Annotated in this window: 36 protein-coding genes, 2 pseudogenes and 1 CRISPR repeat array; of the genes and pseudogenes, 19 read left to right on the top strand and 19 right to left on the bottom strand. The window is 74.1% G+C overall.

The window, feature by feature from the left end; genetic code table 11:
* Positions 1–304: 304 nt before the first annotated feature.
* The gene (locus HCJ92_RS03880) at positions 305–1036 is read left to right on the top strand and encodes a CBS domain-containing protein (protein ID WP_167931970.1); all 732 of its coding nucleotides are present in this window, start codon (positions 305–307) and stop codon (positions 1034–1036) included.
* Positions 1037–1214: 178 nt separating this feature from the next.
* Here HCJ92_RS03880 and HCJ92_RS03875 read toward each other — a convergent pair whose 3' ends face one another.
* A complete protein-coding gene (locus tag HCJ92_RS03875; RefSeq protein ID WP_167931969.1) occupies positions 1215–3035 on the bottom strand; it encodes a sensor histidine kinase in 1821 nt (606 codons plus the stop codon).
* A gap of 1133 nt (positions 3036–4168) precedes the next feature.
* On the opposite strand from HCJ92_RS03875, the gene HCJ92_RS03870 reads away from it, so the two are divergent.
* The 4 genes from HCJ92_RS03870 to HCJ92_RS03855 all read left to right on the top strand — a co-directional run bounded on the left by HCJ92_RS03870 (position 4169) and on the right by HCJ92_RS03855 (position 9124).
* Positions 4169–6448, top strand: coding sequence for a glycoside hydrolase family 9 protein (locus tag HCJ92_RS03870; protein ID WP_167931968.1), 2280 nt, complete (start codon positions 4169–4171; stop codon positions 6446–6448).
* Between the two features lie 361 nt (positions 6449–6809).
* A complete protein-coding gene (gene dhaK / locus HCJ92_RS03865; RefSeq protein WP_167931967.1) occupies positions 6810–7811 on the top strand; it encodes a dihydroxyacetone kinase subunit DhaK in 1002 nt (333 codons plus the stop codon).
* A 232-nt stretch (positions 7812–8043) separates the two neighbouring features.
* Positions 8044–8658: a dihydroxyacetone kinase subunit DhaL gene (gene dhaL / locus HCJ92_RS03860; protein WP_338054007.1), complete on the top strand. Its 615-nt coding sequence runs from the start codon at positions 8044–8046 to the stop codon at positions 8656–8658.
* Positions 8651–9124: a PTS sugar transporter subunit IIA domain-containing protein gene (locus HCJ92_RS03855; RefSeq protein WP_167931965.1), complete on the top strand. Its 474-nt coding sequence runs from the start codon at positions 8651–8653 to the stop codon at positions 9122–9124. The genes dhaL and HCJ92_RS03855 overlap by 8 nt, the downstream gene beginning before the upstream one ends.
* A gap of 65 nt (positions 9125–9189) precedes the next feature.
* Here the strand turns inward: HCJ92_RS03855 and HCJ92_RS03850 are convergent, their stop codons facing one another.
* Both HCJ92_RS03850 and HCJ92_RS03845 read right to left on the bottom strand, forming a co-directional pair.
* Positions 9190–9735: an NUDIX hydrolase gene (locus HCJ92_RS03850; protein ID WP_167931964.1), complete on the bottom strand. Its 546-nt coding sequence runs from the start codon at positions 9733–9735 to the stop codon at positions 9190–9192.
* Positions 9736–9762: 27 nt separating this feature from the next.
* A complete protein-coding gene (locus tag HCJ92_RS03845) occupies positions 9763–10551 on the bottom strand; it encodes a glutamate racemase (protein ID WP_338054006.1) in 789 nt (262 codons plus the stop codon).
* 357 nt (positions 10552–10908) lie between these two features.
* Here HCJ92_RS03845 and HCJ92_RS25755 point away from each other — a divergent pair.
* Positions 10909–11487, top strand: a pseudogene (locus HCJ92_RS25755) (DUF6643 family protein); the annotation flags it as partial.
* 174 nt (positions 11488–11661) lie between these two features.
* Here the strand turns inward: HCJ92_RS25755 and HCJ92_RS03835 are convergent.
* Positions 11662–13101 carry a family 2B encapsulin nanocompartment shell protein gene (locus tag HCJ92_RS03835; RefSeq protein ID WP_167931961.1) on the bottom strand — a complete coding sequence of 480 codons (1440 nt, stop codon included), beginning with the start codon at positions 13099–13101 and terminating at the stop codon, positions 11662–11664.
* A 48-nt stretch (positions 13102–13149) separates the two neighbouring features.
* Positions 13150–14559, bottom strand: coding sequence for a family 2B encapsulin nanocompartment shell protein (locus HCJ92_RS03830; RefSeq protein WP_167931960.1), 1410 nt, complete (start codon positions 14557–14559; stop codon positions 13150–13152).
* Between the two features lie 364 nt (positions 14560–14923).
* On the opposite strand from HCJ92_RS03830, the gene HCJ92_RS03825 reads away from it, so the two are divergent.
* Entirely contained in the window at positions 14924–17347 is a 2424-nt protein-coding gene (locus HCJ92_RS03825; RefSeq protein ID WP_167931959.1) for a right-handed parallel beta-helix repeat-containing protein, read from the top strand.
* 62 nt (positions 17348–17409) lie between these two features.
* Here HCJ92_RS03825 and HCJ92_RS03820 read toward each other — a convergent pair whose 3' ends face one another.
* Entirely contained in the window at positions 17410–19842 is a 2433-nt protein-coding gene (locus HCJ92_RS03820) for a hypothetical protein (protein WP_167931958.1), read from the bottom strand.
* A gap of 197 nt (positions 19843–20039) precedes the next feature.
* On the opposite strand from HCJ92_RS03820, the pseudogene HCJ92_RS25750 reads away from it, so the two are divergent.
* Positions 20040–20815: pseudogene (locus tag HCJ92_RS25750) on the top strand (DeoR/GlpR family DNA-binding transcription regulator).
* Between the two features lie 54 nt (positions 20816–20869).
* Here the strand turns inward: HCJ92_RS25750 and HCJ92_RS03810 are convergent.
* Together HCJ92_RS03810 and HCJ92_RS03805 are read right to left on the bottom strand one after the other, a co-directional pair.
* Positions 20870–21547 (bottom strand): phosphatase PAP2 family protein, encoded by a 678-nt coding sequence (locus HCJ92_RS03810; protein ID WP_167931957.1) that lies wholly within the window; start codon positions 21545–21547, stop codon positions 20870–20872.
* Between the two features lie 159 nt (positions 21548–21706).
* Positions 21707–22834, bottom strand: coding sequence for a pyridoxal-phosphate dependent enzyme (locus HCJ92_RS03805; protein WP_167931956.1), 1128 nt, complete (start codon positions 22832–22834; stop codon positions 21707–21709).
* A gap of 131 nt (positions 22835–22965) precedes the next feature.
* Between HCJ92_RS03805 and HCJ92_RS03800 the strand changes: the two genes are divergently transcribed.
* From HCJ92_RS03800 to HCJ92_RS03780, 5 genes are all read left to right on the top strand, one after another.
* On the top strand, positions 22966–24642 hold the full coding sequence (locus HCJ92_RS03800) for a bifunctional 3'-5' exonuclease/DNA polymerase (protein ID WP_167931955.1): 1677 nt from the start codon (positions 22966–22968) through the stop codon (positions 24640–24642).
* 393 nt (positions 24643–25035) lie between these two features.
* Positions 25036–25938, top strand: a complete 903-nt coding sequence (locus tag HCJ92_RS03795; RefSeq protein WP_167931954.1) for an ABC transporter ATP-binding protein — start codon at positions 25036–25038, stop codon at positions 25936–25938.
* Positions 25935–26720 (top strand): ABC transporter permease, encoded by a 786-nt coding sequence (locus HCJ92_RS03790; protein WP_338054004.1) that lies wholly within the window; start codon positions 25935–25937, stop codon positions 26718–26720. Before HCJ92_RS03795 ends, HCJ92_RS03790 begins: the two co-directional genes overlap by 4 nt.
* A gap of 26 nt (positions 26721–26746) precedes the next feature.
* Complete coding sequence (locus tag HCJ92_RS03785; protein WP_167931953.1) at positions 26747–28045, top strand: sensor histidine kinase; 1299 nt, start codon at positions 26747–26749, stop codon at positions 28043–28045.
* Complete coding sequence (locus tag HCJ92_RS03780; RefSeq protein WP_167931952.1) at positions 28035–28688, top strand: response regulator; 654 nt, start codon at positions 28035–28037, stop codon at positions 28686–28688. Before HCJ92_RS03785 ends, HCJ92_RS03780 begins: the two co-directional genes overlap by 11 nt.
* A gap of 362 nt (positions 28689–29050) precedes the next feature.
* Here the strand turns inward: HCJ92_RS03780 and HCJ92_RS03775 are convergent, their stop codons facing one another.
* A complete protein-coding gene (locus HCJ92_RS03775) occupies positions 29051–30262 on the bottom strand; it encodes an ROK family protein (RefSeq protein ID WP_167931951.1) in 1212 nt (403 codons plus the stop codon).
* 290 nt (positions 30263–30552) lie between these two features.
* Here HCJ92_RS03775 and HCJ92_RS03770 point away from each other — a divergent pair, with 290 nt between their 5' ends.
* A complete protein-coding gene (locus HCJ92_RS03770; RefSeq protein ID WP_167931950.1) occupies positions 30553–31935 on the top strand; it encodes an MFS transporter in 1383 nt (460 codons plus the stop codon).
* A 21-nt stretch (positions 31936–31956) separates the two neighbouring features.
* Here the strand turns inward: HCJ92_RS03770 and HCJ92_RS03765 are convergent, their stop codons facing one another.
* The 7 genes from HCJ92_RS03765 to HCJ92_RS03735 all read right to left on the bottom strand — a co-directional run bounded on the left by HCJ92_RS03765 (position 31957) and on the right by HCJ92_RS03735 (position 37558).
* The gene (locus tag HCJ92_RS03765) at positions 31957–32868 is read right to left on the bottom strand and encodes a class I SAM-dependent methyltransferase (protein ID WP_167931949.1); all 912 of its coding nucleotides are present in this window, start codon (positions 32866–32868) and stop codon (positions 31957–31959) included.
* 87 nt (positions 32869–32955) lie between these two features.
* Entirely contained in the window at positions 32956–34068 is a 1113-nt protein-coding gene (locus tag HCJ92_RS03760) for an NAD(P)-dependent alcohol dehydrogenase (RefSeq protein WP_167931973.1), read from the bottom strand.
* 2 nt (positions 34069–34070) lie between these two features.
* The gene (locus HCJ92_RS03755) at positions 34071–35480 is read right to left on the bottom strand and encodes an aldehyde dehydrogenase family protein (RefSeq protein WP_167931948.1); all 1410 of its coding nucleotides are present in this window, start codon (positions 35478–35480) and stop codon (positions 34071–34073) included.
* Positions 35477–36244 (bottom strand): (5-formylfuran-3-yl)methyl phosphate synthase, encoded by a 768-nt coding sequence (locus HCJ92_RS03750; protein WP_167931972.1) that lies wholly within the window; start codon positions 36242–36244, stop codon positions 35477–35479. Before HCJ92_RS03750 ends, HCJ92_RS03755 begins: the two co-directional genes overlap by 4 nt.
* Positions 36245–36664: 420 nt before the next feature.
* Positions 36665–36934 (bottom strand): hypothetical protein, encoded by a 270-nt coding sequence (locus tag HCJ92_RS03745; protein ID WP_167931947.1) that lies wholly within the window; start codon positions 36932–36934, stop codon positions 36665–36667.
* Entirely contained in the window at positions 36918–37343 is a 426-nt protein-coding gene (locus tag HCJ92_RS03740) for a hypothetical protein (protein ID WP_167931946.1), read from the bottom strand. The genes HCJ92_RS03745 and HCJ92_RS03740 overlap by 17 nt, the downstream gene beginning before the upstream one ends.
* Positions 37340–37558 (bottom strand): DUF7848 domain-containing protein, encoded by a 219-nt coding sequence (locus HCJ92_RS03735; RefSeq protein WP_167931945.1) that lies wholly within the window; start codon positions 37556–37558, stop codon positions 37340–37342. Before HCJ92_RS03735 ends, HCJ92_RS03740 begins: the two co-directional genes overlap by 4 nt.
* A 690-nt stretch (positions 37559–38248) precedes the next feature.
* Between HCJ92_RS03735 and HCJ92_RS03730 the strand changes: the two genes are divergently transcribed.
* The 4 genes from HCJ92_RS03730 (at position 38249) to HCJ92_RS03715 (ending at position 40703) form a co-directional block, all read left to right on the top strand.
* Complete coding sequence (locus tag HCJ92_RS03730) at positions 38249–39073, top strand: helix-turn-helix domain-containing protein (protein ID WP_167931944.1); 825 nt, start codon at positions 38249–38251, stop codon at positions 39071–39073.
* Positions 39070–39288 carry a DUF397 domain-containing protein gene (locus tag HCJ92_RS03725; RefSeq protein WP_167931943.1) on the top strand — a complete coding sequence of 73 codons (219 nt, stop codon included), beginning with the start codon at positions 39070–39072 and terminating at the stop codon, positions 39286–39288. The genes HCJ92_RS03730 and HCJ92_RS03725 overlap by 4 nt, the downstream gene beginning before the upstream one ends.
* 251 nt (positions 39289–39539) lie before the next feature.
* Positions 39540–39752 (top strand): DUF397 domain-containing protein, encoded by a 213-nt coding sequence (locus HCJ92_RS03720; protein WP_167931942.1) that lies wholly within the window; start codon positions 39540–39542, stop codon positions 39750–39752.
* 312 nt (positions 39753–40064) lie between these two features.
* Positions 40065–40703 carry a pentapeptide repeat-containing protein gene (locus HCJ92_RS03715; protein ID WP_167931941.1) on the top strand — a complete coding sequence of 213 codons (639 nt, stop codon included), beginning with the start codon at positions 40065–40067 and terminating at the stop codon, positions 40701–40703.
* Positions 40704–40817: 114 nt separating this feature from the next.
* Positions 40818–41639: direct repeats of the CRISPR family, unit length 29 nt; unit sequence GGGAACACCCCCGCATGCGCGGGGAGGAG.
* Between the two features lie 102 nt (positions 41640–41741).
* Here HCJ92_RS03715 and HCJ92_RS03710 read toward each other — a convergent pair.
* Complete coding sequence (locus HCJ92_RS03710) at positions 41742–42947, bottom strand: geranylgeranyl reductase family protein (protein WP_338054003.1); 1206 nt, start codon at positions 42945–42947, stop codon at positions 41742–41744.
* A 189-nt stretch (positions 42948–43136) separates the two neighbouring features.
* On the opposite strand from HCJ92_RS03710, the gene HCJ92_RS03705 reads away from it, so the two are divergent.
* Complete coding sequence (locus tag HCJ92_RS03705; protein ID WP_167931940.1) at positions 43137–44525, top strand: dipeptidase; 1389 nt, start codon at positions 43137–43139, stop codon at positions 44523–44525.
* Positions 44526–45192: 667 nt separating this feature from the next.
* Here the strand turns inward: HCJ92_RS03705 and HCJ92_RS03700 are convergent.
* Together HCJ92_RS03700 and HCJ92_RS03695 are read right to left on the bottom strand one after the other, a co-directional pair.
* Positions 45193–46254, bottom strand: a complete 1062-nt coding sequence (locus HCJ92_RS03700) for an NUDIX domain-containing protein (protein ID WP_167931939.1) — start codon at positions 46252–46254, stop codon at positions 45193–45195.
* Between the two features lie 64 nt (positions 46255–46318).
* Positions 46319–46592, bottom strand: a 274-nt coding sequence (locus HCJ92_RS03695; RefSeq protein WP_167931938.1) for an ROK family protein, incomplete at its 5' end; no start/stop codon positions are given.

Here is a 46592-nt window from a genome sequence, read left to right as displayed (position 1 = left end):
CCCCGGAACGGGTCCGACCGGCCCGGGGCCCCGTGGGGTGCGGCGGCGCGATGCTGGTCCGGTGCCCGGGGACCCGTTCCGAGACGGCGGGCGCCGCCCACCGAACGCCCCGTCCGGTGCGGCGGTCGCAGGCCGGGGCGGTGGGTGGACAGCGAGACGCCGTGCCGCGTCCCCACCGCCGGGGTTCCCGGGCGCTGACGGCCCGCACGGCCCGGTCACGCTCCCGCATGCCGCGCCGTGGTGCCCGACGCCGGGCGCGAGGGGCGGCCGGTCCACCGGATGTGCTCCGCACGGAGGAGACCTCATGAGGCACACCAAGGTCGGCCATGTGATGGCGACCGACGTCGTCACCGCGGTTCGCGGGACCCCCTACGGAGAGCTCTCACGGCTGCTGTGCGTGCACCGCGTCGGCGGGCTACCGGTGATCGACGACGAGGACCGGGTGCTCGGCGTGGTCTCCCGGGGCGACCTCGCGCGCCGCGTCCCCCGCGCGTCCGGCGCCGCGCAGCCCGCGCCGGGGCAGGTCTTCCCCGGCGCGGTGGGGCTGCCGGGCACGGCGGCGACGCGGGGCACGGCGGGCGAGCTGATGGCGACCCCGCCGGAGACGGTGCGCGCGCAGGCGCGAGTGGTGGAGGCGGCGCGGCTGATGGCGCGTCGGCGGCTCGGCCGACTCCCCGTCGTGGACGAGGAGGACCGGCTCGTGGGCATCGTGACCCGTCGTGACCTGCTGCGGGTCTTCCACCGGCCCGACGAGGAGATACGCCGCGCCGTGACCCGGGACGTGGTGGTCGACACCCTCTGGTTGGCGCCGGAGTCGGTGCGCGTGACGGTGCGGGACGGGGTGGTGACCCTGGAGGGCGCCACGGATCGGCTGAGCGAGAAGGAGATCGCGGTGCGGGTGACCGCACGGGTGGACGGGGTGGTGGGGGTCGTCGACCGCCTCACCTACCGGCTCGACGACTCCCGCTCCGAACCGCCCTGGCCGACGGCCGCGGAGGGCTCGGTTCCGGCGCCGCGGCAGTCGGCGGAGGACTGACCACCGGACCGGACGGTGGGGCGGGCCGGACGGTCGGGGGCGTGCACCGCACCCCGGCCGTCCCGCCCGTCCCGCTGTGTGCCGACACCGGCCGGCCCGGCGGACGGCCCCGGCGGGTCGGTGGACGGCCCCGGCAGGGAGGCCGCGACGACCCGCCCGCCGTGGCCCGGCGCGGAGGTCAGCGGATACCGCCGGTCCCCTCCTCGCCCAGCGGACCGTCGGTGAGCGGCACGACCCAGGTCACGACCGTCCCTCCCTCCTCCCCGGGCCCCACGGTGAGCGTGCCGTCGAAGGCGTGGGCCCGGTCCTCCAGGTTGCGCAGGCCGCTGCGCCGGCCACGGCGCGGCATGCCGACGCCGTCGTCGGCCACGACGAGGGTCAGCCGGTCCCCCGCGACGGTGAGCCGGACCTCGGCGGCGGAGGCCCCGGCGTGGCGCGCGACATTGCTCAACGCCTCCACCAGTACCGCCGTGACCGCGTCGGCCACCGGAGGCTGCACCGCGGTGTCCACCGGTCCCTCGGTCACCAGCGCCGGCCGGAACCCGAGGGTGGCGACCGCCGCCTCGGTCGCGTCGGTGACCCGGCCCCGCAGGGTCGCCCCGCGCTCGCCGGGTCGGGTGCGGAGGCCGAATATGGTCGAACGGATGATCTTGATCGTGTCGTCCAGGTCGTCGACAGCCCGCTCCAGGCGCTCCGCCGCCCCGGGGTGCTCCACGAACCGCTGGGCGCTCTGCAGCGTCATGCCCGTGGCGAACAACCGCTGGATGGCGAGGTCGTGGAGGTCGCGGGCGATCCGGTCGCGGTCGGCGAAGAGCGCCAGTTGCTCGGCGTCCCTGCGCCGGTCGGCGAGTTCCATCGCCAGCGCCGCCTGCCCCGCGAAGCCGCGCAACGGCCCGGTCTCCGCGGCGGTGAACGGTGCGCGCCCCACGGCACGGGCCAGCAGCAGGACCCCGCGCACCCCGTCCCCCGCGCCCATCGGCACGGCCACGGCGGGCCCCGTCCCGGACCAGGAGTCGGTGCCGCCCCCCGGGCGGGGGTCGTGCGCCGGATCGGCGCTGGTGACGGCGGTGTCGGCGCGCAGTGCGGCGGCCACCAGGCCGTCGTCGTCGAACCGCACCTGCGCGAACGCCTCGGAGCCCGCGCCGCTGGCGCACGCCGTCCGCAGTTCCGCGGCGGGCGGCGGTTCCGCGGAGCCGGTGCGCCGGGCACGGCCCTCGCCCGCCGCACCGGCGGGGGCGCCCTGCGCGGCGCCGCCGCCGGGCACCACCAGCAGCCCCAGCGTGGCGTCGGCCAGGGTGCGCGCGCGTTCCAGCACCAGTTCCAGTACCCGCGCGTGGGGGGCTCCGGAGAGCAGACTGCTGGTGACCTCGGCGCTCGCCGCCAGCCACCGCTCGCGCCGCTGCGCCTCGTCGTAGAGCCGTGCCTTCTCGATCGCGACGCCGGCCGCCATCGCCAGCGTCGCGAGGACCGTCTCGTCCTCGGTGTCGAAAGCGGCGGCGTTGCGCTTCTCGGTGAGGTAGAGGTTGCCGAAGACGGTGTCTCCGACACGGATGGGGACGCCGAGGAAGGAGCGCATCGGCGGGTGGCCGGGCGGGAAACCCGAGGACGCGGGATGGTCGGTCAGGTTCGCGATCCGCAGCGGCGACGGGTTGCGGATGAGCTCGCCGAGGATGCCGTCACCGCTGGGGAGAGCCCCTATCTCCGCGCTCTGCTCGGTGCTCACACCCACGTGCAGGAATTGCGCGAGGCGTTCATCCTCACCGATGACGCCCAGGGCGCCGTATTCGGCGTCCACGAGCGCGACGGCCGCCTCCACGATGCGTCGCAGCACCTGGGGCAGGTCGAGTTCCCTGCCGACCGAGAGGACCGCCTCCAGCAGGTCGTGCACCCGGTCCCGGGTGCCGCGCACCGCCTCGATCCGCGACTCCAGCTCCAGCAGCAGCTCGTCGAGTCGCAGCCTGGGAACCTCACCGCCCGTCGTGTGCCGTACCTGGCCCATCGGTCCCTCCCCGGTCACCGGCTCTCCGCTCTCCCCCGCCGCGATCACACCCTAGTGACCCGTCTGGTAAGTGGCGCCTGCACGGCCCGCGGTGTCCGGTTGCGGTGATCGCACGGCGGAGCGTCGCAGCTCGTACCCGTTGTACTCGCGCGAGGCTCCGACGTGGCGAGATGCCGTGCCAGGCGTCGCGGCCCAGGCGGGATTCACCAGACAGGGCCTGGGCCCGGGCCGCCGGCCGCCGGTGCCCCGCCCCCGGGTGCGCGGCACCGGTACCCGGAGCGGGCGTCGGGGCCCCGGTCGGACGACGCGACGGGCCGGTTCCGGTGCCTCCGCCACGCGGCCGACCTCGCGGGCGGCGGGCGGGCCCGTCCGGCAGCACGGCCGAGGCCCCTACTGCACGGGCGTCGGCCGGCTGAGCCGACGGCCGGTCGGCGTCGCCGAGGCGCGGCGGCAGGCTGCACGCACGGCCGCCGCCTGGCCTCGGTGTTCAGCCGAGGCCGCCTCGTGGGCGACCCGGCGCAGTCGACCGGACGGGTCGGGTGACGATCCCTGCGGCCGAAGGCGACCTCTCCACCGTTCCGTAGGGTGCGGTCGGGGTGCTGCCGGCTGGTCAGCACCGCGGCGGTGCCGTGCCGTCGTCCGGGTGGTGGCGCGCGAGGGCGACCGCGCCGGCCGGTCGGTGCAGGAGAGGTGGACCTCCCGGATCCTCAAGGGTGGCGTCCAGGGACCTGTGCGCGAGCGGTGTCGTGGCATGGCGGCTCCGACGGGCGCGGGGACGGCCCGGCTCGGCTGAGGACGGCCGGTCTGGCCGGCCCCCGGCCCGGCAGTCGTGGACGGCAGCGGTTCGGGATCAGCCCGACCAGCGCCCGGAAGCCCTTCCGGACTTTTCCGCCGTCGACTGTCTTGACGGCTTGCCGGAGTGGTCCCACGCTCACTGGGAGCGCTCCCACACTCGTCGTCGGATCCTCGCGCAGTCCCGGTCGCCGGCCCCCACCTCGCCGGTGCCACCGGTCCCCCACCGCTGGAAGGAACGAGCCGTGAACCGTCACAGCCGCACGTCGAACGCCTCGCCACCGCCCCCGACCGGGCCCCGCCCGAACCGTTCGCCCCGCCGGACCCGGGCGGTGCTCGGCGTGGCCACCGCCGCCGCCCTGGCCGCCGGAGTGCTGTCGGTGCCCGCCATCGGCGCGGAGGCCGGCCCCTCGGCCGGTGAGGAGGAGGGGCCCGAGCTGATCGTCAACGGCGACTTCGCCGCCGGAACCGAGGCGTGGTGGTGGACCCCGAACACCGAAGGCGCCGTCTCCGAGGGCCGGTTGTGCATCGATGTCCCGGGCGGGACCGTCAACCCGTGGGACGCCATCGTCGGGCAGGGAGGCATCGCGCTGGAGGAGGGTGAGAGCTACGCGCTCCGCTACACGGCGAGTTCGAGTGCCCCGACGGTCTCCCGGGCCAACGTGATGCTGGCCGAGGAGCCCTACACCAAGGAACTCGCGACCATCGACGCCGTCGCGGGAGAGCCGGTCTCCTTCGAGCACGTCTTCACCGCCGGCGCCAACTACGAGGCCGCCCAGTTCTCCGTCGAACTCGGCGGAGCGGCCCAGCCGTTCACGTTCTGCCTCGAAGAGGTGTCACTGCGCGGCGGAGCCGTGCCGCCGGTCTACGAGCCGGACACCGGCTCCCCGGTCCGCGTCAACCAGGTGGGCTACCTGACCCACGGCCCCAAGAGCGGCACCGTCGTCACCGACGCCCCCGAGGCACTGCCCTGGGTGCTGCGCGACGCCGAGGGCACCCAGGCCGCCACCGGGGAGACCGAACCGTTCGGCACCGACCCGACGTCGGGGCAGCACGTCCACCGGTTCGCCTTCGACGCCGTCCAGCAGGAGGGCGAGGGCTGGACGGTCACCGTCGACGGGGAGACCAGCGAACCGTTCGCCATCGGTCACACGCTCTACTCCGGACTGCGGACCGACGCGCTGGCGTACTACTACCACAACCGCAGCGGCATCGAGATCGACGCGGAGCTCGTCGGCGAGGAGTACGCCCGGCCCGCCGGTCACCTCAACGTCGCGCCCAACCGCGGCGACTTCGACGTCCCGTGCCGACCGGGTGTCTGCGACTACCGGCTCGACGCGCCGGGCGGCTGGTACGACGCGGGCGACCACGGCAAGTACGTCGTCAACGGCGGCATCTCGGTGGCCCAGGTGATGTCGGTGTACGAGCGCACCCTGTGGGCGGACGCCGCCGACGGCGAGGCGCTGGGCGACGGCTCGCTCCGGGTGCCCGAGCACGGCAACGGCGTGCCGGACATCCTGGATGAGGCCCGCTGGCAGCTCGACTTCCTCCTCGCCATGCAGGTCCCGGAGGGCGAGGAGCTGGCCGGGATGGCCCACCACAAGCTGCACGACGCCAACTGGACCGGGCTGCCGCTGCTCCCGCACCGGGACGCCGAACTCCGGCAGCTGCACGCGCCGTCCACCGCCGCGACTCTCAATCTCGCCGCCGCGGGGGCACAGGCCGCCCGGCTCTTCGAGCCGTACGACCCCGCTTTCGCAGCCGAGGCGCTGGCGAGCGCGGTCACCGCGTACGAGGCCGCGCTGCGCCACCCCGACCACTACGCGGACCCGAACGACGCGCAGGGCGGCGGCGCCTACAGTGACGACGACGTGACGGACGAGTTCTACTGGGCCGCCGCCGAACTCTTCGCGACCACCGGCGAGGAACGGTATCTCAAGGACCTCCGGGACTCCCCGCTGCACGGCGACACCGACGCCGTCTTCCCCCGCGGCGGACTCGCCTGGGCGGCCACCGCCGGGCTCGGCGCGATCACCCTGGCCACCGTCGACACCGCGCTCACCACCGAGGAGCGGGACGGGATCACCGCGACGCTGCTGGCGGCGGCCGACGGCTACGCGGCCGACGCCGCCTCCGAGGCGTACGGCGTGCCCTTCTCCCAGAACTACGTCTGGGGTTCCAACTCGCAGGTGCTGAACAACATGGTCGTCCTCGGCGTCGCCCACGACCTGACCGGGGAGGCCCGCTACGGCGCTGCGGTGCTGCACGGGCTCGACTACCTGCTGGGCCGCAACCCGCTCAACCAGTCCTACATCACCGGCTACGGGGAACGGGACTCGCGCAACCAGCACCACCGCCACTGGGCACGGCAGCTGAACCCCGCCCTGCCCCACCCGGCGCCCGGCTCCGTCGCGGGCGGCCCCAACGAGGAGCTGCAGGACCCGATCGCCGCGGACCTGCTGGAGGGGTGCGCGCCCGCGATGTGCTACATCGACCACATCGAGTCCTACGCCACCAACGAGATCACCATCAACTGGAACGCCCCGCTGGCCTGGGTCGCTTCCTTCGTCGACGACCTCGGTGACGGTGCGGGGACGGTGGACGCTGCCGACCGCTCCTGACCGCCGGGGCCGGATGCGCCGCCCGGCGGTCGAGCAGACCTCGGGCAGCAGCCGGACGGCGACCTCCCCCGCTCCCACTCGGTCCGGGGCGGGCCGCGATCCCGTTGGAGGGCCACGGTCACCGGCCCTCCGCTCTCCCCCGCCGCGATCACACCCTGGGCGGGGGCCGCCCCGTCGGTGCCCCGGCTCCGGTGCCCGGAGCGGGTGTCGGGGCCCGCGGTCGGGGGGAGGGTCCGGCCCCGTGGGCGGGCGCGCGCCGCCGGTCGCCCGCACCGGCGTCGAGGAGCGGCGGGGAGGCCCGTCGGCGGCCTGCGCGGGCCCCGCTCCGGAGCTACGCTTTGAGTCACTCCGGGAGGTACCGATGAAGATGCTGATCAACGCACCGGAACGGGTCGTGGAGGACGCGCTGCGCGGTATGGCGGCGGCCCACCCGGAGCTGGTGGTGGACGTCGAGAACCGCGTGGTGATCCGTAGGGACGCACCCGTCGCCGGCAAGGTGTCGCTGGTGTCCGGTGGCGGGTCCGGGCACGAGCCGCTGCACGCCGGGTTCGTGGGGCGCGGCATGCTGGACGGCGCCTGCCCGGGGGAGGTCTTCACCTCGCCGGTGCCCGACCAGGCGCTGCGGGCGGCGGCGGCCACCGACAGCGGCTCCGGGGTGCTGTTCGTCGTCAAGAACTACACCGGGGACGTCCTCAACTTCGACATGGCGATGGAGCTCGCGGAGGACGAGGGGGTACGGGCGGCCCGCGTGCTGGTCGAGGACGACGTCGCGGTGACCGACAGCCTCTTCACCGCGGGGCGCAGGGGCACGGGCGGCACCCTGTTCGTCGAGAAGCTCGCGGGAGCCGCCGCCGAGGAGGGCGCGCCCCTGGAAACGGTGGAGGCGCTGGCCCGCCGGGTCGCCGGTGCCTGCCGCAGCTACGGGGTCGCGCTGAGCCCCTGCTCGACGCCGGCGAAGGGCGGCCCGACCTTCGACCTGCCCGCCGGTGAGCTGGAGCTCGGGATCGGGATCCACGGCGAGCCGGGCCGGGAGCGCCGGGCCATGATGACCTCCGCCGAGATCGCGGAGGTGACCGTGGACGCACTGCTGGAGGACCTCGGCGACTCCGCGACCGAGCACCCGTTCCTGGCCCTGGTCAACGGCATGGGCAGCACTCCGCTGCTGGAACTGTACGGATTCAACGCCGAGGTGCGGCGCGTGCTCGCCGCGCGCGGGGTGGTGGTGGCCCGTACGCTCGTCGGGAACTACGTGACGTCGTTGGACATGGCCGGCTGCTCGGTGACGCTGTGCGAGGTGGACGAGGAGCTGCTGCGGCTCTGGGACGCGCCGGTGAGCACGGCGGCGCTCCGCTGGGGATGCTAGGCCCTGTCCGATGAACAGCGCCGGTGAGGCCCGCGGTGTCCGGTGCGGGGGATCGCACGGCGGAGCGTCGCAGCTCGCACCCGTCGTACTCGCGCGATGCTCCGACCCGGCGGGACGGTGTGCCGGGCGTCGCGGGCCGGGCGGGATCCACCGGACAGGACCGAGGACCGACGGGCGGGACGGTACCCGGAACAGGCAGGGCAGGACGGCAGTGGAGGACGGGAGCAGACGAGTGGCGGAACTGGACACCGGTTTCTTCGTGCGGTGGTTGACGGAGACCGCGTCGGCGGTGGACCGGGAGGCGGACCGGCTGACGGAGTTGGACTCCGCCATCGGGGACGCCGACCACGGCAGCAACCTGCGGCGGGGATTCACCGCGGTGACGGCCGCGCTGACGGACAAGCCGCCGCCCTCGCCAGGCGCGGCTCTCGGACTGGCGGGCCGCACCCTGGTCTCCAAGGTCGGCGGGGCGTCCGGACCGCTGTACGGGACACTGCTCCGCCGCACGGGCAGGGAGCTGGGCGACGCGGCGACGGTGTCGCGGGAGGAGCTGGCGCGCGCCATGTCCACGGGCGTCGAGGCCGTCGCCGCCCTCGGCGGCGCCGCGGAGGGCGACAAGACGATGCTGGACGCCCTGCTGCCGGCGGTCCGTGCGCTGCCGGAGTCCTTCACGGCCGCCCGCCGGGCCGCGGCGGAGGGTGCGGTCGGCACGGTTCCGATGCGGGCGCGGCGCGGCCGGGCGAGCTACCTCGGGGAGCGCAGCATCGGTCACGAGGACCCCGGCGCGGCCTCCTCGCTGTTGCTGGTGGCGGCGCTGGAGCGGAGCTGGGAGGCGGCCGATGAGTGATGCGGCGGGGAGCGGCGCGGTCGGGGTGGTCCTCGTCTCGCACAGTCGCGATGTCGCGGACGCGGTGTCGCGGCTGGCGGTCGCGCTCAGCGGCGGCACCGGCGGCCGGCTGGTGGCGGCGGCCGGCGGAGCGGGCGACGGCGGGATCGGCACCAGCTCCGAGCTGATCGTCGACGCCGCGCGGCGGGTCGACCGGGGCGCCGGGGTCGTGGTGGTCGCGGACCTCGGCAGTGCCGTACTGACGGTTCGGGCGCTGATCGCGGACGAGGACGACGCGGACGGCGACGAGGCGGAGAGCCCCCGCCCCGGCCAGGCGGGGGTCGGCACGCTCCCGCCCGGCGCGCGGCTCGTGGACGCGCCGTTCCTGGAGGGCGCGGTGGCGGCTGTGGTGACGGCGGGCGCCGGTGCTCCGCTGGCGGACGTGGTGCGGGCCGCCGAGGACGCCTACGAGTACCGCAAGCTGTAGCGGGAGCGCGCGCAGCCGCCTGGCGGAGTCCGCGCGGCTCTCCGGCCGCGCCGGAGGCGACGGGCTCAGGCGTCGACGGGGGCGTCCGAACCCGCGGTGCCGCCCGGGTCGCCGACCGGGTCGGCCTCGTCGTTCTCGCCGTGCGGCCGGAACCACGCCGGACCCCCGGCGGTCGCCAGGGTGATGCGGCGCAGTGCGTGGTCGGGCAGCCCGGGCGGCAGCGCGTCGAGGGCGAACCAGCCGACCTCCAGGGACTCGTCGTCGTTCACCCGTGCCTCGCCGCCCGTCGCCCGGCACCGCAGGGTCACGTCCATGTACTGACAGAGGTCGCCGTTGGGGTACCGCACCGGGTCGAGCGTCTCGACCAGCACGACCTCCTCGGGCACGCAGTGGACGGCGGTCTCCTCCAGCACCTCGCGCACCGCTGTCCGGGCAGGCTGCTCACCCGGCTCGGGGATGCCCGCGATCAGTGACCAGCGGCCGTTGTCGGCGCGGCGGCCGAGGAGCACCCGGCCGTCGTCGTCGAGCACCACGGCGCTCACGCCGGGCAGGAACAGCATGTCGTTCCCGATACGGCGGCGAAGGTCGAGGATGAACCGGGGCGTGGTCATCGAGCTCCTCAGCGGGGTCGGCGGGGCTCAGGCCACGGGGCGGGGGCGGACCAGGCCGCGCCCCTCCCGGTAGCCGAGGAGGGCGGCCGGCGGTGGCGCGGGGCGGCCGGATGCGAGGAAGACCGGTTCGGGGCCGGGCTCGGCCCCCGGGGCGGGATCGACGCCCAACCGCCGGAGCACCTGGTGGGCCACGGCGGAGGCCGAGCCGTGGAGGCGCACGGCGGGGACGCCCCCCTGGACGGCGAGCTCCTCACGGATCCGCTCGCCGACGAGTTCGTAGTGGGTGCAGCCGAGGACCACGTCGCCGACCTCGGTGGGGGTCAGCGCGGCAGCCGCCTTCACCGCTCGGGCCACCGCCCCCGGGTCGGCCTGCTCCACGGCGTCGGCCAGGCCGTGGCAGGGCACCTCGGTCGTGGTGACCCCCGCGGCGAAGCGGCCGATCAGGCGACGCTGGTAGCCGCTGCCGGTGGTGGCCGGCGTGGCCCACACCGCGACCGGCCCGCCCCCGGCGGCGGCCGGCTTGATCGCGGGAACCGTGCCCACGACCGGGATATCGGGCTCGAGCTCGGCGCGCAGGGCCTCCAACGCGTGGACGGAGGCGGTGTTGCACGCGACGACCAGTGCGTCCGGGCCGGTCCCCGCGGCGGCACGGGCACAGGCCAGGGCTCTGCGGGTGATGTCGTCCGGGGCGCGCGGTCCCCAGGGCATGCCGTCCGGGTCGGCGGAGAGGACGAGCGAGGCGTCGGGGCGGAGTCGCCGCAGCGCGGCGGCGGCGGGAAGCTGACCGATACCCGAGTCGATGAGCGCGATTCTCACCTGCTCAGGGTACGGGTCCGTGCCGGGGGCACCGCGACCCGGTGGCGACCTCCGGCCCGGGCCGACGGCTCCACCGTCCGTGTCCCGGTGGTGTCGACCGGCACTGCGACCGGGCCGGGGAGGCGGGGTCGAACCTGCGCCAGGTTGGCCGAAAGCAAGCGACGCAACCGGACAGAACGGGGTGATCCGCCTCACCGAAAGCGTCGGTGATCTGGCGTCAATCTCCCTGAAACGGGGCGGCAGTTCGGGCAAACCGGGAGATGTCCCGCACGACCCGCAGCGGGTGAGCGCGACCACCGGAAATGACCATCGGCTCGCACTCCCCATCGGGTGCATCGTGGGCTTACCTTATGTCACATGACCTCCCCGCGCTCGTCCTACGGCGGCTCCTACTCGTCACCCTTCCAGGACACCCCGATCTACGACAGCCTGGTGGCCGAGCGGGGGACCCCGCAGATAGCCCCGATCCGGGTCCCGTCCGCCTACGAACCCGGTCACTCGGCACTGCCCGCCCCGTCCGCCTTCCCCTCGCCGCACCCACAGCCGATGCAGGCGCAGGCGGCCCTACCGGCCGCGCTGCCCGCCCTGCCGTCCGGCTCCTCCGGCGGCCAGCAGTACCCGGGCCACGCGATGCGGCCCGCCGCGCCGGTTTCCTACCCCGCGCCCGCGCCGTCCCGGCAGCAGTTCTCTCCCGCGCCCCAGGCCTTCTCCCCCGCGCCGCAGGCGTTCACACCCGCCCCGCAGGCCTTCACGCCGGCCCCGCAGGCGTTCACGCCGCCGGCAGCACCCCACCAGCCGCAGCAGCCGTCCTACGGCGGCGCGCCCCAGCAGCCGCGGCCGGCCTACGGCCAGCAGCAGACCGGTCAGCAGCACGGGTACCCGGCGCAGCACCAGCGTCAGCCGGCGCCGTCGTCCTACCAGCAGCAGCCGCAGCAGCAGGGGCAGGGGCAGCAGGGGCAGGCTCACGGTCAGGGTCAGTACCAGAGCGGCGGCCAGCAGGGACAGATGCCCCGGCCGGCCGCCTACCCCGATCCGTACACGCCGCAGCAGCCCTACCAGTACCCGGGGTCGAACTACTGAGGCGGCGTCCCGGCAGCGACCGGGGCAGGGTCAGACCTCCACGTCCTCCAGCACGCCGAGAGCGTCGGGAACGAGAACGGCCGCGGAGAAGTAGAGGCTGACCAGGTACGACATCACGGCCTGGTCGTTGATGCCCATGAAACGCACGTTGAGGCTCGGTTCGATCTCCTCGGGGATGCCCCGCTGGTACAGGCCGACCACGCCCTGGTTCTCCTCGCCGGTCCGCATCGCCAGCACCGAGGTGGTGCCCGCCGGCGTGACGGGGATCTTGTCGCACGGCAGCAGCGGCACACCGCGCCAGGTACGAACCGCGCGACCGTCGAGCTCACCGCTGGGAGGCATGAGCCCGCGACTGCTGCACTCGCGGCCGATGGCCGCGATGGCCCGGGGATGGGCCAGCAGGTACTGGGTTTTGCGACGCCGGGCGAGGAGCCGGTCGAGGTCGTCGGGGATCGGTGGACCACTGCCCGCGTGGAGGCGCTGCCGCGGGTCGACGTTGTGGAGCAGACCGAACTCCCGATTGTTGAGCATTTCGTGCTCCTGGCGCTCCCGCAGCGCCTCGACGGTCAGGCGCACCTGCTGGGCGACCTGGTCCATCGGTTCGTTGTAGAGGTCGGCGACCCGGGTGTGGACGCGCAGCACCGTCTGCGCGACGCTCAGTTCGTACTCGCGCGGCGAGGTCTCGTAGTCCACGTAAGTGCCGGGGAGGCCCGGTTCGCCGTGGTGGCCGGAGGCGACGGCCACGTCCGCCTCGCCCCTGCGGTTCCGCGGCGCGGCGAGGTACCGGAGGTGGGCCGCGAGCCGGTCGCGGAGCGCCGGGGAGCGGCCCGCGACGGTCCGGACCACGGACAGCGGAAGCGCCAGCACCGTGCAGTGCGTCAGCGCGCGGACCTCGTGCGGCCAGTCGTTGTCCTCGGCGAGCGCGTGCTCGCCGGTGAACTCGCCGTCCGCGAGCACCCCGAGGTGCGTCTCGGCGCCGTACTCGCCGGCGGTGAGGCGCGCGGCCTTGCCGTGGGCGAGGAGCAGCACCTCCTCCACCGCGGAGCCGTCGGCGGCGAGGGTCTCGCCCGGGGCGTACTCGCGCTGGCGGCAGCCGTCGGCGAGGGCGCGCAGCGCCTCCTCGTCGGCGAGCTGTGCCAGCGGCGGCAGCTCCGTGAGCTGGGCCGGGATGACCCGGTAGCTGCCGCCGTCCACGGCGAACTCGACGCGGCCGGTGCCCAGGGTGTGGGCGAGGCGGCGGTTGACCCGGTAGGTGCCGCCGGAGACCTGGGTCCACGGCAGGACCTTGAGCAGCCAGCGGGGGGTGAGCCCCTGCATCTGCGGTTCGGTCTTGGTGGTGGAGGCGAGGTTCCGGGCCGCGGCGACCTGGAGGCTGCTGGGGGGCGGCGGCTCGGAGGCGGCGCCGGCCCCCGGGCCGGCCTGCGCGGGCACGGTGGCCGAGCCCGGCGGCGCGGGTGGTTGGACGGTCATCGGAGCAGTGGCCTTTCGGTCTTTGTCGGGTCGGCGGGCTGCGGGGGCCTACAGACCCGTCTCGACGTCCTCGAGAATGCCGAGGGCGTCGGGGACGAGAACAGCCGCGGAGTAATAGGCACTCACCAGGTAGGAGATGACGGCCTTGTCGCTGATCCCCATGAACCTGACGGAAAGGCCCGGCTGGTACTCGTCGGGAATTCCGGTGCGGTGCAGGCCGACGACGCCCTGGTTCTCACCCGTGCGCATCGCGAGCACCGAGGTGGTGCCCGCCCCGGTGACGGGGATCTTGTCGCACGGCAGCAGCGGCACACCGCGCCAGGACGGGACGGCGTGGCCCGCGTGGTCCACGGTCGTCGGGTAGAGGCCGCGCTTGCTGCACTCCCGCCCGAACGCGGCGATGGCGCGAGGGTGCGCGAGCAGGACGCTCGGCTCCTTCCAGACGGTGGCGAGCAGTTCGTCGAGATCGTCCGGGGTCGGGGCACCGGCACGCGTGTGGATGCGCTGCCGCAGGTCGGCGTTGTGGAGCAGGCCGAAGTCGCGGTTGTTGAGCATCTCGTGCTCCTGACGCTCCCGCAGCGCCTCGACGGTGAGCCGGACCTGCTCGCCCACCTGGTCCATGGGCTCGTTGTAGAGGTCGGCGACCCGGGAGTGCACGCGCAGCACCGTCTGCGCGACGCTCAACTCGTACTCGCGCGGGGAGGTCTCGTAGTCGACGAACGTGCCGGGCAGTGCGGGTTCGCCCTGGTGGCCCGAGGCCAGTGCGATGGCGGCCTCCCCGGAGTCGTTCCGCTGACCGGGGACGGCGCTGCGGAGGGCGGCGAGGTGGGCGCGCAGCGACTCGGCGCGGCCGGCGACCTCCTGGAACCGCTCCCGGGAGAGGGTCAGGAGGGTTCCGCTGGTCAGCGCGGTGAGGGAGTGGTCCCAGCCGCCGACGGGCTCCTCGCCCAGGGTGTGGTCGCCGTAGAAGTCGCCGTCGGCGAGGACCCGGACCTGGGTGTCGTTGTCGTAGGCGCCCGGCGCGGTCTCGCGGATCTTGCCGTGGGCGATCAGGTAGACGCGGTCGGCCTCGGAGCCGGCCGCGGCGAGCACCTCACCGGCGGCGAAGTCCCGCTGCTCGCAGGAGTTGGCGAGCTCCTGGAGCACCTCGGCGTCGTCGAAGCCTGCCAGGGCGGGGAGTTCACCCAGCTCGGCCGGGATCACCCGCACCTCCGAGCCGGTGGAGACGAACTCCACGCGGCCGTTGCCGAGCGTGTGGCTCAGTCGGCGGTTGACGCGGAACGTGCCGCCGGAGACCTGCACCCAGGGAAGAACCTTCAACAGCCACCGCGAGGAGATCCCCTGCATCTGCGGCGGCGTCTTCGTGGTCGTCGCGAGGTTGCGCGCCGCCGCGGTCGCCAGGCTCAGCTGCGGCTGTGCCGCGGAGTTCTCGGATGCCGGTTCGACCGAGGTCGCCATAGGAAAAGTACCGCCAATCTGCAAGCCGCTACTGTGCTTCACGGGGCATGCCTGGACGAATGTAGCGACACGCTTCACAGCGGGGCAATCACTCAAAAGTGCGACGATGCGAGGATAGAATTCACGCGAATGCGGGTAGCGCGGGCGCGATCGGGCGCGGGAAACAGAACAGGCGGCCGGTCCGGGTGCGATGACGGATCCGTGAGGGCGGTGGGGACAGCGGGGGTGGCGGTTGTGGCCCGTTCGCGTCGTGCGGTGTCGTCGGCGCGCGCTACGGTGTTCCTCCAGCACGCGCGCTCCCCCCGCCTGCCGCGCGGCTGCTGACGGCACCTATCGGCACGCGCAGTTTGGGGCACAACGGTCCATGGCAGAGGTCTCCGTCCAGGTGACACACACCGGTTCCTCGCGCTGGCGGCGCCGGACCGCGGTCTACCCCACCGTCACCGAGGCGCTGGCCGCCGCCGCCGACGGCGACGTGCTGGTCCTCTCCCCCGGCACCTACCGGGAGAACCTGGTGATCGACCAGGCGGTGACGGTCCGCGGACCCGATCCGGACCTGGAGGGGCCCGCCCGCATCGCGCCCGAGGAGGGCGTACCGCTGGTGGTGCGCGGCTCGGCCTCGGTCTCACGACTGCGGGTCGAGGGCCGCGACATCACGGCCCCCGCGGTGCTGGTCGAGGCGAGCACACCGGAGTTGACCGGCCTGCGGGTCCACACCTCCTCGTCGGTCGGCGTCGATGTCCGGGGCGGCGCCCGACCTACCGTCCGCGACCTGGTGGTGGACAACGCCGCCGGTGGCGGCGTCGCCGTCTCCGACGGCGGGGGCGGCATCTTCGAGGACAGCCTGCTGCTGGCCACCGGGCGGCCCGGGGTGTCGGTGCGCGGCCCCGCCCATCTGCGGCTGAGCGGCTGCCGGGTGGAGCGCGCGGACGGCGCCGGGCTGGCGGTCTCCGGGGAGGGCAGCGCGGTGGACGCCGCGGAGTGCCGCTTCACCGGCATCACCGGCGCCGGTGTCCGGCTGTCGGAACGCGCCACGGCGCACCTGACGGACTGTGTCGTGAGGCGGAGCACCGGCGACGGCGTGACGCTGGAAAACGACGCGGTGCTCTCGCTCTCGGACAGCGAGGTGACCGACATCCCGGAGAACGCCCTCGATCTACGGTCCCGCTCGGTCCTGACCCTGGTCCGCTCCCAGGTGCTGCGGTTCGGGCGCAACGGGGTCTCCGCCTGGGACCCGGGCACCCATGCGGACGCCCACCACTGCCGTATCGGCGGCTCGACCGGCGACTACCCGGCGGTGTGGGTCAGCGACGGCGCCACCACCGTGCTGGAGGCGACCCGGATCGAGGACGTGCCGGACGCCGTCTTCGTCCTGGACCGCGGTTCGCGGGCCGACGTCGTCGACAGCGAGATCGTCCGGGTCCGCGGCTCCGCGGTGTCGGTCAGCGGCGGTGCCACGGTGCGGCTGGAGGCGTGCCGGGTCCGGGAGGCGGCGACCGGCGTCTGGTTCCGTGACACCGGCACCGGCGGCACCGTCGCCGACTGCACGATCGACGACGTCACCACGGGGGTCATCGTCTCCAAGGACGCCGACCCCGAGATACGCGGCTGCACCGTGACCGCGCCCGCGGAGGCGGGCGTGTACGTGTCCGCAGGCGGCCGGGGCACCTTCGTGGACTGCCGCGTCACCGGGGGCCGCGGCTACGGCTTCCACGTGACGGAGGGCTGCTCGACCTCGCTGGAGCGGTGTCGCGCGGAACGCTGCGCCCGCGGCGGCTACGTGATCGCCGAGGGCGCAGCGCTGCGGACCGACTGCCGGGGTGACGAGCCCGCCGAGCCCGTGGTGCCCGCACAGCCCGCATCGGTCCCCGCCGCCGCCCCGCCCGCCGCGCCGGCGGCGGTGGAACGAGCGAGTCGCGCCGGCGCCGCGGTACCCGCGCAGCGGGAGAGCGAACCGGAGCCGGTGGACGAGAGCCGCCCGGCGGACGAGGTTCTCGCCGAACTCGACGCGCTGGTCGGGCTGGTGGGGGTCAAACAGGAGGTCCGGGCGCTGATCGACATGATCGAGGTGGGGCGCCGCCGGCAGAAGGCCGGGCTCAAGGCAGCCTCGGTCCGGCGCCATCTGGTCTTCACCGGCTCCCCCGGGACGGGCAAGACGACGGTGGCCCGGCTGTACGGCGAGATCCTCGCGTCGCTGAAGGTGCTGGAGCGCGGTCATCTGGTGGAGGTCTCCCGGGTCGATCTCGTGGGTGAGCACATCGGCTCCACCGCGCTGCGGACGCAGGAGGCGTTCGACCGTGCGCGGGGCGGAGTGCTGTTCATCGACGAGGCGTACGCCCTCTCCCCCGCGGACGCCGGCCGCGACTTCGGACGGGAGGCCATCGACACCCTGGTGAAGCTGATGGAGGACCACCGGGACGAGGTGGTGGTGATCGTGGCCGGGTACACCGAGGAGATGTCGCGCTTCCTGGACACCAACCCCGGCGTGGCGTCGCGCTTCTCCCGCACCATCACCTTCGGTGACTACTCCGCGGAGGAGCTGCTGAGCATCATCGAGCAGCAGGCGTCGGACCAGGAGTACAGCCTCGGCGCCGGGGCGACCGAGGCGCTGCTGAAGCACTTCGCCGCGATCCCGCGCGGCCCGGCGTTCGGCAACGGCCGGACCGCGCGGCAGACGTTCGAGTCGATGGTGGAGCGGCACGCGGGCCGCGTCGCGCAACTGGCCGATCCCAGTACGGAGGAGCTGTCCGTGCTGTACCCGGAGGACCTGCCCGCTCCGGCCGGGTGAGCGGCGGCGGGCGGCGGGCGGCGGGCGACCAGAGGGCACGACGGTCCGCGACCCGCTCGTCGTCACCGCCGGTACGGGGTTTCGCCGACGCCGGGCTCCTGGCCCGGTCCCTCCCCGGGTCCCGCGTCCGGGTTCTTCACGGTGAGGTCGGCGGTGCCGTGCCGTCGGGAGCCGTCGGACGGAGGTCCGGGCGACCGGCCGCCCGACACGGGGGCGTCGGCGTCGCTCTCCCCGCGCAGCGTGTGGCAGAGGTGCGCGCGTTCCACGTCGTACGACGGGTCCTGCGGGTAGTCGCCGTGGCCGAGCACCGGCTCGGGGAGCGGGCTGCGCAGGTTGCGGCCGTAGTGCAGCGGGTCCAGGAGCGGGCCGTGGTCGACGGGACGGTCGTCGGCGTCCTGGCCGGGTACGTCGACGGGGCCGCCGATGGGGTCGGTGGCGCGCCACAGGTTGCGCCAGCAGGGGACCTCCTCCCGCAGCAGCCGCAGCGCGTGCGGGCCGAAGTACTTGGGGAACCACCGACCGTAGAGCCGCGCGAGCGGTGACCCGTGGGTGAGCAGGGAGACCCGGCTGCGGGTGGGGGCGTCGAGCTGCCAGATCGCGGCTGCGGCCAGGACGCTCCCCTGGGAGTGTCCGGAGAGGACGACCCGACCGCCGGTGGCGTCCACCCAGGTGGCGATCCGCCAGGAGAGGTCGGGCACGGCGCGCTCGGCGTAGCAGGGCGGCGCGAAGGGGTGCGCCGCGCGGGGCCAGAAGGTGCCGACGTCCCAGAGGATGCCGATGGTGCGGCGGGCGGCCCGGTCGCGGTAGGCGCGGCGGCCCATGGCGATCATGACGAGGACGGCGACGCTGAGCATCCAGGAGCCGAGCGACTCGGAGAGGGAGGCGACGGCGGCGAACGGGGCGGGGGCGTCCGCCGCAGCCTCGCTGGGGGTCAGCCCGGTCCCCCAGGTGCCGAGGACCGCGACGACCCCCAGCATCAGCGAGGCCGCGGCGAGGGTGCCGACGATGGCGGGCGCCGAGTCGGTCAGCCGGGCGCGGGCGAGCGCGGAGGCGATGGTCCCGCTGCGGTGGTCGTCGGGCGGCGCGCTCTCCCTGGGGTAGTTGGCGAGGACGGTGGGGGCGAGGCGGCGGCGGTCCCGGCGGACGCGGACTGCGGCGACGGCCCCGAGCAGGGCGGCGACCGCGATCAGGGACGGTATGGCGGCGGCCTGCCAGCTCAGCATGACGGGCGGTCCGTGCAGGGCCTGCGAGCCGGAGGTGAGCCAGTCGGTGAACCGCTGGGTCGCACCGCCGGTCAGGGCACCGGCGAGCGCGCAGGAGAGCAGGGCGACCGCCGGCCCGCCGAGACCGGCCAGCGCCGTGCGGTCGGTGTCACGCGCGAGCCGGTGGAGGCGCAGCGCGGCGAGGGCCAGCGCGACGATCATCACGCCCTGTGCAACGGTGAGCACGGGGAAGACCACCGTGCCCGGCAGCGCTCCCGCCGTCTCCCAGCCGGGCCGGTCCCAGGCGGTGTGGACCACCGTCGCGGCGAGCAGAGCGGCGCAGCCCGCGGGCAGCAGCGTGACGGCGCGGTGCGGCGGCGGGTCCTCGATCTGTGTCTCGTTGCGCCCGTAGCGGGTGACCAGTACGAGGACGGCTGCACCGCCGGCGACGGTGGCGACGGTGAGGGCGAGGCCGGTGGCCGCGAGGGCCCCGCCGCCCTCGGGCCCGTGGTCGTACGTCGGGGCCGCCGACCGGAGTGCGGCGCAGACGGTGAGCAGACCGGCCGCGGTGTGCGCGGCGCGCAGCCGGCTGACGAGCCGCCGGCCGTACCAGAACCCCGGCAGGGAGAGCGGAGCCGGTTCGGTCGCGCTCTGGCGCACCCGGACCGGCGGGTAGGCCGACTCGTAGGTGCTCCACGTCCGGTGGGAGAGCCACCACAGCAGCGCGGTGAGCGCGGCGGGCAGCAGCGCGGCGAGGGCGAGCCGCCGGCCGGGCGTGCTCCACCAGCCGCCGTCGGTGGCGAAGGAGAACCAGGAGGTACGGGCAGCGCAGGTGGCGGAGGAGCCGCACTGCCAGGCGAGGGCGTCGAGCGCGACGACACACGCGCCGCTGACCAGCAGGACGGTCAGCGAAAGGGCGATCAGCCGGACCAGGGCGTCGTAGAGGTGGTGGGTGCGGCCGTGGCCGCGCACCGCCGGGCGCATCCAGTGGGTGACGTTGACGATCATGAACGGCAGCAGGAGCAGCCACAGGGCGCGCGCGCCGTTGCCCGAGGTGAGGTTGGACCAGCTGTACGCCTCGCGCAGCGGGTCCCGTTCGTCCCAGGGGCGGTCCTCGGCGTCCTCGGTGCGTCGGTGGATGGAGGCGGTGGCGTCGCCGGTGACGCGGCAGACGCGGGCGTCGCCGAGCATCTGCTGGGGTGTGGCGCCCCCGACGCCGTGGACGAGCAGTTCCATCGCCGGTCTGGGTTCCGGGCGTCCGTCGCGCTGGCCGGGTACCGCCTGCGGTTCCATCGTCCCCGCCCCCTCGTGGTGCCGGCCGACGCGGCGGCCGGTGCTGACCGCCCGTCACTTCCCCTTCCTCTGTCCGGTGGGCGGCGGCCTCAATCCCCACCTTCGGACGTTTCGGGCCGTGCGAGGATGACGGGCGGACCGGCCGCGCCGGCCGGCACACGCGGAGCGGAGGTCGGCGGTGGGGGGGTGAGGGCACGCTGTTGGCGGGGCAGCGCAGGGCGTTGATCGTCGCCGCGTTGCGGCGCAGGGGCGGGGTGCGGGTCAGCGAGCTCACTGCCGAGCTGGGCGTCTCGGAGATGACGGTGCGACGCGACCTGGACACGTTGGAGCGTCGGGGCGCCTTGCGGAAGGTGCACGGCGGGGCGGGGCCCACCGGGCTGTACGCCGAGCCCGGCTTCCGGGAGAAGGCGCACTGGGTGCCGCGGAGAAGCGGCGCATCGGCCGGGTCGCGGCGGCGCTGCTGCCGCGGTCGGGCTCGGTGGCGTTCGGCGGCGGGACGACGGTGTGTGCGGTGGCCCGCGAACTGGCCCCGACGGCGGGGCTGACGGTGGTGACGAACTCGCTTCCCGTGGCGGAGCTGCTGCACGGTCTCGACGCGGGTGTCTCTCCCGCGGAGGTGGTGCTGACCGGTGGCGTGCGCACGCCGTCGGACGCGTTGGTCGGCCCGGTCGCCGACGCCGTGCTGGCCTCGTTCCACGTGGACGTGCTGGTGCTGGGGGCTCACGGCCTGGGGGTCGCGTCGGGGCTCACCGCGCCCAACCTGGCGGAGGCGGCGACCAACGGCCGTCTGCTGGCGGCGGCGGGGCGGGTGGTGCTGGTGGCGGACGCGGCGAAGTGGCGGACGGCGGAGTTGCGGACCTTCGCCCGGCTGGAGGCGGTGGACGTCCTGGTCACGGACGCCCCACCGCCGCGGGACGCCCGCCAGGCGCTGCGGCGGGCGGAGGTGGAGGTGCGGGTGGCCCCGGCGGGGTGACCGCCCCGGGAGCCGTCCGACACGGACCGCGCCGCTCCCGGGCGACGGGTCGGCTCAGCGGGGGGCGGGGTCGAGCGGGCCGCCGGGGTGGCGGCGCTGCCACAGCAGGGCCAGCGCCCCGATCCAGGCGGTGGCGAAGAGCCAGCCGCCCACGACGTCGGTGAACCAGTGCACACCGAGGTACACCCGGCTGGCGCCGACGGCGACGGTCCACAGCGCGAGGAAGCCCGCCGCGCGGTCCACGGCCCCGGTGCGCCCGTCCGCGTGGATCAGGAGCGCGGCGACGACGAGCGCCGCAGCCATCGCCGCGGTCGCGGTGTGACCGGAGGGGAAGGCGTGACGGGAGACGTGCAGCGCCCAGTCGGCCTCCGGGGGCCGGGTCCGCGCCACGGCGGTCATCAGCAGGAATCGCAGCAGCTGGCCGCCGAGCAGTGCGGCGAGGAAACCGGCGGCCCAGACGACCGGCCGGGACGTGGCGCGGCCGGCCCGGTAACCGGCCGCGACGACCATGGCGTAGGGCAGGGGCCCGCTGCCGGTGTGGGTGAGTGCGGTGACGAGTTGCCGTGCGGTGTCGGGCCGGTGGTCCACCGACCACGCGAGAGCGGCACGGTCGGGCGCGAACGGCTCCCCCGCGCGGAGCACGAGGACGGTGAGGGCCGCCAGGGCCAGCGCCGCGACGACGGCCGTCAGTGCGGGTACCGAGGAAGGCACCGCCGCGCCACGCGGGTTCATCGGCGCGACGCGTCGTCCGGGCCGACAGCTCGCGGTCCGGCCGTGCGCCGCGGATGCCCGGGGGCGGAGTGCATCAGGGGATTCTGGCAGACCACGGCGGTCTCCGGCGTGCCCGGCACGCCGCCACCGGCGGTGCGGTGCGGTGCCACTCCCGCGGGGTCAGCCCTGCCAACTCCCGGTCGCGAGGAAGGCGTCGATGGCGCGGCGGTGCGGCGTGATGTCCAGCCCCTGTTCGGCGAGCCAGCTGTCCGAGTAGTACTTCTCCAGGTAGCGGTCGCCCGGGTCGCACAGCAGCGAGACGACGGACCCGCGCTCGCCGGCGGCGAGCATCTCGGCGACGATCTTCCAGGCCGCCCACAGGCCGGTACCGGTGGAGCCGCCGGCACGGTTGCCGCAGCGGTCCTCCAGGGTCCGTACCGCGGCGACGCTGGCGGCGTCGGGGACACGCATCATCCGGTCGATGGCGTGCGGCAGGAAGCTGGGCTCCATGCGGGGGCGGCCGATGCCCTCGATGCGGGAGCCGCGGTCGCTGGTGGCGGCGGGGTCCTCGTCGGCCCAGCCGTCGAAGAAGCAGGAGTTCTCGGGGTCCGGGACGCAGACCCGGGTGTCGTACTGCATGTACCGGACGTAGCGGGCGATGGTGGCGGAGGTGCCGCCGGTACCGGCGGTGGCGACGATCCACGTCGGCTCCGGGTACCGCTCCAGCCGCATCTGCTGGTAGATCGACTCGGCGATGTTGTTGTTGCCCCGCCAGTCGGTGGCGCGCTCCGCGTAGGTGAACTGGTCCATGTAGTGCCCGCCGGTCTCGGCGGCGAGCCGGGCGGAGACGTCGTAGACCGTGCGCGGGTCGTCCACCAGGTGGCAGGTGCCGCCGTGGAGCTCGATCAGCCGGGTTTTCTCGGCGCTGGTCCCGGCGGGCATGACGGCGATGAACGGCACGCCGATCAACCGGGCGAAGTAGGCCTCCGAGACCGCGGTGGAGCCGGACGACGCCTCGATGACCGGGCGTCCGGGCCGGACCCAGCCGTTGCAGAGGGCGTAGAGGAAGAGGGAGCGCGCCAGCCGGTGCTTGAGGCTGCCGGTGGGGTGCGTCGACTCGTCCTTGAGGTACAGGTCGATGCCCCACCGCTCGGGCAGCGGGAAACGCAGCAGGTGGGTGTCGGCGCTGCGGTTGGCGTCCGCCTGGACCTTGCGCACGGCGTCCTTCAGCCAGGACCGGTAAGCGGGGTCGCTGCGGTCCAGGTCGAGGGTGCGCGGTGCCGTCGGCTGCGGGGGCTCGGTGGTCACGGCACGATCGTATGCGGAGCGCGGCCGGGGGCGGCGACCGGCGGTGCCGTGGACCGGCAGCCGGCGGCCGGGGCCGGCAGGCGGCGGGTCGCCGAGGGAGGGTTGTCGGTGGGGGGAGGCAGACTCGCCTCATGGAAGCGGCGAGGTGGGCGGTGGCGGTGGCGGCCGACGGGTCGGCACGGTACTGCCCGCTGACGCGGGAGGGGACGGCTGCGGAGGCCCCGCGCTCGGCCGCCGATCCGGCCGCCGCGTTGCGGGCGGCGCCGCCCGGGACGCGGTGGGTGTGGCGTTCCACGGCGGAGGTCGCGGGAGCGCTGGCGGCCGGCGTGGACGTGGCGCGGTGCTACGACGTGGAGGCGGCGGAGGCGGTGCTGCTCGGGCACGAGGGCGCCTTCGGGGAGCCGCGGGGGCTGCCCGCCGCGTTGGCGCGGCTGCGCGGGCTGCCGGTGCCGCCGGATCCGCCCGCGCCGGCCGCCGGTGACGCGCAGCCGTCGCTCTTCGAGGACTCGGCGCGACCGGTGCTGCCCGGAGGTACCGACCCGCTGACCGCGCTGCTGGAGGTCTACGGCGCCCAGCTGCGGCGCACCGCCGCCACCGAGCACCCGGGCCGGTTGACGTTGCTGCTCGCGGCGGAGTCGGCGGGGGCCCTGGTCGCCGCGGAGATGGACGCGGCGGGACTGCCGTGGCGTGCCGATGTGCACCTGGCGCTGCTGGACGAGTTGCTCGGTCCCGCTCCGCCGGGCGGCCTGGAGCCGCGGCGGCTGACGGAACTGGCGGGCGAGGTGTCGGCGGCGTTCGGGTTCCGGGTGCGGCCGGACCTGCCGGCGCAGGTGCTGGCGGCGTTCCGGGGAGCGGGGTTCCCGGTGCGTTCGACGCGTTCCTGGGAGCTGCGGCAGGTCGACCACCCGGCGGTGGCGCCGCTGCTGGAGTACAAGCGGCTGTACCGGGTGCACACCGCGCACGGCCGCAACTGGCTGCGGAGTTGGGTGCACGAGGGCCGGTTCCGCGCGCGGTACGTGCCGGGGGGCGCGGCGTCGGGCCGGTGGACGACCAACGGCGGCGGCGCGTTGCAGATCCCGCGGGTGGTGCGCCGGGCGGTGCGGGCGGACCCGGGGTGGCGGCTGGTGGTGGCGGACGCCGCCCAGTTGGAACCGCGGGTGCTGGCCGCCGTGTCGGGCGATCCGGCGCTGGCGGAGGTCGCCGCTCAGGAGGGCGACCTCTACGCCGCGCTGTCGCTGCGGCTGTTCTCCGGGGACCGCGAGCGGGCCAAGCTCGCGGTGCTCGGCGCGGTGTACGGGCAGACCTCCGGGGAGGGGTTGCGGCATCTCGCCGGGTTGCGCGGCCGGTATCCGGTGGCGGTGCGGTACGTGGACGAGGCGGCGGAGGCCGGGGAGCGGGGGCGGCTGGTCCGCACCCATCTGGGGCGGACCTGCCCGCCGGCGGAGGCGGGGGACGACGGCCTCGGCGGCGAGGTGCCGGAGGGCGGGGAGCCGCCGTCGAGGAGGGGCGCCGCCGCGCGGGCGCGGGGCCGGTTCACCCGCAACTTCGTGGTCCAGGGCAGCGCGGCGGAGTGGGCGCTGCTGATGCTGGCGGCGTTGCGGCGCTCGCTGGCGGGCACACCGGCGGAGCTGGTCTTCTTCCAGCACGACGAGGTCATCGTTCACTGCCCGGCCGAGCAGGCGGCCCAGGTGGCCGCCGCGGTGCGCGCCGCCGGGGAGGCGGCCGGGAGGCTGGCGTTCGGGGCGTCGCCGGTGCGGTTCCCGTTCACCGTGGCGGTGGTGGAGTGCTACGCGGACGCCAAGGCCTAGGCCCTGTCTGATAGATCCCGCCCGGCCCGCGGCGCCCGGCACGGCATCCCGCCGCGTTGGAGCCTTGCGCGAGTACGACGGGTACGAGCTGCGACGCCCCGCCGTGCGATCCACCGCACCGGACACCGCAGGCCTTGCCGGCGCCATTCACCAGACAGGTGGGCGGCCTCCCCTCGCCCACGTCGCCTGCCCGGCCACCCGGTCGGAGGGGTCCGGAGGAAGGTGAGGGCTCGGCGGCCGGTGGCGTCGACGACGGGCCCGCGAGCCGGCACCGAGACGCCGGGGCACCGCCAGGGTCCTCCGATGGGTCGCCGCGGGGTCAACCGATCGGTTGATCCCCTGCGAGCGTGATGGGCGATGTGCCGCCCCGGCCACGCCTGGGAGTGTGCGGGCATGACAGTCATCGAAGTGCGCGACCTGCGCAAGAGCTACGGCGGGCGCCCCGTCGTGGACGGCGTCTCCCTCGCGGTGGAGGAGGGCGAGATCTTCGGGGTGCTCGGCCCCAACGGCGCCGGCAAGACCACCACCGTCGAGTCCGTCCTCGGGCTGCGCGTTCCGGACAGCGGCACGGTTCGTGTGTGCGGGCTGGACCCGTTCGCCGACCGCGCGAGGACGACTCTCGTCGTCGGCGCGCAGCTGCAGGAGAGTGAGTTGCAGGGCAAGCTCACCGTCGCCGAGTCGCTCCAGCTGTTCGCGGCCTGTTACCCGCGCCCCGCGGACTGGCGCACCCTGGCCGGGCGTCTCGGCCTGGAGGAGAAGCTCGGCACTCGTTTCGCGCAGTTGTCCGGTGGTCAGAAGCAGCGACTGGCGATCGCCCTCGCCCTGGTCGGCAACCCTCGGGTCGTCGTCCTGGACGAGCTGACCACCGGTCTGGATCCGGCGGCGCGGCGCGAGGTGTGGGCGCTGATCGAGGACGTCAGGGCGGGCGGCGTCACCGTTCTGCTCGTCACGCACTTCATGGAGGAGGCGCAGCGGCTGTGCGACCGGGTCGCGATCTTCGACCGGGGGCGGGTCGCCGCGCTGGACACCCCCTCCGGACTGGTCGCGCGGTCCGCGAGCGGCACCGTCATCTCCTTCACTCCCTCCCGCCCGTTGGAGGAGGACGTCCTCGCCGCCCTGCCGGGCCTCGCGTCCGTCTCGCACCACGACGGGAGGGTCACCCTCGCGGGCACCGACGAGACCGTCAACGCGGTGATCAGCCTGCTCGCCCGCAACCGGGTGAGCGCCCACCAGCTGCGGGTCACCGACTCCACTCTCGATGACGCCTTCCTCGACCTGACGGGAGCCGACGCGTGAGCGCCGCCACCGCACCCCCGAAACCTTCCGCCACCACCACCCCCCGTCCCGGGCGGGCCGTGATGCGCGCGGAGCTGCTCCTGTTCTTCCGTGAGCCCGGCTCGGTGTTCTGGGTGATGGCCTTCCCCACGCTGCTGCTGCTGGTCCTCGGTTTCATCCCGTCCATGACGGAGGCCAACGAGGAGCTCGGCGGCCTGTCCACCGTCGAGGCATACGTGCCCGTCGCCGTGCTCCTTTCGATGATCATGGCTGGCCTGATGGCGATGCCGCCGGTGATCACGGGCTACCGCGAGCGCGGCGTCCTGCGCCGGATGTCGACTACCCCCGTACGCCCCGCCGCCGTCCTCGGTGCCCAGGTGGGACTGCACGCCGTCGCCTCGCTGATCTCCGCCGGGCTCACCCTCGCGGTGGGGCGCGTCTTCTCCGACGTCGCCCTGCCCCGCCAGGTCGTGGGCTACCTGTTGACCCTGCTGCTTGCGGTGGTGTGCGTGCTGGCGCTCGGCGCGCTGATCTCCGCGCTGTCCCCCACCACGAAGATCGCCCAGGCGGTCAGCATCTCGGTGTTCTTCCCCGCGATGCTCGCGGCCGGCGTCTACATGCCCATCCAGCAGATGCCCGACCTGATGGCCGGCATCATGGAGGCGCTGCCCTTCGGCGCCGCCGCCCAGGCCCTGAACCAGGCCACCGCCGGCGACTGGCCGGACTGGGCCCACCTCGCCGTACTGGCCCTGTGGACGCTGCTGCTGTCCGCCACCGCAGCACGCTGGTTCCGCTGGGAGTGAGGGACGTGAGACGCGCGGCGGATGCCATGACCGACACTGAGGACGTGGCATCCGACGCGTCCATCCCGGTCCCCGAGCCGCAGACCGCGCGCGACGCGCGACCGCGGCTGTTCCTTCGCTTCAGCCCTCCGGCGCTTCTCGGCCTCAGCCTGGTACTCTCCGCGGCGACCTCGTCCCTGGTCGGGATGGACGGCGCCGACTGGGTGGCCGCGGGGGCGCTCGCCGCCGCGGCGCTCTTCCTGCAGCTGTGGTGGGACCGGGTGGCACGCGGCAGACCCGGGCCCGGTGCTGCCGGCGCCGCCTACTACGCGCTGCGCTCCGCCCTGGCGTTCGGCCTGGCCTGGCTCAATCCGTTCTGCGCCTTCTTCGCGGCGGTCGGGTGCTTCGACATCGAGCAGCTGGTGCCCCGCCGCTGGATCCCTCTCGGCCTGCTGGCGACCGCCGCGACGGTCGCGGGCGCGCAGATCGGAGGACTGCCGCCCGGGGACACGGCGAGCTGGGTGTTCTACGGCATGCTGGTCGCCGCCAACATGGGCATCTTCCTGACCGTCCAGCGGGACGCCGGGAAGGAGGAGGACCGCTCCCGGAAGCGTGTGGCGGCCATCCGGGAGCTGGAGCACGCCAACCTCGCGTTGGAACGGGCCCTGGTGGAGAACGCGGCTCTGCACGACCAGCTTCTCCTCCAGGCGAGAGAGGCCGGGATCGCCGACGAGCGCCGCAGGCTCGCGGCGGAGATCCACGACACCGTCGCCCAGGACCTGACCGGCGTCATCGCCCAGCTCCAGGTCGTCACCGACACCCGGGAACAGGGCGCGACCCGCGTGCACGTCGAACGGGCCCTGCACCTGGCCCGCCACAGCCTCGGCGAGGCGCGCCGGGCGATCGCCAACCTCGCGCCGGTCGCGCTGGCCGAGGACGACCTGCCCGAGGCACTGGAGAAGACCGTCGTCCGTTGGTCCGAACATTCCGGAGTGAAAGCCGAGTTCACCCTCACGGGCTCCTACGAACCACTGCACGAGGAGGTGGAGGCGACGCTGCTGCGCATCGCGGCGGAGGCGCTGTCCAACACGGCACGCCACGCGACGGCCGGCCGGGTCGGCGTGACCCTCTCGTGCATCGGTGAGCAGGTCGTGCTCGACGTGCGCGACGACGGCCGGGGGTTCGACCTGTCCGCCCTGCCCGAGCGGGACACCGCGTCCGGGTTCGGCCTGGAGGGCATGCGCGCCCGCGCGGAGCGGCTGGCGGGCGAGCTGACCGTGGAGTCGGAGCCGGGGCTGGGCACCGCCGTGTCCGCACGCGTACCGTCGGTGCCCTATGAACGCTGAGAACACGGGGACGATCACCCTGCTGATCGTCGACGACCACCCGGTGGTGCGGGACGGCCTGCGCGGCATCCTGGACCCCGCGGACGGCTTCACGGTGCTCGGGGAGGCGTCCGGCGGCACGGAAGCGGTGGAGATGACGCTGCGCGTGGACCCGGACGTCGTCCTCATGGACCTGCGCATGCCGGCCGGGAGCGGCGTGGATGCCATCGCCGAGCTGACCCGACGCGGCGCACGGGCACGCGTGCTGGTGCTCACCACCTTCGACACCGACTCCGACACCTTGCCTGCGATCGAGGCCGGCGCCACGGGGTACCTGCTGAAGGACGCGCTGCGCGACGAGCTGTTCGATGCCATCCGAGCGGCGGCGGAGGGCCGTACCGTGTTGTCTCCGGCGGTCGCCTCACGCCTGGTCACGGCGGTGCGCCGCCCCACTGCTCGGACTGTCGAGGAGACGCTCTCCGCGCGGGAGGTGCAGGTGCTGGAGGAGGTGGCGCGCGGTGCGTCGAACCGGGAGATCGCTCGTGGGCTGTTCATCAGCGAGGCGACCGTCAAGACCCATCTGACACACATCTACGGCAAGCTGGACGTGAGGGACCGGGCCGCCGCGGTGGCGGTGGCCTACCGGCGGGGCGTTCTCGGCTGACCGTCGACACGTGAGACGCCCCCGGGGTGACGAGCCCTCGCCGTGCCGCCCGGCCGGCGAACCTCCCGGGTTCCCGCCGGCGGATCACCGGCCCCCCGCGTGGCCCCGGCGACCGGAACACGACGTCCGGGCGTGCGGCGGCGGCCCGGAACCGCGGCGCCTCGGTGCCTGCCCTTTCGGGCGTGGCCCCGGTCGGGGCGGTCCCTGCTCCGGCCGCGCGCCGTCGTGGGCCTTCGTTCTGCCCGCCGGTGGTCGACGGTGGTCGCCGGGCCCGCCCTGCCGGAGGGGCGCACGCGCGGCGGCACCGGGACCGACGGGGCGCGCGGCCCGGCCCCGGGCGAGCGGAGCAGTGACGCCCGTGCTCAGCGCACGGCGAGTGCGGTGGCGGGGTCGTCGAGGACGGGCTGCCAGGCGAGTTCGGCGGCACCGACCAGGCTGTTGTGGCCGAGCGAGCACGGCAGGATGGGGACGCTGCCGCTGCGTCCCCACAGGCTGCGGTCGGCGACGACCGAGCGAAGCCGCTCGGGGGCGGCGGCGAGCAGGCTCTGGTGGAGTCCGCCGAGGATGATGCGGTCGGGGTTGAGGACGTTGACCATGGTCGCGAGTCCCTGCCCCAGCCGGTCCACCAGCTGTTCCACGGCCTGCCGGGTCCCGGGTTCGGCGGGGTGGCCCTCGCCGAGCAGGGCGCGCGCCTGGTCGAGCGGCGAGAGCGCCGGGTCGGGGGTGACGCCCGCGGTCTCCAGCAGGGCGAGGGGGTCGGTCTCGACGTCCAGGCAGCCGCGGGCGCCGCAGTGGCAGGCCCGGCCGGCGGGGTCGACGATCAGGTGCCCGACCTCCAGCGCGAGGCCGGCGCTGCCGGTGTGGAGCCGGCCGTCCAGGACGAGTGCGCCGCCGACGCCGCGGTGGCCGGTGGCCACGCAGAGCAGGTGCTGGGAGCCCTGCCCGGCGCCGTGGCGGTGCTCGGCGAGCGCGGCGAGGTTGACGTCGTTCCCGCAGCGGCCGGGGACGCCGATCCCCGCCGCCGCGAGGCAGTCCCGGAAGATGTCGTGGACGCGGGCGCCCGCGGGCCAGGCCACGTGCAGCGGGTTGAGGGCGGTGCCCTCGGGTTCGGCGACGGCTGAGGGGACCGCGAGTCCGGCGCCCAGGCAGCGGCGCCCGGTCGCGGCGAGCAGTTCCGCGCCGGCTGCGACGGCGTCGCCGATGATGCGCGCAGGGTCGGCGTCCACGGTCATGCAGGCCGGTGCGGTGGCGACGATGCGGCCTCCGAGACCCACGAGCGCGACCCGGTAGCCGTCGGCGTGGACCTGGACGGCGAGCACGACGGGGCCGTCGGCGGCGATGTCGAGCCGGTGCGAGGGGCGCCCCTGGGCGCCGGAGGCGGCGTGGGGCCGGGGGTCGACCGTGATGAGGCCGAGGGCCTGGAGCTCGGTGGCGACGGCACCGGCGGTGGCGCGGGTGACGCCGAGCTCGGTGGTGAGGACGGCACGGGTGGGCGCCCGCCCGGTGTGGACCAGTTCCAGGGCGGGGCCGAGGGCGCCACGGCCGCGGTCGAGCTTGATTCGTGTCGGGGTCACCCCTCCATTCTCACTTTGTGCAGCCGTGAAACAAATCCGGGGAGTCCGGTGGCCGCCGGTGGCGGCAGCGTGCACCCCGGGGGCAACACCTGCCGACGGGTGCCGGGTTGTCGCGCCGGGCGCCGGAACCGGTGACCGGACCGGCCGGGCGCCCACCGTCCGCCGCACCCTCGCTGCTGCTCCGGCCGGGCGCCGCGTTGACACGGCCGGGCGTCGGCGCGAGGCTTTCCTCGCCCGCGACGGTCCGGTGGCTCCGCCGCCCGGCGGGCCCAGCAGCGAAAGGCCGGGCCATGTGTTCCTCCTGCGGGGTGCCCGCACACGTCCCCCCGCCGCCCGCGGCACGCGCGTCGGCACCGGCCCCCGGGGCATCTCGGGGCTCCGCCGCCGTACCGCCCGTCGGGGACGGGACGGGAGGGGCCCCCGCGCCGCGCCGGTTCGCTGCGCTGCGCAATCCCGACTGCCGCCCGTACCTGTTCGGCACGGGGCTGGCGATGATGGCGGACAACGTGGAGCACGTCATCACCTACTGGGTGCTGTGGCAGGTCTTCGAGTCGCCGGCACTGACGGGGTTCCAGGTGATCAGCCACTGGCTGCCGTTCCTCCTGCTGTCCGTCTGGTTCGGGGGTCTCGCCGACCGGTTCGACTGCCGCCGCGTGGTCCAGGCCGCGCAACTGCTCTTCATGGCGGTCTCCGCGGCGTGGGGCGTGCTCTTCCTCACCGACTCGCTGACCATGTGGGCGGCGTGCGTGCTGCTGGTGCTGCACGGCGTCGCCGGGTCGTTGTGGACCCCCGGCGAGCAGCTGCTGCTGTACGACTTCGTCGGGCCGCGCGAGCTGCCCAGTGCCGTACGGCTCAACGCGACCTTCCGCAACCTCGGGGTGCTGTGCGGGCCGGTCGTCGGATCGGTGCTGCTGATCGGACTGGGCCCGACCGCGGGGATCTTCGTCAACGTGCTGTTCTACCTGCCGCTGACGCTGTTCCTGCTCCGCACCCGCTTCACCGGTCACACCCGGGGCGGCGGCGGTCGGCCGCGCGTGGGGCTGGTGGAGTCCCTGCGGGTGCTGCGCGAGGTGCGCGGCGACCGGACACTGGTCAGCATGATCGCGCTGGCGGGGTTGGCGTCGCTGTTCGTGGGCTCGTCGCTGGGAGCGGTGATGCCGGTCTTCGTGGACGACTTCGGCCTGTCGGACGCGGGGCTGGCGTACGGGATGCTGCTCCTCGCGAGCGGGGTGGGCGGGGTGATCGGCGGCGTGCTGCTGGAGGCCACCGGGCGGATCCGTCCCAGCGTGCGGGCGGCGGTGGCGAGCACGGCGCTCTACGGGGCGGCGGTCCTGGGTTTCGCCCTGACCAGGTCGTTCCCGCTGGCGCTGGTGCTGCTGCTCGCGGGAGGAGTGGCCAATCTGGCGTCGATGTCCATCGGGCAGACGATCGTGCAGCTGCGGGCGCCGGACGGTGCCCGCGGGCGTGTCCTCGGCCTGTACGGCATGTCGGCCAACGGGTTGCGTGTCGGCAGTGGTCTGACGGTGGGGGTGCTGGGCGCGGCGGCCGGGATGCGCTGGTCGCTCGGGGTGAGCGCCGCCGCCCTGTGTGCGGGGACGGCGCTCGTCGCGGTCCTCACCCGGCGCTCGCGCGAGGCCCCGGAGGGGGCCGACGACGAGGCGCCGGGGAGCTGACCGGCCCCGGCGAGAGCCGCGTCAGAGCGGCGGTCCGCCCTTGCGGGCGAGGACCCACCGGTTCCCCTCCAGCGCGTCGTTGGGCTCCGGCAGCGGGCCGCGGCCGTGGCGCCGGGTGAACTCGAACGGGGTGTGGACCTGTGCGGACCAGTCACGGTTGGTCAGCTGCGCGAGCGAGTCGGGGCGCGGTCCCTTGTCGAAGAGGGCGAGGAGGTCGATCCCGATCTGGGCGTGCGTGGCGGTGTAGGTGGCGCTGTCCCGGTACGCCATCAGGTCCTTCTCCACCTTGACCTCGAAGGCCAGTGAACTGCCCTCGGTGGTGAGACGGTCCACGGTGTCGACGAGGTAGGTCTCCGCGGCGGCGGGGAGGTAGAAGAGCAGCCCCTCGGCGAACCAGACGCTCGGCTCGGTCGGGTCGAAGCCGGCGCCGGTCAGTGCGGTGACCCAGTCCTCACGGAGGTCGACCGGGACGGGGACGCGCCCGCCCCTCGGGGTGGCCGCCAGCCCGTCGAGGACCCGCTCCTTGAAGGCGAGTACACCCGCGCGGTCGACCTCGTAGACCACACTGTCGGCGGGGCGGTCGAGGCGGAAGGCACGGGTGTCCAGCCCGGCGCCGAGCAGCACCACCTGGCGGGGTCCGGCGGCGAGCGACCGGAGCAGGAAGTCGTCGAGGACCCTGGTGCGCAGTCCGAAGTAGCGGGCGAACCGGCCCCAGAGCGGGTTGCCGTCGCCGCCGGCCGCCTCCTCGATGCGGATCGGCCACTGCGCGCACGCCGGGGCGGCGCGCACGAAGTGCTCCGCGTAGGGGTCCTGGGCGAGGCTGTCGTGGCGGTGCGTCTCGATGGCGCGCGCGGCGGCGACCAGCAGCGCGGTCAGTCCGACACCTCCGTCCACGCCTTCTGCCTCGATGTGCTCGCTCGCCGTGCCGACCATGGTTCCTCCGTTGACGGATCGGGGTTGGGGGTGCCCGCGCGCGACGGCGCGGCGGGGGGCGGTTGGTTCGGCGGGGGACGGCTCAGCTCATGGACGCGCGCGCTCCGGCAGCAGCACCGGTTTGACGACGCGGCCCGCTTCGCAGTCGCGTTCGGCCTGGTTGATGTCGGCCAGCGGGTAGGTGCGGATCAGCTGGTCGAAGGGGAAGCGTCCGGCCTGCCACAGCCGGGTGAGGCGCGGGATGAGGAGCGCGGGCACGGCGTCTCCCTCGCAGACGTGGCGGATGCCGCGACCGCGGTCGAGCGTGCCCGGTTCGAGTGCCAGCGGGGCGTGGAGCCGCGCCACGAGGGCGAGGGTGCCGGTGGGGCGCAGCGACCGGAGCGCGTCGTTGATGAGCGCGGGTGAGGCGGTGGTGTCCAGGGCGTGGTGGGAGCCGCCGTCGGTCAGGCTGCGGATGCGCTCGGGCAGTGCCGTCGCTCCCCCGGGGTCGGCGGCCAGCGGGAGGGCGCCGAACCGCCGGGCGAGGTCGAGCCGACCGGGGTGCCGGTCGACGGCCACGGTGGTGACGCCAGCGGCGGTGGCCGCCATGACCGCAGCGAGGCCGACCGCGCCCGCGCCGAGGACGGTCAGGGTGTCGCCGGGGCCGGCACCGAAGGTGTTGAGGACGGTCCCCGCGCCGGTGAGGAAGCCGCAGCCGAGCGGGCCCAGCAGTTCGACCGGGAGCGCCGGGTCCACCCGTACGGCGTTGCGGGAGGCGACGAGCGCGTACTGGGCGAACGAGGACTGGCCGAACCAGCGGGGTGCGAGCGCCGCCCCGGCGGCGTCGGTGAGCGGCGGTGTTTCCTTCCGGCCGCCGAAGAGGTTGAGGTCGGGGAAGGACTCGCAGTAGGCGGGGGCGGCGCCGTGGCAGTGGGGGCACCGGCCGCACGAGTCGAAGCTCAGCACCACGTGGTCGCCGACGGCGATGGCGGCGTCGGGGCCACCGCCGGTCCCCACCACGACGCCGGAGCCCTCGTGGCCGAGGACCGCGGGCAGCGGGCTCCGGCCGCCGGAGCGGCGGACGCCGAGGTCGGTGCGGCACAGCCCGGCGCCCGCGATGCGCACCAGGATCTCGCCCGGTCCCGGCTCGGCGCGCAGGGTGACGTCCTCGACCGTGAACGGCGCGTCGTGGGAGCGGAGCACGGCCGCCCGGAACTCCATCGTCATGCCTCCGTCGGGCGGTGGAGAACGAACGGCCGCAGGTTGCCGTAGAGCCCCCAGGGGCCGCCGGCGACCCCGACGCCGCTGTCCTTGATCCCCGCGAAGGGCTGGGCGAGGGAGAGCTCGGCGTGGTGGTTGATCCAGGCGGTGCCGCATTCGAGCCGCTCCGCCACGGCTTCGGCGCGGTCGAGGTCGGTGCCCCAGACCGAGCCGCCCAGGCCGTAGCCGGTGGAGTTGGCCGCCGCCACCGCTTCGTCGAGGTCCCGGTAGGGCAGGACGGGCAGCACCGGGCCGAACTGCTCCTCGGTGACGACCGGGCTGTCGGGGGGCACGTCGGTGAGGACGGTGGGGGCGTAGAAGTAGCCGGGCCGGTCCGGCCGCCGGCCGCCCGCCGCGACGCGGGCGCCGGACGCCAGCGCCCGCTCGGTGAGTTGCTCCACGCGAGCGAGCTGCGGCGCGTTGTTGAGCGGGCCGATCCGGCTGGCCGGGTCGAGCCCGGGTCCGACGGTGACGCTCCGCGCGCGGTCGGCGAGCGCCTCGACGATCTCGGCGTGGCGGTGCGCGGGGGCGTAGACGCGTTTGACGGCCATGCAGACCTGCCCGCAGTTGCGGAACCCAGCCCAGAACAGCCGGTCCGCGATCCGGTCCACGTCGACGTCGTCGAGGAGGACGGCGGCGTCGTTCCCGCCGAGTTCCAGGGTCACCCGGGCCAGCGTCTGCGCCGCGGCCCCCGCGACGGCTCGGCCCGTGGGCACCGAGCCGGTGAAGGTGACGTGGGCGATCCCCGGGTGGGAGGCGAGTCGGGCACCGAGCGGTTCGTTGCCGGTGACGACGGTCAGGACGTCGTCGGGCAGCACGGTCGCGAGGAGCGAGCCGAGCAGCCGCGCGGTCAGCGGGGTGTGCGGCGACGGTTTGAGGACAACGGTGTTGCCTGCCGCGAGCGCGGGCGCCACCTTCGCCGCGGCGAGTTGGAGCGGGAAGTTCCACGGCACGATCGCGGCGACCGGGCCGAGGGAGCGCCAGCGGACCTCGCTGTGGACGGGCCGCCCGTCGTCGACCACCCGCGTCCGGGGCGTCAGGCCGGCGAACCAGCGCAGCCGCGCGGCGGTGCGGGCGACCTCGGCCCGCGACTCCGCCAGGGGTTTGCCCTGCTCGCGGGTGAGGAGCGGGGCGAGGTCGTCGGCGGCGGCCTCGACTGCGTCGGCGGCGGCGCGCAGCGCCGTCTCCCGGGCGGCCGGGTCCGACCGCCAGCCGGGCCAGGCCCGGCGGGCTCTGGCCACGACCGCGTCCAGCGCGTCGGCGGACTGGTCGGGCGCCTCGTCGAAGGGTTCGCCGGTGGCCGGGTCGGCCACGGCGAACCGCGCGCCGCCGCGCGCGGTCGCCGCTCCGCCGGGCGTGGCGGAGGTCGTCACGCCGCGGGTGAGGAGGCCGCGGGGACGCCGACGGCGGCCTCCCGGGACTGCCGGTCCATCTCGGCCCGGAAGGCGGCGACCAGTTCCGGCTTGATCCGACCGGCGTTGCGGTCCCCGCCCTCGCAGACGGCGCCCCGCACGCCGACGATGTCCGTCCCCATGCGGGTCAACGCGCCGAGGTCGACCGCCTTGACGCTGCCGGCGAGCGCGGCGAGCAGCCCGGCGGCGTGGGAGAGCCGGACGAACTCGGCGCAGGCGTCCTCCGAGACGTGGTCGAACAGCCGGGTGCCGTCCTTGATGGCGGTGTCCAGCATGGCGGCGTCGGCGCCGGAGCGCGCCGCGATGTCGGGCAGCGCCAGCGGGTTGACGCAGCCGACGCGGTGGGCATCGGCGTAGCCCGACGCGACGACGAGCGCGTCCGGGCGGTGGTCCTTGACGGCCCGGACCACGGCGCGCATCACGTCGATGCCCTGGTCGGGAGTGGTGCAGCCGTACAACCCGACCTTGATGTACGTCGCGCCGGAGACGACGGCGCCGAGCGCGGCCTGGGCTACGGTGCCGGGCTTGTACGGCACGTCCCCCACCGTCGCGGAGACCGGCTTGCCGGCCGGGACGGCGTCGCGGATCTCCCGGATCACCCACGGGAAGTTGGCGCCGAGCGAACCCTCGTCGGGCTTCTTCACGTCGACGATGTCGAGGTGGTCGGCAGCCTTCGCGCAGTCGAGGGCCTCGTCGAGGCCGTCCGGGGAGATGAGCAGCAACACCATGAGCTCCTTCCGGCGCACGCGTCCCCGAGCAGGGCAGGGGCGTGCGGGTCACCTGGTTCTCGTGCGGTGCCGCTCATCATTGACGCCGCCCCGGACCGCCGGTAGGGCGCGCGGTCGCCCGAGGAGCGCAAGCGTGCCCGCCCGGCGCACGGCGCACGCGCCGGTGCGGCGGGGAAGCACGACCGCCTCCGCGACGGCCCGCGCACGCAGTCGGGAACGGTCCGGGCGGTCCGGGCGTGCTCTCTCCTCGTCTGTGGGATCGACTCCGCACCGGGCCGCATCGGCGGTGGCGACCACGACGCTCCGGATCGTCACGCGGGTACTCCCGCATCCGCGGAAGAGGTACGCCGCCCCTGCCGGGGCCATGGCGGCGAAGAGGAGAACCGCTGGTCCTCCCGACAGGGGCGGGGCTTGGGGTCAGCGCGCACAGGAGGCGCGCAGCGGCTGCGGGGACCGCACAGGTCGGGCACGGCGAGCGGGGCGGACCGGACGGATCACCGTCACGTCGCGGTCCGACGGCAGGCGCAGTTGCACGCTGCGGTCGAGCTCCACCCAGGTGGTGCCGCCCCGGTGAGCGGCTGCGGTGACGCGCAGGCATGAGCCGCCCAGCGTCAGGAAGTCGCCGGCACGTATCTCGACGGCGGGGCAGGACATCGCTGCGGCTCGCGGGTCATCGACGATCGACACGGCTGCTCCCGAAAGGGGTGAGGACAGGCCGAAGGATCGGCCGAGCGGCCAGCGAGTAGAGAACTTCTACGTCGGCGGAACCGCAGACCCGGTCCGGGCCCCGGGCGTTCGCGCTGATCGGCTGCCCGCCGGCCAGGGCGGCGCACTGCACCGCGCGGAACTCCGCATCGGCCGTCCACTCCCGGAAGACCGCAGCAACCGGGGCCGCGTACCGGCACTGTTCCGCCGCCTGGTCGTCCTCGGCGGCGTCGAGCACATCCGCGAGCCGAGTGGCCTGGTGGTGGAGCCAGCCAAGGGCTTCGTCGGGGGTGTCGGCCCAGGTGGTCGCCAGGTACCACTCCCCCGCCGCATCCGGCGACCGCGCGACCACCTCGCAGTGGTAGCCGTCCACATACCGCCCGGCGCTCACGACCGGGACTCCGCCCGGTACGGCGTGGAGCTGAGCTCACGGAAGCGGTCGTGGCCCGGGTGGTCGTCCACGTGGAGGACGGCCCACATCATGGCCGCGTCCCCGGTCGCCGCCTGCGGGCCGATCTCCGCACAGACCTCGCACTGCGCGCGGAAGACGAGCGGCCCACGATCCCGCACCAGAACCAGCCGCGCGAACCGATACCCACCACTCACCGCCGCCTCAACTCCTTCAAGTGCGCATCAACCAACCGACGCAACTCTGATGACCGAGCGAGCAGGTCAGGCAGCGCTTCCGGCGATTCGTCGTCCGCCTGCGCGGGAGCGGGAGGCATCTCGGACCCGCCCTCGTCCCCGGTGCTGATCGCCCGCCCGATGCGCTCGGGCGCCCGCCTGGACGCCCGCGCCTCACGCAGCACGGTGATGGCACCGCCTTGTTGGAGCTGACTCAGTGCTTCGCGGAGTCCACGGCATGTAGAGCACTCACCCATCGCCACACCCCGCCGGCGAAGCCACCCGCAGCGGTTCGGTGGAACGGGGCGCGGTCCCGGCGCGCATCGGGCGAGCGCGGACCAGCCGCGCCGAGCCACCCGTCACCGGGCGCCGGACACGCGAAGCGGCGACCATCGGCAGCGCTATGCCCACGGCGGTCAACACAGTGCGCAGTCGCTGTGGTGAAGTTCCCTCGCCCGTGGCGGGTGCAGTGGTGGTCACAGGGGGCGTTCCTTGCCTCGCGTATCGACTGTCCCTCAACAAGCCCGCGTTGGTGCGGTCCCGCGTGTGGTACTCATCTCTCTCGCTGCGGTACGTGACGAACTGCCTACAAGCATCAGCACTGCGGCGGGAACTGTACATATCCGAGCTGTCACCGAACGTCGCGAGGTGACAGGGGACAAGGGGGCACCGATGGAGTTGGACAACGAAGACGGAACCCTCAGCCCACGCGCGCGACTCGGCCGACGACTCCGGCGCTACCGCGAGTCACGGGGCCTGTCCCTGCGGGCCGTCGGTGAATCGGTGGGATTCCCGCACAGCTACATCGGGCGCGTGGAACTCGGCGAGCAGCTTCCTTCGGAATCACTCGCCCAACGCCTTGACCGCTTCTTCGAAACCGACGGAGTGCTGACAGAGCTTCTTGAGCTGGCTCGCGACAGTTTGCTACCCGGATACAGTCGAGATGCAGTCCACCGGGAGCCCGAAGCCAAGCGAATCCAAGTCTTCAACAGCTCGGCAGTACCTGGACTACTTCAAACCGAGGACTACATGAAGGAGGTGTTCCGCAGGTCACTTCCGGGGAGGTCCGAGGACGACATCAATGAGCTGGCGGGACTCCGCATGCGCAGGCAGAGGATTCTCCACCGCAAGTCCCCACCCTACTACTGGGCAATCATGGACGAAGCAGCACTCATGCGACCAATGGGTGGAAATGGGTGCATGACATCACAGCTACGGCATGTGCTCGCCATGGCGGCTCGCCCATACGTCACGGTCCAGGTCTTGCCGTTCAGTCAAGGCGCTCACCCCATGATGGGCGGCAGCTTGACCTTGCACACCCTGCGCGATGGCGGGACCATCGCGGTAGTTGAAAGCTTTGACTCCGGCGAGCCGGTCGAAGCACCGCAACGCGTGCTGGAACTGAGCCAGAAGTTCGACCTGGCACGCTCACTGGCACATTCAGCGGATGAGTCACTGGCACTGATCCGCGCATACCTGGAGAAAGTTGAATCATGAGTGCAAGAATCAACGACGCGTCTTTCTTGGCCAACTGGCGGAAGAGTACCTACAGCGAGAATGGAGCCGGCGGGTGCATCGAGGTTTCCGACGGGCACACAGCCACGGTCCCCGTCCGAGACTCCAAGGCGCCCACCGGCCCCGCTATCGTCTTCACGGCACGCGAGTGGTCAACGTTTGTGTCTGCGGTGAAAGCGAATGAGATCACGAGCTAGTGATCCGAAACCCTCTGAGTTCAGGATCGTTGATGGTGTATGAGTGAACTGGTGGACGCAGTGGCAGACCGGTGACTGTCGCGCGCGGTCGTAGCGTGGGCGAACATCAGGCCCTGTCAGAGGCTGAGCAGCCTGCCGCCCGGCAGGCCGTACTCGACCATATCCCCTGTGACCAAGAGGTTTCAGGTCCGCTATGGACACGCGGGCAGCAGCATCCGAAGTCATGATCCGAGACGCACGAAAGGGCACCCATGATGAACTGGAGCGAGTCTCCTCGGTGGTTCACCTCCTCCTACAGCGGTGGCGGGGGCCAGTGCATTGAGGTCGCCACGAACCTGGCAGCCTCCCGAAGCGTGGTCCCTGTCCGTGATTCCAAGAACCCGGCCGGTCCAGCCCTAGCGGTCCCGACCGGCGCCTTCGCCTCGTTCCTAACCGGCGTCAAGACCCCGAGGATCAAAGGCTGAAACTCACACCGCGAAGCCGCCCGAAGCCCCACCTCACTCTCGCTCAGTGGGGCTTCGCCTCGCTCGTCATCGCGGACTGGAACGCCCCAGAACGCACGGAGAGGGGTCACCCGACCAAACGACACTTTGCGCACGACGGCCGCTTCGACGGCTCCAGTAGTGCACCACGTCCGGAGTTGCCCGCTTCGAGGAGTCGGGCGTCATGCTTCCGCCCACTGCCGTTGAGTCGTGATGAACTTCACCAGGGGCCCGGAGCAGAACTAGGAGCGTCGCATCATCAGCACCCGCACCTTCGGCACCGCAACAATCACCGTGCCTGATCTCGGCGAGCCGGGCCTCTACCTCACCAAGGTCAGCACGCTGGCCAACGCGCGGGACACCGTCCAGGACTTCACCTTCGGTGACGCGGACCTCCGCACGCTCGAACTCGCCGGCACCCAGCTGACCACAGGCCGCATCCACAGCGTTCACGCGCAGCGTGTCGAGTTCGAGACCATGAACCTGCACGGCATCGAGATCACCGGTAGCGATCTCGGCGCGGCGCGCTGGAGCGAGAGCAAGCTGACGCGCGTCACCATCCGAGATACCAAGCTCCTCGGCGCCACGTTTGACAGCCTGGTGCTGGACAATGTGCTGTTCGAGAACTGCAGACTCGACTACGCAACCTTCACCAATGTCCGCGCCACCGGCTCTGTTGTGTTCGTCGGCTGCATTCTCACCGAAGCCGCCTTCGCCGACTGCGACCTGTCGAATGTCGTCTTCTCTGACTGCACATTGCGCCTCACCGAGTTCGGCCCTGGCCGCTACCGCGGCGCCGATCTGCGCGGGAATGACCTCACCAGCCTCCGGGGCCTCCCCCACCTTGCCAAGGTCCGCATCGACGTGGGCCAGCAGCACGACCTCGCGCAGGCCCTGGTGAGCGAACTGAACATCGCCGTCGGAGACGACTGACCCGAAGCACCGCGCGCGGCTGCCCATAACCTCCCCCTTGCCCGACACCCTCAGCGAAACTGCAACGCCACACCGTCGGCACTGCCATACCGGGAACGCCCCGCCTGCCCGACACGGAGCACCTCCGCATACGCGGGGAGGAGACGACCCAGTCGATCCCACCCCTGATCTTGTCGGGAACACCCCCGCATGCGCGGGGAGGAGGCCGAAGCCCCCTTCGCTGACCCCCTCCTGCGGGGAACACCCCCGCATGCGCGGGGAGGAGCGGGCGTGGTCGTTCATCGCGTTGATGGCCCGGGGAACACCCCCGCATGCGCGGGGAGGAGCGGGTCGTCCGCGTCGAGTCCCTGTTCCGTCAGGGAACACCCCCGCATGCGCGGGGAGGAGCGCTCATGAAGCAACTCACCGGGGGCGACGCGGGGAACACCCCCGCATGCGCGGGGAGGAGACCGCCACCGTTGTGATGGTCAACGGCCGCTCGGGAACACCCCCGCATGCACGGGGAGGAGTGAGAATTCAGCAGTTCGGCCGCCGCGAATTCGGGAACACCCCCGCATGCGCGGGGAGGAGGCGACCAGGGTGGCCGCGTACTCGCGGACGGCGGGAACACCCCCGCATGCGCGGGGAGGAGGGTGTCAGTCGGTGTCATTTCGGTGCGATTCAGGGAACACCCCCGCATGCGCGGGGAGGAGGGAGATCATCGGCCGCGCCCGGGACCAGCAGAGGGAACACCCCCGCATGCGCGGGGAGGAGCGACCGGCCGACCGGCCGCGGGTTGTCGCCTGGGGAACACCCCCGCATGCGCGGGGAGGAGCCGAGGCGTCGCGCGCTGGCGAACAGCTGGTTGGGAACACCCCCGCATGCGCGGGGAGGAGGGGCGTTGAACATCTTCTCCAGCTCGGCCGCGGGGAACACCCCCGCATGCGCGGGGAGGAGAGTGCGCGACCTGCGGCGTTATCTGTGCCGAGCCCGGATTTTACTCACTTTACCAAAATCCGGCATTTCGCCCATCCCTCACCCCGCCCCCGCCCCTCCCGCTCACGGGCGGTCCCGCAGTTCGAGGACCTTGCGGGCCACCGGGGAGGTGCGGACGATGCCGGCGAGGGTGTGGGAGCCCCGGGTGATCTGAGTGAACGCCGTCCACGCGGGGCGGAAGCCGATGAGCGCCGAGTGCACCAGGCGGGGCCGCCGGGTGAACATGTCGAGCAGGCGCCGGCCGACGCCCATCTCGGCACCGAGCCCCGACTTCACGGCAAAGGTGTAGTTGAGCGCCTGCCGGCGGGCGTCGACCGCGTCCCCGGCCTCGGCGATGCGCACCGCCCACTCCCCCGCCAGCCGTCCCGAGCGCAGCGCGAAGGAGATGCCCTCGCGGGTCCACGGCTCCAGTAGCCCCGCCGCGTCGCCGCAGACCAGCACCCGGCCGCGTGACAGCGGCGAGTCGTCGGTGCGACAGCGGGTCAGATGCCCGGAGGAGACGGACGGTTCGAAGCCCGCCAGTCCCAGCCTGCCGATGAAGTCGCTGAGATACTGCCGCGTCGCGGCGCCCTCGCCGCGCCGGGCGATGACACCGACGGTGAGGGTGTCGCCCTTCGGGAAGACCCAGCCGTAGGAGCCGGGCAGCGGCCCCCAGTCGAGCAGGACGCGCCCCTTCCAGTCGGCGGCGACCTCCGGCGGTACCGGGATCTCCGACTCCAACCCCAGGTCGACCTGTTCCAGACGGACGCCGACGTGTGTCCCTATGCGGCTGGCGGAACCGTCGGCGCCGACCACGGCGCGCGCCAGCAGCGTCTCACCGTCCGACAGGACGACGGCGACCGTGCGCCGGTCGGGGACGGCCGCGCCGTGCTGCTCCACCCGCGCCACCTGGGCGCCGGTGCGCAGCACCGCACCAGCGGCAGCCGCGGCCTCGACCAGCGCCTGGTCGAACTCGGGCCGGTTCACCAGCCCGAAGAGCATCCGCCGGGAGCGGCGGGTGCGGTTGAGCCTGCCGTCGAGGGAGAAGGTGACGGCGTGGACGCGTTCGCGCAGCGGGAGTTCGAACCCGGGCGGGAGCGCGTCGCGGGTCGGTCCGATGATCCCGCCGCCGCACGTCTTGTACCGCGGCAGCTCGGCCTTCTCCAGCAGCAGCGTCCGCCGCCCGGCGGCGGCAGCCGCCCGTGCGGCGGACGAACCGGCCGGGCCTGCGCCCACCACGATGACGTCCCACACCTCGTCGCCGTTTCCGGCCGCGCTGTCCCTGCTCACCTGTCGCTGACGCTCCCGTCCACCCGTCTCGACCGGCCCTGGCCCGGGCCGCCTCTCGGCCAACCGCTTCCGCATCCTACGGCGCCGCCGCACGCCGTCGGCGCTGTGGGATGATCTCCGCACCCCGAGAACCATCCGGTCCGCCGAGCCGTCGCGGGCCGTGTCCGTCCCGCTGAGGAGCCGCACACGATGCCGACTCACCACCCCGACGACGCCACCCTCGCGACGGCGGTCGCCGCGATGATGCCCGAGGCCCGCCGCGAACTGGCCGAGCTGGTCTCGTTCCGCTCGGTGGCGGACCCCGCGCAGTTCCCCCCGGAGGAGTGCGAGCGAGCCGCGGGCTGGGTCGCGGACGCACTGCGCGCGGAGGGGTTCACGGACGTCGCACTGCTGGAGACCCCCGACGGCACGCAGTCCGTGTACGGCTACCTGCCCGGACCGGCCGGCGCGCCCACGGTGCTGCTGTACGCGCACTACGACGTGCAGCCGCCGCTCGACGAGGCGGCGTGGACCTCTCCGCCGTTCGAGCTGACGGAGCGGGACGGCCGCTGGTACGGCCGGGGCGCCGCCGACTGCAAGGGCGGCCTGATCATGCACCTGCTGGCGCTGCGGGCGCTGCGCGCCTCGGGCGGTGTGCCGGTCGGGGTGAAGGTGATCGTGGAGGGCTCCGAGGAGCAGGGCACCGGCGGGCTGGAGCGGTACGCCGAGGCGCACCCGGAGCTGCTGCGGGCCGACACCATCGTGATCGGCGACTGCGGCAACTTCCAGGTCGGCCGTCCCACGGTGACCGCCGTGCTGCGGGGCATGACGATGGCGCGGGTGACGGTGCGGACCCTGGAGGGCAACCTGCACTCCGGTTCGTTCGGCGGCGCCGCGCCGGACGCGCTGGCGGCGTTGATCCGCGTGCTGGACTCGCTGCGCGCGGCGGACGGGTCGACCACGGTCGACGGGCTCGGTGCGGACGAGGTCTGGCCCGGCACGGCGTACCCGGAGGACCAGTTCCGTGCGGACGCGCGGGTGTTGGACGGGGTGGAGCTGATCGGTTCCGGCGAGGTCGCCGACCGACTGTGGGCGCGCCCGGCGGTGACGGTGCTCGGCATCGACTGCCCACCGGTGGTGGGTGCCACGCCGTCGGTGCACGCGCAGGCGCGGGCCCTGGTGAGTCTGCGGGTGCCGCCGGGCACGGACCCGGCCGAGGCGGCGAAGCTGCTGGCCTCGCACCTGGAGGCGCACGCGCCGTGGGGCGCCCGGGTGGAGGTGGAGGCCGCCGGTGAGGGGCACCCGTTCCGCGCGGACACCGACAGCCCCGCATACGCGGCGATGGCGACGGCGATGGCGGCGGCCTACGACGGGGCGCCGATGGAGATCACGGGGCAGGGCGGTTCGATCCCGCTGACCTCGACGCTCGCGGGGCTGTACCCGGAGGCGGAGCTGCTGCTGATCGGGTTGAGCGAGCCGGCGGCGCGCATCCACGCGGTGGACGAGAGCGTCTCGCCGCAGGAGTTGGAGCGGATGTCGGTCGCCGAGGCGGTGTTCCTCCGGGAGTACGCCCGCTCGGTGGGCCCCGACGCCGGCTGACCCGCGCGGCGCCGACCGAGTCGAGCCCGGCGCCGACCGACCTGCGCGGCGCCCCGCGGCGGGGCGTGACGAGGGCCCCGTTCCCGGCTGTTGCCGGGGCGGGGCCCTCGTGTCGACTCTCCGCCGGGCGCTGTCCGGCGGGGGTCGTCGCTGGTGCGGTCAGGGCGCTGACCGTCTCCCGTACCGGCGGCTGGACCCGCGGGGGCGGCGGGCCTTGCTGCTGGGGGTGAGCGGCGCCGGTGCGCCCACCCGTCCAACTATGGTGCGGGGCCGGCTTTCGCGGCCGGCCCCCTCGCGGGGTTCCACGTCGTGACTCCTTCTGCTTCGGGAGGACTGCTCCGAGTCAGCCACGTCGCGTGCCGGTCCACCAGCGGTGCGGGACCATGCGGGGAACACGGAGAGCCATTGGAGGTAAGCGGAGCGTGCCTGCCGGGGCGTGCGTCGTTCGGATCACGCGTGGGGGGAGCGGACGCCCGGCACGGCACGCCACGCACCTCGCCGCGCTCCCCGGACCGCAGGAGAACGACCGCGTACGACCTGCGGTCCGATGCCCTTCGACGCGCGGCACCGGACACCGCGGCCCGCTCCACGGGGAGCCGAACGGCCCGCGCCGGACCTCGCCGTGCCGGGACGTCCGGCGCGGCCGTGCCGCGGCCGGGCGCCGTCACTAGCTGACCGGTGTCCCCGCCTCCAGGTTGATGGTCCTCCCCCGCGCGCGTGCCTCCAGTGCCCACCGCAGTCGCCGGAAACGGCCGGGCGAGAGGAGCTGTTCGGCTTCCGCCGTGCCGACGAAGCGCCACTGCCGCAGTTCCTCGCCGGGCAGGAGCAGTTCCCCGAGGCGGTCCTCGGCGAGCCGGCCGCCGTCGAACAGCATGCGGATGCCGCCGAAGCCCGGCGGCACCGGCGGCTCCCAGTCGACGACGAGGAGCGCGGGGCCGTCCGCGAGCCGCAACCCCAGTTCCTCGGTGACCTCGCGGAGCGCGGCGCAGGACGGGGGTTCGCCGGGCTCGACGACCCCGCCGGGGAACTCCCAGCCCGGCTTGTAGGTGGGGTCGACGAGCAGCACGCGGTCCTGCTCGTCGAAGATCAGCATGCCGGCCGCCACGGTGGCGGCGGTCGGGCGCGGCGACTGCACGATCTCGCAAGCGCCGGCTCCCTCCCCGACCGCCGCCGCGACCTGTTCGGCGGTCTCCCGGGCGGTGAGGTGGGAGGTGTCCAGGACGTGGGCGTCGGTCCGGAGCCAGGGCAGCGCCGCGCGGTAGGCGGGCAGGTGGTCGCGGGTCCAGGCGCAAGCCCGCGTGTCGGCGACGGACTCGGCCGACACGGTCGCGGCCGACGCTGCCGCGCCGTCCGGGCCGTGGTTCAGGAACCGCCCGCGAAGGATCGTTTCTTCAGCATCGAGCAGCACGTGCCGCACCGACAGGCCGCGCGAGGCGAGGCCACCGAACATCTCGTCGCGGAGCTCCTGGCTCAGCACCGGCAGCGGCAGCACCAGGACGCCGCCGGTCTCGCGGTGCACGGCTGCCGCCGTCTCCACCAGCAGCCAGCGCCAGGACGGGAGTTCCTGATCGTTCGCCACCTCCTTGAGGCGTCGTGCCGGGAGCGTGACCCGCAGCAGGTCACCGATGCGTTCGGGGTCCAGGACCACGGAGTCCGGCAGGAGCGCGGTCAGCTCCCCGGCCGCGGCGGACATGCCCGCGCCCTGGGCGCCGTTGAGCCAGATGATCACCAGTGACCCTCCTCGTGTCGGCCTGGAATCAGGTGCCCGCTGCGACGGGGCGCGGAAACGTCCGTCAGTCGCCGCCCGGGGAGCGACGCACCGCTGCCGCGGCGCCGACGAGCCCGGCGTCCCCGCCGAGGAGCGCCGGACGGACGGGGAGACCGCGCACGTAGGGCAGCGCGGCGTACTCGTCGAGCGCGGAGGCGAGCGGCGCGAACAGCACCTCGCCGGACTGCGCCACTCCGCCGCCGACCACCACGACGTCCAGCTCCACCAGGGTGGCGGTCGCGGCGATGCCCGCGGCCAGGGCGCTGACCGCGCTCCTGCCGGACTCCGTGGTCCTGGAC

The organism is Streptomyces spiramenti (assembly GCF_012034385.1).
In the GTDB taxonomy this organism is placed as follows: domain Bacteria; phylum Actinomycetota; class Actinomycetes; order Streptomycetales; family Streptomycetaceae; genus Streptomyces; species Streptomyces spiramenti.
Note: the sequence above shows the minus strand (reverse complement) of the source record. Positions and strands in the feature narration are given on the sequence as shown.

What these genes read in the sequence shown, in the direction of transcription:
- HCJ92_RS03780 (WP_167931952.1), top strand. Translation starts at nt 28,035, where the DNA reads ATGAACGCTGAGAACACGGGGACGATCACCCTGCTGATCGTCGACGAC.
- HCJ92_RS03760 (WP_167931973.1), bottom strand. Translation starts at nt 34,068, where the DNA reads ATGGAGTTCCGGGCGGCCGTGCTCCGCTCCCACGACGCGCCGTTCACG.
- HCJ92_RS03725 (WP_167931943.1), top strand. Translation starts at nt 39,070, where the DNA reads ATGAGTGCAAGAATCAACGACGCGTCTTTCTTGGCCAACTGGCGGAAG.
- HCJ92_RS03705 (WP_167931940.1), top strand. Translation starts at nt 43,137, where the DNA reads ATGCCGACTCACCACCCCGACGACGCCACCCTCGCGACGGCGGTCGCC.
- HCJ92_RS03835 (WP_167931961.1), bottom strand. Translation starts at nt 13,101, where the DNA reads ATGACCGTCCAACCACCCGCGCCGCCGGGCTCGGCCACCGTGCCCGCG.
- HCJ92_RS03875 (WP_167931969.1), bottom strand. Translation starts at nt 3,035, where the DNA reads ATGGGCCAGGTACGGCACACGACGGGCGGTGAGGTTCCCAGGCTGCGA.
- HCJ92_RS03720 (WP_167931942.1), top strand. Translation starts at nt 39,540, where the DNA reads ATGATGAACTGGAGCGAGTCTCCTCGGTGGTTCACCTCCTCCTACAGC.
- dhaK (WP_167931967.1), top strand. Translation starts at nt 6,810, where the DNA reads ATGAAGATGCTGATCAACGCACCGGAACGGGTCGTGGAGGACGCGCTG.
- HCJ92_RS03810 (WP_167931957.1), bottom strand. Translation starts at nt 21,547, where the DNA reads ATGAACCCGCGTGGCGCGGCGGTGCCTTCCTCGGTACCCGCACTGACG.
- HCJ92_RS03785 (WP_167931953.1), top strand. Translation starts at nt 26,747, where the DNA reads ATGACCGACACTGAGGACGTGGCATCCGACGCGTCCATCCCGGTCCCC.
- HCJ92_RS03800 (WP_167931955.1), top strand. Translation starts at nt 22,966, where the DNA reads ATGGAAGCGGCGAGGTGGGCGGTGGCGGTGGCGGCCGACGGGTCGGCA.
- HCJ92_RS03850 (WP_167931964.1), bottom strand. Translation starts at nt 9,735, where the DNA reads ATGACCACGCCCCGGTTCATCCTCGACCTTCGCCGCCGTATCGGGAAC.
- HCJ92_RS03730 (WP_167931944.1), top strand. Translation starts at nt 38,249, where the DNA reads ATGGAGTTGGACAACGAAGACGGAACCCTCAGCCCACGCGCGCGACTC.
- HCJ92_RS03880 (WP_167931970.1), top strand. Translation starts at nt 305, where the DNA reads ATGAGGCACACCAAGGTCGGCCATGTGATGGCGACCGACGTCGTCACC.
- HCJ92_RS03770 (WP_167931950.1), top strand. Translation starts at nt 30,553, where the DNA reads ATGTGTTCCTCCTGCGGGGTGCCCGCACACGTCCCCCCGCCGCCCGCG.
- HCJ92_RS03830 (WP_167931960.1), bottom strand. Translation starts at nt 14,559, where the DNA reads ATGGCGACCTCGGTCGAACCGGCATCCGAGAACTCCGCGGCACAGCCG.
- HCJ92_RS03825 (WP_167931959.1), top strand. Translation starts at nt 14,924, where the DNA reads ATGGCAGAGGTCTCCGTCCAGGTGACACACACCGGTTCCTCGCGCTGG.
- HCJ92_RS03855 (WP_167931965.1), top strand. Translation starts at nt 8,651, where the DNA reads ATGAGTGATGCGGCGGGGAGCGGCGCGGTCGGGGTGGTCCTCGTCTCG.
- HCJ92_RS03765 (WP_167931949.1), bottom strand. Translation starts at nt 32,868, where the DNA reads ATGGTCGGCACGGCGAGCGAGCACATCGAGGCAGAAGGCGTGGACGGA.
- HCJ92_RS03795 (WP_167931954.1), top strand. Translation starts at nt 25,036, where the DNA reads ATGACAGTCATCGAAGTGCGCGACCTGCGCAAGAGCTACGGCGGGCGC.
- HCJ92_RS03820 (WP_167931958.1), bottom strand. Translation starts at nt 19,842, where the DNA reads ATGGAACCGCAGGCGGTACCCGGCCAGCGCGACGGACGCCCGGAACCC.